This window comes from Synechococcus sp. 1G10, assembly GCF_002252625.1.
Classification (GTDB): Bacteria; Cyanobacteriota; Cyanobacteriia; order PCC-6307; family Cyanobiaceae; genus Regnicoccus_A.
On the sequence record NZ_NQKW01000022.1, the window covers coordinates 1 to 43,547 of the forward strand.

General features: G+C 66.5%; 44 protein-coding genes and 1 pseudogene. 23 read left to right on the forward strand and 22 right to left on the reverse strand.

Going from position 1 to position 43,547, the window contains the following annotated elements:
* Nucleotides 1-116 (forward strand): annotated as a pseudogene (locus CJZ82_RS14390) (photosystem II D2 protein (photosystem q(a) protein)); the annotation flags it as partial.
* Nucleotides 117-345: 229 nt separating this feature from the next.
* Nucleotides 346-486 carry a hypothetical protein gene (locus CJZ82_RS18450; protein WP_158218592.1) on the forward strand — a complete coding sequence of 47 codons (141 nt, stop codon included), beginning with the start codon at nt 346-348 and terminating at the stop codon, nt 484-486.
* A gap of 116 nt (nt 487-602) precedes the next feature.
* Here the strand turns inward: CJZ82_RS18450 and CJZ82_RS14395 are convergent, their stop codons facing one another.
* From CJZ82_RS14395 to CJZ82_RS14405, 3 genes are read right to left on the reverse strand one after another with little or no spacing between them, the layout of a single operon-like run.
* Nucleotides 603-2,288, reverse strand: a complete 1,686-nt coding sequence (locus tag CJZ82_RS14395; RefSeq protein ID WP_369820080.1) for a DUF2079 domain-containing protein — start codon at nt 2,286-2,288, stop codon at nt 603-605.
* Nucleotides 2,221-3,873, reverse strand: a complete 1,653-nt coding sequence (locus tag CJZ82_RS14400) for a glycosyltransferase family 39 protein (protein ID WP_094556456.1) — start codon at nt 3,871-3,873, stop codon at nt 2,221-2,223. The genes CJZ82_RS14395 and CJZ82_RS14400 overlap by 68 nt, the downstream gene beginning before the upstream one ends.
* Nucleotides 3,873-5,834: a glycosyltransferase family 39 protein gene (locus tag CJZ82_RS14405; protein WP_233130271.1), complete on the reverse strand. Its 1,962-nt coding sequence runs from the start codon at nt 5,832-5,834 to the stop codon at nt 3,873-3,875. Before CJZ82_RS14405 ends, CJZ82_RS14400 begins: the two co-directional genes overlap by 1 nt.
* 231 nt (nt 5,835-6,065) lie before the next feature.
* On the opposite strand from CJZ82_RS14405, the gene CJZ82_RS14410 reads away from it, so the two are divergent.
* From CJZ82_RS14410 to CJZ82_RS14420, 3 genes are all read left to right on the forward strand, one after another.
* Entirely contained in the window at nt 6,066-7,739 is a 1,674-nt protein-coding gene (locus CJZ82_RS14410) for an iron uptake porin (protein WP_094556457.1), read from the forward strand.
* A gap of 349 nt (nt 7,740-8,088) precedes the next feature.
* Complete coding sequence (locus CJZ82_RS14415) at nt 8,089-9,774, forward strand: iron uptake porin (RefSeq protein ID WP_094556458.1); 1,686 nt, start codon at nt 8,089-8,091, stop codon at nt 9,772-9,774.
* 103 nt (nt 9,775-9,877) lie between these two features.
* Entirely contained in the window at nt 9,878-10,555 is a 678-nt protein-coding gene (locus tag CJZ82_RS14420; protein WP_094556459.1) for a J domain-containing protein, read from the forward strand.
* Here CJZ82_RS14420 and CJZ82_RS14425 read toward each other — a convergent pair.
* Nucleotides 10,552-10,800 carry an NAD(P)H-quinone oxidoreductase subunit O gene (locus CJZ82_RS14425; protein WP_094556460.1) on the reverse strand — a complete coding sequence of 83 codons (249 nt, stop codon included), beginning with the start codon at nt 10,798-10,800 and terminating at the stop codon, nt 10,552-10,554. The two genes, CJZ82_RS14420 and CJZ82_RS14425, sit on opposite strands and share 4 nt — an antisense overlap.
* A gap of 94 nt (nt 10,801-10,894) precedes the next feature.
* On the opposite strand from CJZ82_RS14425, the gene CJZ82_RS14430 reads away from it, so the two are divergent.
* The gene (locus CJZ82_RS14430; RefSeq protein ID WP_094556493.1) at nt 10,895-11,830 is read left to right on the forward strand and encodes a TIGR01777 family oxidoreductase; all 936 of its coding nucleotides are present in this window, start codon (nt 10,895-10,897) and stop codon (nt 11,828-11,830) included.
* Here CJZ82_RS14430 and CJZ82_RS14435 read toward each other — a convergent pair.
* Genes CJZ82_RS14435 through CJZ82_RS14450 form a run of 4 tightly spaced genes read right to left on the reverse strand, consistent with a single transcriptional unit; the run spans nt 11,766 to nt 14,204 of the window.
* The gene (locus CJZ82_RS14435; RefSeq protein WP_094556461.1) at nt 11,766-12,071 is read right to left on the reverse strand and encodes a hypothetical protein; all 306 of its coding nucleotides are present in this window, start codon (nt 12,069-12,071) and stop codon (nt 11,766-11,768) included. The genes CJZ82_RS14430 and CJZ82_RS14435 overlap by 65 nt on opposite strands.
* Entirely contained in the window at nt 12,046-13,272 is a 1,227-nt protein-coding gene (locus tag CJZ82_RS14440; RefSeq protein ID WP_094556462.1) for a lipid-A-disaccharide synthase-related protein, read from the reverse strand. Before CJZ82_RS14440 ends, CJZ82_RS14435 begins: the two co-directional genes overlap by 26 nt.
* Before the next feature lie 17 nt (nt 13,273-13,289).
* Nucleotides 13,290-13,718: a hypothetical protein gene (locus CJZ82_RS14445; protein ID WP_094556463.1), complete on the reverse strand. Its 429-nt coding sequence runs from the start codon at nt 13,716-13,718 to the stop codon at nt 13,290-13,292.
* Nucleotides 13,719-13,775: 57 nt separating this feature from the next.
* Nucleotides 13,776-14,204 carry an iron-sulfur cluster assembly accessory protein gene (locus CJZ82_RS14450; protein WP_198949795.1) on the reverse strand — a complete coding sequence of 143 codons (429 nt, stop codon included), beginning with the start codon at nt 14,202-14,204 and terminating at the stop codon, nt 13,776-13,778.
* 122 nt (nt 14,205-14,326) lie between these two features.
* On the opposite strand from CJZ82_RS14450, the gene zds reads away from it, so the two are divergent.
* The 3 genes from zds to CJZ82_RS14465 are packed head-to-tail and all read left to right on the forward strand — an operon-like array spanning nt 14,327 to nt 16,855.
* Nucleotides 14,327-15,811 (forward strand): 9,9'-di-cis-zeta-carotene desaturase, encoded by a 1,485-nt coding sequence (gene zds, locus CJZ82_RS14455; RefSeq protein ID WP_094556464.1) that lies wholly within the window; start codon nt 14,327-14,329, stop codon nt 15,809-15,811.
* 5 nt (nt 15,812-15,816) lie between these two features.
* Entirely contained in the window at nt 15,817-16,260 is a 444-nt protein-coding gene (locus CJZ82_RS14460; protein ID WP_094556465.1) for an SRPBCC family protein, read from the forward strand.
* Nucleotides 16,261-16,279: 19 nt separating this feature from the next.
* Nucleotides 16,280-16,855 carry a pilus assembly protein PilP gene (locus CJZ82_RS14465; RefSeq protein WP_143593689.1) on the forward strand — a complete coding sequence of 192 codons (576 nt, stop codon included), beginning with the start codon at nt 16,280-16,282 and terminating at the stop codon, nt 16,853-16,855.
* Here CJZ82_RS14465 and CJZ82_RS14470 read toward each other — a convergent pair.
* The 5 genes from CJZ82_RS14470 to CJZ82_RS14490 are packed head-to-tail and all read right to left on the reverse strand — an operon-like array spanning nt 16,852 to nt 21,218.
* Nucleotides 16,852-17,652, reverse strand: a complete 801-nt coding sequence (locus CJZ82_RS14470) for a uroporphyrinogen-III synthase (protein ID WP_094556467.1) — start codon at nt 17,650-17,652, stop codon at nt 16,852-16,854. The genes CJZ82_RS14465 and CJZ82_RS14470 overlap by 4 nt on opposite strands.
* A complete protein-coding gene (locus CJZ82_RS14475; protein ID WP_094556468.1) occupies nt 17,652-18,860 on the reverse strand; it encodes a glycosyltransferase family 2 protein in 1,209 nt (402 codons plus the stop codon). The genes CJZ82_RS14470 and CJZ82_RS14475 overlap by 1 nt, the downstream gene beginning before the upstream one ends.
* 50 nt (nt 18,861-18,910) lie before the next feature.
* Complete coding sequence (locus tag CJZ82_RS14480; protein WP_094556469.1) at nt 18,911-20,563, reverse strand: glycoside hydrolase family 3 N-terminal domain-containing protein; 1,653 nt, start codon at nt 20,561-20,563, stop codon at nt 18,911-18,913.
* The gene (gene rbfA / locus CJZ82_RS14485; RefSeq protein WP_094556470.1) at nt 20,560-21,009 is read right to left on the reverse strand and encodes a 30S ribosome-binding factor RbfA; all 450 of its coding nucleotides are present in this window, start codon (nt 21,007-21,009) and stop codon (nt 20,560-20,562) included. Before rbfA ends, CJZ82_RS14480 begins: the two co-directional genes overlap by 4 nt.
* 2 nt (nt 21,010-21,011) lie before the next feature.
* Nucleotides 21,012-21,218, reverse strand: a complete 207-nt coding sequence (locus CJZ82_RS14490) for a DUF751 family protein (RefSeq protein WP_094556471.1) — start codon at nt 21,216-21,218, stop codon at nt 21,012-21,014.
* 113 nt (nt 21,219-21,331) lie between these two features.
* On the opposite strand from CJZ82_RS14490, the gene CJZ82_RS14495 reads away from it, so the two are divergent.
* Nucleotides 21,332-22,075, forward strand: a complete 744-nt coding sequence (locus CJZ82_RS14495; RefSeq protein ID WP_094556472.1) for a glutathione S-transferase family protein — start codon at nt 21,332-21,334, stop codon at nt 22,073-22,075.
* Between the two features lie 9 nt (nt 22,076-22,084).
* Here CJZ82_RS14495 and CJZ82_RS14500 read toward each other — a convergent pair whose 3' ends face one another.
* Nucleotides 22,085-22,780: a DUF6816 family protein gene (locus tag CJZ82_RS14500; RefSeq protein ID WP_094556473.1), complete on the reverse strand. Its 696-nt coding sequence runs from the start codon at nt 22,778-22,780 to the stop codon at nt 22,085-22,087.
* Here CJZ82_RS14500 and CJZ82_RS14505 point away from each other — a divergent pair.
* Nucleotides 22,779-23,042 carry a chlororespiratory reduction protein 7 gene (locus CJZ82_RS14505; protein WP_094556474.1) on the forward strand — a complete coding sequence of 88 codons (264 nt, stop codon included), beginning with the start codon at nt 22,779-22,781 and terminating at the stop codon, nt 23,040-23,042. The two genes, CJZ82_RS14500 and CJZ82_RS14505, sit on opposite strands and share 2 nt — an antisense overlap.
* Nucleotides 23,043-23,064: 22 nt before the next feature.
* Here the strand turns inward: CJZ82_RS14505 and CJZ82_RS14510 are convergent, their stop codons facing one another.
* Entirely contained in the window at nt 23,065-23,763 is a 699-nt protein-coding gene (locus CJZ82_RS14510; protein ID WP_094556475.1) for a shikimate kinase, read from the reverse strand.
* A gap of 103 nt (nt 23,764-23,866) precedes the next feature.
* On the opposite strand from CJZ82_RS14510, the gene CJZ82_RS14515 reads away from it, so the two are divergent.
* Complete coding sequence (locus tag CJZ82_RS14515; protein ID WP_094556495.1) at nt 23,867-24,805, forward strand: 6-carboxytetrahydropterin synthase; 939 nt, start codon at nt 23,867-23,869, stop codon at nt 24,803-24,805.
* Nucleotides 24,802-25,449, forward strand: a complete 648-nt coding sequence (locus CJZ82_RS14520; RefSeq protein WP_094556476.1) for a dihydrofolate reductase family protein — start codon at nt 24,802-24,804, stop codon at nt 25,447-25,449. Before CJZ82_RS14515 ends, CJZ82_RS14520 begins: the two co-directional genes overlap by 4 nt.
* Here the strand turns inward: CJZ82_RS14520 and CJZ82_RS14525 are convergent.
* Nucleotides 25,436-25,936, reverse strand: a complete 501-nt coding sequence (locus tag CJZ82_RS14525) for a hypothetical protein (RefSeq protein ID WP_233130272.1) — start codon at nt 25,934-25,936, stop codon at nt 25,436-25,438. The genes CJZ82_RS14520 and CJZ82_RS14525 overlap by 14 nt on opposite strands.
* On the opposite strand from CJZ82_RS14525, the gene CJZ82_RS14530 reads away from it, so the two are divergent.
* Nucleotides 25,935-27,113 (forward strand): GNAT family N-acetyltransferase, encoded by a 1,179-nt coding sequence (locus CJZ82_RS14530; RefSeq protein ID WP_094556478.1) that lies wholly within the window; start codon nt 25,935-25,937, stop codon nt 27,111-27,113. The two genes, CJZ82_RS14525 and CJZ82_RS14530, sit on opposite strands and share 2 nt — an antisense overlap.
* A 22-nt stretch (nt 27,114-27,135) precedes the next feature.
* A complete protein-coding gene (locus CJZ82_RS14535; protein WP_094556479.1) occupies nt 27,136-27,558 on the forward strand; it encodes a DUF4346 domain-containing protein in 423 nt (140 codons plus the stop codon).
* A gap of 25 nt (nt 27,559-27,583) precedes the next feature.
* On the opposite strand, the gene CJZ82_RS14540 is transcribed toward CJZ82_RS14535, so the two are convergent.
* Nucleotides 27,584-29,188, reverse strand: coding sequence for a B12-binding domain-containing radical SAM protein (locus CJZ82_RS14540; RefSeq protein ID WP_094556480.1), 1,605 nt, complete (start codon nt 29,186-29,188; stop codon nt 27,584-27,586).
* A 92-nt stretch (nt 29,189-29,280) separates the two neighbouring features.
* Between CJZ82_RS14540 and CJZ82_RS14545 the strand changes: the two genes are divergently transcribed.
* Nucleotides 29,281-29,373 (forward strand): cytochrome B6, encoded by a 93-nt coding sequence (locus CJZ82_RS14545; protein ID WP_143593690.1) that lies wholly within the window; start codon nt 29,281-29,283, stop codon nt 29,371-29,373.
* Here the strand turns inward: CJZ82_RS14545 and CJZ82_RS14550 are convergent.
* Nucleotides 29,350-30,588, reverse strand: a complete 1,239-nt coding sequence (locus CJZ82_RS14550) for an MFS transporter (protein ID WP_094556482.1) — start codon at nt 30,586-30,588, stop codon at nt 29,350-29,352. The genes CJZ82_RS14545 and CJZ82_RS14550 overlap by 24 nt on opposite strands.
* On the reverse strand, nt 30,585-32,018 hold the full coding sequence (rimO, locus tag CJZ82_RS14555; RefSeq protein ID WP_094556483.1) for a 30S ribosomal protein S12 methylthiotransferase RimO: 1,434 nt from the start codon (nt 32,016-32,018) through the stop codon (nt 30,585-30,587). The genes CJZ82_RS14550 and rimO overlap by 4 nt, the downstream gene beginning before the upstream one ends.
* Nucleotides 32,019-32,130: 112 nt before the next feature.
* Between rimO and CJZ82_RS14560 the strand changes: the two genes are divergently transcribed.
* On the forward strand, nt 32,131-32,967 hold the full coding sequence (locus CJZ82_RS14560; RefSeq protein WP_094556484.1) for a BtpA/SgcQ family protein: 837 nt from the start codon (nt 32,131-32,133) through the stop codon (nt 32,965-32,967).
* Complete coding sequence (locus CJZ82_RS14565) at nt 32,964-33,884, forward strand: vitamin K epoxide reductase family protein (protein WP_198949796.1); 921 nt, start codon at nt 32,964-32,966, stop codon at nt 33,882-33,884. The genes CJZ82_RS14560 and CJZ82_RS14565 overlap by 4 nt, the downstream gene beginning before the upstream one ends.
* On the opposite strand, the gene nadB is transcribed toward CJZ82_RS14565, so the two are convergent.
* From nadB to CJZ82_RS14580, 3 genes are all read right to left on the reverse strand, one after another.
* Nucleotides 33,868-35,595 carry an L-aspartate oxidase gene (nadB, locus tag CJZ82_RS14570; protein WP_094556485.1) on the reverse strand — a complete coding sequence of 576 codons (1,728 nt, stop codon included), beginning with the start codon at nt 35,593-35,595 and terminating at the stop codon, nt 33,868-33,870. The two genes, CJZ82_RS14565 and nadB, sit on opposite strands and share 17 nt — an antisense overlap.
* 60 nt (nt 35,596-35,655) lie before the next feature.
* Nucleotides 35,656-36,033, reverse strand: a complete 378-nt coding sequence (gene psbU / locus CJZ82_RS14575; protein ID WP_094556486.1) for a photosystem II complex extrinsic protein PsbU — start codon at nt 36,031-36,033, stop codon at nt 35,656-35,658.
* A gap of 171 nt (nt 36,034-36,204) precedes the next feature.
* On the reverse strand, nt 36,205-36,837 hold the full coding sequence (locus CJZ82_RS14580; RefSeq protein ID WP_198949797.1) for a DUF3120 domain-containing protein: 633 nt from the start codon (nt 36,835-36,837) through the stop codon (nt 36,205-36,207).
* A 227-nt stretch (nt 36,838-37,064) separates the two neighbouring features.
* On the opposite strand from CJZ82_RS14580, the gene CJZ82_RS14585 reads away from it, so the two are divergent.
* The 5 genes from CJZ82_RS14585 (at nt 37,065) to CJZ82_RS14605 (ending at nt 43,414) form a co-directional block, all read left to right on the forward strand.
* Nucleotides 37,065-37,937 carry an undecaprenyl-diphosphate phosphatase gene (locus CJZ82_RS14585; protein ID WP_094556487.1) on the forward strand — a complete coding sequence of 291 codons (873 nt, stop codon included), beginning with the start codon at nt 37,065-37,067 and terminating at the stop codon, nt 37,935-37,937.
* Nucleotides 37,938-37,983: 46 nt separating this feature from the next.
* Complete coding sequence (locus CJZ82_RS14590; protein ID WP_094556488.1) at nt 37,984-39,372, forward strand: TIGR03279 family radical SAM protein; 1,389 nt, start codon at nt 37,984-37,986, stop codon at nt 39,370-39,372.
* Between the two features lie 64 nt (nt 39,373-39,436).
* Nucleotides 39,437-41,134: a TolC family protein gene (locus CJZ82_RS14595; RefSeq protein ID WP_094556489.1), complete on the forward strand. Its 1,698-nt coding sequence runs from the start codon at nt 39,437-39,439 to the stop codon at nt 41,132-41,134.
* A 67-nt stretch (nt 41,135-41,201) separates the two neighbouring features.
* Nucleotides 41,202-42,611 (forward strand): BCD family MFS transporter, encoded by a 1,410-nt coding sequence (locus CJZ82_RS14600; RefSeq protein WP_094556498.1) that lies wholly within the window; start codon nt 41,202-41,204, stop codon nt 42,609-42,611.
* A complete protein-coding gene (locus CJZ82_RS14605) occupies nt 42,608-43,414 on the forward strand; it encodes an inositol monophosphatase family protein (protein WP_094556490.1) in 807 nt (268 codons plus the stop codon). The genes CJZ82_RS14600 and CJZ82_RS14605 overlap by 4 nt, the downstream gene beginning before the upstream one ends.
* The last annotated feature ends 133 nt before the right edge of the window (nt 43,415-43,547 follow it).

Here is a 43,547-nt window from a genome sequence, read left to right on the forward strand (position 1 = left end):
ACACGAAGAACATTCTTCTGAACGAAGGTCTGCGTGCCTGGATGGCACCGGCCGACCAGCCGCACGAAAACTTCGTCTTCCCTGAAGAGGTTCTGCCCCGCGGCAACGCTCTCTGATTGTTGCCAGACGACCCTGCTGTTCGCCTCTCCTTCGGGCGGGTTCAGGGATCTTTCTCACGATCATCAAGGCGCCCAAAGGGGCGCCTTTTTTGTTGGCCGCCCCCTTGGGTCATGGCTGTCTTCCGCGATGACGAGCTCAGGATGGTGATGCTTGTGCTGGCCAGCTCACCAGCTCTCGCCAGGCCTGGAGATTCCCCTAGATTCACTGTGTTCCGTCAGCAGTGTCGTGGAGCAGGTCTTCAGGCCCAGTGCCCGATCAGCCCGCTTCGAAAACGTCACCGGCTGGCTTTATCCCCCCAAGGAGGAGGTGCCCGTGAGCCACAGTTCCATGACCCAGGGTCTGCTGATCGCGGAGAACGCCGGCTGATTTCGGCGCCAGTTTCCTGATCAATCGGTTCCGCGCCAGAGCGGACCCGGCGAACGCCCCCGCTGCCGCGCTCCTGAGCCTGGCAGCGGGGGTATCGTTTTTGGGCCGCTTTTGATTCAGTCGGGCCGGCGATCGAGCTGCCGCTGGATCGAGCCGATCAGCTCCTCAAGCTGGCGCCGCGCTGGCCGTAAGTCGGGCGCGTTCCGCTGCAGGAGCACCACCCCATCGGAGAAGGCACGCACTCCGTAGGGCTCAGGCAAGGTGCTCAGCGCTTCAAGGCTGTTCTCCAGTGCTTCACGATCATTGGGGAAAGCCACCGCGTAGCGGCGCAACCAGTCGAGATCGACCGCGATCCAGTCGACGGCATTTTGGCGACCCTGGCGATCTCGGTAGATCACCCCGTTAGGGAAGCGGATCAGCACCGGTCTCAGCGCCAGATAGGGAACCAGGGGGGTGGTGGCGGCCACGCTGGCGCCCTCAGGGATCAGCCTCAGCAGATCCCGGGCGTTTGCCCCGTGGCTCCACTGGCGCGGCGGGGAGCTGTAGACCCAGGGATCGATGCTGTCAGGAATCAGGAACGAGAGGCTGCGATTGGGGTTGGCCAGCAGGGTGAACAGCAGGGAGAGCGCAATGCAACCGCTCCACACCCGCCGCAGGCGCCGCCGCGCAAAGGTCTGGGGATGGCGGCTCCACCACTCGATCGCCCCGGCGAACAGCCCCGGCACCACCAGCAGCGCATAGCGAAGGTTGATCGAGAGGGGATTGTTCGATCCCTGCGCCAGCAGCAGGCCCAGCAGGGGCAGGCCCATCAGCAGCCAGCTGTCGAGGCTGATCAGCGGCACCAGCATCAGGGGCAGACCCTGGGCCAGCAGGTAGCGCAGGGTCTCCCCCGGTGGCCAGATCAGCTCCCGCAGCACCACCCACGGCTGACCGAGGGCCTTGAGCAGCACCTCCAGGCTGCTGGCCTGCTGTGCCTCATCGATGTACTGGCCGAAGTTCTCCACCATGAAGCGGCGGGAGTTGTCGTCGCTGAAGAGCGGCATCAGCACGTTGGTGACCAGCAGCACCCAGCCCATGCCCAGCGCGGCCAGCCCCAGAGCCAGGGGCCAGCGCTGGCGTTGACGCACAAGAATCCAGAGGCTCACCCCCACCAGCAGCACGCCGGTGTCCTCCCGGATCATCGGCACCGCTAGCGCCGCCACCGTTACCAGCCACCAGTTGCGGCGCTGCAGTCCGTACCACAGCAGCAGGACCGCCAGAGGCAGCTGGGCCAGGTCGGTGAAGTTCCCCCAGGTGGGGCCGATCACCGCATTGGCGCCGAAGAAGCTGCAGGCCAGGAAGGCGGCCAGCCAGGGATCCTCCAGCCGTTCCTGGGCAATGCGGTGCAGCACCAGCCCGGCGGCCGTCATCAGGCCGACCTGCACCAGCGGAAGGGCCCAGATCCCCAGCAGCCCCACCAGGGGCACCCAGAGCAGCAGGGCTGGGGTGAAGTGCTGGCCCAGGCGGTGATAGCCAAGGGATGGAGGTTCCCCGGCGTGGATCACGTTGGTGGAGAGCTGGGAGGAGAGGGTGCTCTCGAAGGGATGGCCGTGCAGCCCGCTCCAGATCGTCTGCAGAAAAATGCCCTGGTCGTAGGAGGCGGTGAGCACCTGCAGGCGCCACCACTGCAGCAGAAGCCCCGTCAGCGCGAACAGCGCCGCCGCCACCAGCACGGTTCGCCCAGCCCGGACCTGCTCAGGGGGCTTCAGCGGCAGGGGACTTGGCTCCTCCTGCGCAGATCCAGCGTTGCCAGCTGTCGCCACCGAGGGCCTCCAGGTCACAGGTGGCATCCTGAAGCCGCAGGCGGCCAGGGTTGCCGGGTTCCAGCTTGCCGATGCCGTCTACGGGGCGCAGCAGAACCCTGAAGCGTTTCGGCCAGTGGTCGCGGGGTCTGTCGGGCAGGTTGAACAGCTCCTGCTCTGCGTACCAGCGCAGGCTCGGGCGCTGCCCCTCATTGCCTGGCATATGGATCGGCAGCTCGGCCGTGGTGCTGTCGCTCCCGACGTCTCGGGCCAGCTCAGCGGCGGGCAGCACCGACCAGGTTTCGTTCAGTTCCCAGTTCCAGAACGGGCTCAGGAAGAACAGCAGCAGCGAGGCGCTCCAGCCCAGCAGCAGCAGCGACAGCCCCAGTCGTCGCTTGCCCTTGGCCGGCCTGCTCAGGGCGATCCCCCCCAGCAGCAGACCCAGCCCCGCCGGCAGGGGCAGTAAGCGGAACGACTGCGGGACCAGCAGTGAGGCCAGCAGCAGCAGCCCCCCCAGTGCGGCCCAGAACCAGGGCAGCCGTCTCAGAACTCCCCTCGGACGGGGAGCTTCCACCAGCCTGGCCAGAATCGGCCCACAGATCAGGCAGAAGGGTGGCCAGAGCAGCAGGCTGTACCAGGGCAGCTGGGTCTTCATCGGCAGCACCGTCAGGCTGGCCGCCAGGCTGAGTCCCAGGCTCCAGCGCCCCGCCGGCTGCCGCCGCTCTCTCCAGGCCAGGACCAGGCCGATCGGCCAGAGGGGCAGCCAGGGCCACCCCCCCTCCAGCACCTCCAGCAGCGGCTCAAGTGGACTGCCGTGGTGCTCTTCCACCGTCGAGGTGAAGCGCAGAAGTCCCTGGCCACCCCACATCAGCAGGGCCTCGGAGCCCCTTTGCAGGCCATGCCAGCCGTGCCAGGCCATACCCACCGACAGCCCCAGGCCCAGCCCCAGCCCCAGGCGCAGCCAGGCCCGCCGATCCAGGTCGCGATCGAGCCAGCGCAACAACAGGCCCGTGGCCAGCACCGGCACCACCACCGGAGCCTTCAGCAGCAGCAGCGCACTGCCCCCGGCGCCGGCGATCAGACCACCCACCAGCGCCGTTCGGGGCCGCGGCCTGGCCAGCAGCAGGCCCAGCCAGAGGAGGGCCATGGCCGTGAGCTGGGCCCCATCGAGCATCGCCAGCCGGCCGTGGCGAGCTAGTGGCATCAGAGTCAGGGCAATGGCTGCCGCCCCCACGGCGGCCATGGGCTGGCGGGGTCGCAGGCGCAGCTGGATCGCGCCGATCAGCGGCACCAGCAGGCTTGAGACGATCGCCGGCGCCAGACGGATCACCCACTCCGGTGGCCGGGCGGTGGCCTCGCCGCTGAGGGCCCGCCAGAGCTGGATCACGCCCGCGATCAGCCAGTGCAGGCCCGGAGGCTTGTTCAGATAGCTGGATCCCCAGAAGGTCGGCAGCAGGGTTTCGGGCCAGGAGGCCTGGCTGGTCTCCAGGGCCACGCGGGCCACGATGCCCTCATCCCAGTCGCGCAGAGGCAGGTTGCCCAGGCCGGCCAGGGCCAGCACCAGGGCCACGGCCCAGAGCCCGAGCAGAGCGCGGCTCACTCTCATCACTTGTCCTTGTTCAGCTGGTCGGTCACCCTGCGGGTGGCCTGGGGAACCGAACGCAAGGCCCGCTGCAGGCTGAAGGGATCTGCCAGCAGGGCGCCGCTCACATCGGCGAGGGCGTTCAGCACAGGCTCCTGATGCCCACGGGCCGCCGCGGTGGCCACGGCATGGGCGCGCCAGGGATTCCAGCCGGCCAGCAGCACCACACTGCGGTATGCCGGCGGCCAGGGGTTCGCTGGGTCCAGGGTCTGCAACCTGCTGAACCACTGATCCGCCTGGAAGGGGCGATTGCGCAGCACGGCCAGCAATGCCAGCGCCCAGAGGGCGTCCCGATCGCTGGGATCGGAGCGCAGGCGCTGCTCGGCCCAGTCGATCACCCGCCCCTGGTAGTGCCGGTGGCCATCGAGCTGGTGCTGGGGGCCGATGGCTTCGAACACCGGCGCCAGCCCGGCCGGGCCCCGCTCCAGACCAGAGGCCAGCTCAATGAACCGGCGATCGAAGCGGGTCGTGACGGGCACGGGCTGGCGGCGGGTCCAGAGCTCCACGGGTTCACCGTCGCTCCAGGGCCAGCTGCCCACCAGCCGGAAGCGGGAGTCCTGGCGAATCGCTCTGGCCAGCTTCCGTGAGGCTTCCCGCCGCATGCCAGCCTCGCCTGTGGTGAGCAGGATCCACTCCGCCTGATCCAGCACCAGCTCTCGCTCCCTGGGCTGTCGGCCGAGCTGCCGGGCAACGATCTGCCCTCCCCGTGCCCGCCCGAACACCGTGGCGGTGTGCTCGTTGAGCTCGGCGGCATTGGGGAGCACCACCAGGGTGCGGGGCTGATCACCCACCTGCTGGCGCATGGTGGCCATCACGTCTGGCAGTGGTGAGCGGGGCTGCCAGCGGATTTCGCCGGCCTGGGCGGCCACCGCGCTGCCCGCACTGGCCGCCAGCCCCGCCGCCAGGGCACCCCAGCTGGCGCGCCCCCAGCCCTGCCTGATCAAGGCCTGTCCCAGCTGCCACCAGCCCCAGCTCAGCAGCAGCACCAGCAGGGGCAGCACCGGGGTAATGTAGCGGGGGTCCTTATTGGGACTGAGGGTGGTGAGGAGCCAGCCACTGAGAGCGCAGCCGATCAACCAGCGCCAGCCCCAACCGCCCTGAGCCCGGTCCGTCCCATCGGCTTTAACGGCCAGCAGCGTGCCCGCCAGTGCTGGCAGGCTGTTCGCCAACCCCAGCTGCTGGGGCCAGAGCCTGGGGTACCAGAGCAGGCTGGCCAGGCTGAACGGTGGCGGGTCACCCTCCTGGGCGGCCGACTCCAGCACCGCTCGGTTGGTGCCGCCGATCGTGGTGATCCAGTTGTGCTGCAGCCAGGGGAGCACCAGGGCGAGCACCAGTACAAGGGCGGCCAGCGCCTGCCAGCGCCGCTGGGCTCTGCCCAGCCCCTGCAGCGCCACCCACAGGGCCGGGGAGAGCAGCACCAGCAAAGCGCTCTGCTTCACCAGCACAGCCGCCGCCAGCGCCACTGCCGCGACGGCGGCCTGGTGCCAGCGTCCCCCTCTGGGGTCGGGCGACGCCCAGCGGCCCAGCAGCCAAAGCGCCAGCACGCTGGTGGCGGCGAGGGGAAGATCGAGGGTGAAATCAAGCCGCAGGCTGAGCAGGGCTGGTGTGGTGGTGGCGAGGGCGGCCGCCAGAAGGCCGAAACCCGGCGACACCAGTTGGCGTCCCCAGCAGGCCAGGCTCACCAGCAGCAATCCCTGCCAGATCGCCAGGGCCCAGCTGGCCTGATCGGGGCTGTCGCCAGTGACGGCGATCACAGAGCCATTCACCAGGCTCGCCAGCGGTGGCACCTTGGGGGAGAGATCGAGCAGACCCTGCCAGCCCGGCCAGCCCCCACCTGGAAGCAGGCCGAGGGCGCGGCCATGGTCCACGGCGCTGTTGAGGTAGTCAGCCTGATCCCAGGCCGGCAACCGCTGGTCCAGCTGCAACCAGAGCTGGTCGGCCAGGCTGCCCGCCAGCCAGATGGCGGCAAGGACCAGCCACCACAGCCAGGGGCGTTGGGACCGGGTGTTCAGGGCCTTGGCGGCGGTTCAGGCCATTTTGGACCAGCTGCCGTCCTCGCAGCCGTTGTGCTTTCTGTCACACCTCCCCTGGCCGTCTGCTGGGCTGGGGGTGATTCTTCATGACAGGCGCATTGCGCCAACTTGTGTGAGGACCCCATGAAATTTTTCCGGCAATTGCTGCTGGCACCTGTCGCCCTCGGACTGATGGCCCCCGTGGCCGCCACCGCCGGCGAAATGAACCTGGACGGCATCAACCAGTACGCCGCCTCCGAGGATCAGGTCACCAGCATCACCCAGTTCTCCGACGTGCAGCCCACCGAGTGGGCCTACCAGGCGCTCTCGAACCTGATCGAGCGCTACGGCTGCGTCGCTGGCTATCCCGATGGCACCTTCCGCGGCAAGAAGCCGCTGAGCCGCTGGGAAGCCGCCGCTCTGCTCAACGCCTGCCTCGATCGGATCACCGAGGTGACCGATGAGCTGCGCCGTCTGCTCAAGGAGTTCGAGAAGGAACTCGCCATCCTGCGCGGCCGCGTCGACAACCTCGAGGCCAAGGTGGGTGAGCTGGAGGCCAACCAGTTCTCCACCACCACCAAGCTGCGTGGTGTGGCCACCTTCACCATCGGCGGCAACAGCTACGGCGGCGACGGCCGGGCCACCCTGGCTGAGTCCGCTCTCCTCGGCAAAAAAGTTGCCCCTGGCCAGAACTTCTCTGACGCGGCTGCTGCTCAGCAGGGCGCTGTTGCCTTCAACTACAACCTTGATCTCTTCCTCGACACCAGCTTCACTGGTAAGGATCTGCTGCGCACCCGTCTGCGGGCCGGCAACTACGGCTCCAGCCCCTGGGGTGCCGCTAACCCTGACAACCTGGTGGGCCTGAACGCCTTCGAGATCGCCTTTGAGGGTTCTCCAGGTGCCGACACCGTGATGGTCAACCGCCTCTTCTACCAGTTCCCCCTGGGCAGCAGCTTCACCGCCACGGTGGGTGCCAAGGTCCGTCAGGACGACATGCTGGCCTTCTGGCCCAGCGTGTACCCCGCTGACACCGTCCTCGACATCTTCACCTACGGCGGCGCTCCCGGCGCCTACCCCCTGACCCTCGGCTCTGGTGGTGGTCTGTGGTGGAAGAGCGGCGGCTTCAGCATCAGTGCCAACTACGTGGCCGCCAACGGCAACGTGGGTAACCCCAACGACCGTTTTAACGGCGGTGGTGGTGGCATCGGCACCGAAGGCTCCGCCCAGACAGGCAGTGCCCAGATTGCCTGGAACAACGAGAACTTCGGTCTCGCAGCCATCTACACGTACACCTCTCCCGAGGGTGGTCTGGCTGGGCTCTACGGCGGTAACGGCACCCCCCTGGCCAACCTCGGGTATGCCCTCTCCGACAGCGTCAACTCCGTTGGCATCAGCGGCTACTGGCAGCCCTCCAACTCCGGTTGGCTCCCCTCGATCAGCACCGGCTGGGGACTTAACTCCCACTCCGCCAGCAATGGCTCTGCGGGTATCCTTTCAGATGCTATCGACGGTGCCCAGACCCAGTCCTGGTACGTGGGTCTGCAGTGGTCCGACGTCTTCATCAAGGGTAATTCCCTCGGTATGGCGGTCGGCCAGGCAACCTTCGTGACCAAAACGGGTGACGATGACTTGCTTGAAGCCAACGACGGCAACTACGCCTGGGAGTGGTGGTACAAGTTCCAGGTGACCGACAACATCTCGATCACCCCTGCGGTCTTCTACCTCAGCAGGCCCTTGGGTCAGCTCCAGAAGGGTGGTGAAACCGACGCTGGTTTCGACAACTTCGGTGGTCTGGTCAAGACCACCTTCAGGTTCTGATCAATCCTGATCAGTTGATCAGCTTCGGCTGATTCTTTCCCCAGCCAGATCAACTCCTCACACACCTTGATCTGGCTGGTTGCCTACTCCTGAACCGATTTGACTCTCAGCAGTTCTTTCTTTTTCGCCGTGGTTTCCGCCACGGCTTTTTAATGAGCATTTTTGGTAGTGCTGCGCTTTTGCGCTCGATTCTGGATGGCTCAAATCCCCTGCGGGACAGGGGATTTGAGCCATAGTATGTGACCGTCGACACATGGTCATGTGTCCGTGGGCTGCGGCCCTAATCTGTAGTTTTGGTAGTATATAAATGTGTCCTTTTGGACCGTCCCTCAATTGGTGTGAGGTTTCAATGAAATTATTTCAGCGTCTGCTGCTGGCGCCGGTCGCCCTTGGGCTTGTAGCTCCCATGGCCGCTTCGGCCGGGGATCTTAATCTGGACGGCATGAAAAAGTATGCCGGCAAGAAAGATCAGGTGACCAGCATCACCCAGTTCTCTGATGTTCAGCCCACCGAGTGGGCCTATCAGGCGCTCTCAAATCTGATCGAGCGCTACGGCTGCGTGGCCGGCTACCCCGACGGTACGTTCCGCGGCAAACAGCCCCTGAGCCGCTGGGAAGCCGCCGCACTGCTGAATGCCTGCCTCGATCGGATCACGGAAGTGACCGATGAGCTCCGCCGGCTGCTCAAGGAGTTTGAGAAGGAGCTCGCCATCCTGCGCGGCCGCGTCGACAACCTCGAGGCCAAGGTTGGTGAATTAGAGGCCACCCAGTTCTCCACCACCACAAAACTTCAGGGTCAAGCCACCTTCGTCATTGGTGCAATCACTGCCAGTGGTGATCGTCCCGGTGCCGGTGTGTTCGGGGCGTCCCCCACCTTTGGCAGCCGTGATGCGGCCGAAAAATACAACGCTCAGTTCGGAGCAACCACCTTCAGCTATGACCTGCGGCTGAACCTGCTCACCAGCTTCACCGGTAAGGATCTGCTGTACACCCGCCTGCGTTCGGGGAACTTCGATAACGCCTTCAACGGAAACGGGGTTAACCTCACTGCTCTGGATGTTGCCAGCAATGGCATCGGTGGCACCGACGCGATCGGCATTGATCGTCTCTACTACCGCTTCCCGGTAGGCCGTGATTTCACCTTCATTGTTGGTCCTAAGGCCCGGAACACTGAATCGCTCGCCGTCACCCCCTCGGTCTACGGAAGTGGCAAGGGTGACCGCATCCTTGACCTGTTCAGCCTGTATGGTGCCCCCGGCGTTTACAACAAGGCGACCGGCTCCATGTTGGCCGGTATCTGGAAGCAGAACGTCAAGAAGGGCCAGGGTGGTTTCAGCTTCGGTGCCAACTATGTGGCCCAGCAGGGATTTGCCGGTCAATCTTTTGATGGCAACGACAACGTCTGCGCAAGCAGCGAAGGCGGCATCGGCACCGATTGTGCCCGTGGCAACTTCCTGGCCCAGCTGAACTACACGGCTCCCCAGTGGAACGTTTCGCTAGCCTATCGCTATGGCCAACAGGCCACCAATTTCAGGCGGGGCACGAACTTCGTGGCCAGCAACAGCTGGTTCCTGACCACTGGAGATACGAACAGCGTGGCGGCCAACGCCTACTGGCAGCCCAAGGAAAGTGGCTGGTTGCCCTCGATCAGTCTGGGCTGGGGTCTGAACAGCCTCTCCGGCAACGAGAACAATGCCCTGGGGATTGAATTTATTGATCCCTATGTGACCGAGAGCCAGAGCTGGTTCGTCGGCCTGCAGTGGAACGATTTGTTCGGCAAGGGTAATGCCGCTGGCATGGCGGTCGGTCAGCCCACCTTTGCCACGGCCCTTACCCGTGGCAGCAGCGACTCCGGCAATACCACTCCAGCCGATGGCAACTACGCCTGGGAGTGGTGGTACAAGTTCCAGGTCACCGACAACATCGCCGTGACCCCGGCGATCTTCTACCTGAGCCGTCCTCTCGGACAGCTCACCGGCGAGGACAACAGCTTCAGCAACTTCGGCGGCCTCGTTCAGACCACCTTCAAGTTCTGAGCCTGCTACCCGCGTCCACAACCTCACACACCATGGCCCCCGTCAGGGGGCTTTTTCATGGCTGGAGCTCTTGTCATGATGGGCTTAGCTCCCAGTACCCCCCTTGAAGGCAGCCCTGGCCAGCAGCGATTTCTATGCCGTCCTGGGCGTTCCAGCCACGGCTGAGGCGGCTGAGATCAAGGCGGCGTACCGCGCCCTGGTCAAACGGCACCATCCCGATGCCGGTGGGGATGACACCGTGATCCTGGCCATCAATGCCGCCTGGGCGGTTCTGGGAGATGGCGAGCGGCGTCGCACCTACGACCTCAGCCGGCAACCCTCGGCTCGGGGCAGGCGGCCTGGCTCCAGAGTCGTCACCCCAGCCCATCGCGGTCTCGATCGCGATGGGGCCCTGCTGAGTTGGTTGCAGCAGGTCTACGGGCCGATCGATCGTCTGCTCGCCCAGGTGATCAACCCTTTCCCCGGCCAGTTGCGTGCCCTTGCCGCCGATCCTTACGACGACAGCCTGATGGCCGCTTTCTGCGCCTATCTGGAGCAGAGCAAGAGCCGCATGGACAAGGTGGAGGTGCTCTACCGTTCCATTCCTTGTCCGAGCGAGGCTCGGGGTTTTGGCCTCAGTCTCTATCACTGCCTCAGCCAGGTGCAGGACGCCCTGCTGGAGCTGGAGCGCTACACCCTGGGCTACGTCGACAGCTACTTGCACGATGGTCGCGAGATGCTGCGGGAAGCCAAGCAACGACGCAGCCGCCTGAAGGAAGAGCGTCGAAGCCTCGATCTCTAGCAGGCCTCGAGCTGATCGAGCCGCAGCCATACGTCCGGAACCGGCAGGCGCCAACGCAACTGCGCGAAGTCGCCATTGATGGCCAGCACTTCGCCTGGACCTTCGAACAGGTAGTCGGGGGCAGTGGGATCGCTGGCGGCCGCTTCAAGACTGCCCAGATAGGCAATCCTGCTGACCTTCACCAGGGAGCCTTTCTTGATGGCAGCGGCCTTGGGGGCGATGGCATCTGTTGGGGTCTCGGCCATTGACAGTGAGCACTCCGCTGAAGATCACGCTAGGCCCTGCTCGGCGGCCTGGGAAGCCTCTTAGCCTCGGAATCGGTTTGTGCTGCCTGGGCCCGTGAGACTGCTGCTGCTGGGATGTACGGGGTTCGTGGGGCGCGAGCTGGTGCCCCAGCTGCTCGCTCGGGGGCACCAGCTGGTGGTGGTGAGCCGTCAGCCGGTGCCTCTGGTGGGGCTGGAGCACCCTGAACTGCGGAGAATCCAGGCGGATCCGGCCCTGGCAGCCTCCTGGCAGGAGCCGGCTCTGATCGCTGCCGTGGCCGAGGCGGACGGGGTGGTGAATCTGGCCGGGGAGCCGATTGCGGAGAAGCGCTGGAGTGACGAGCAGCGGCGCAGGCTGATCGACAGTCGCCTGGGCAGCACCAGCCACCTGGTGGAGGCGCTCAGGGCCCATCCCCGGCCGAACAGGGTGCTCTTGAGCGGCTCCGCCGTGGGCTACTACGGCAGCAGCGAGGACGCCCGCTTCAGCGAATCGAGCCCTGCGGCGCCTGATCTGCTTGGTCAGCTCTGCCGCGACTGGGAGGCTGCTGCCGATCAGGCTCCCGCCGACTGCCGGGTGGTGAAACTGCGGATCGGCATCGTGCTCGGCCCCGATGGAGGTGCCCTCGGCAAGATGTTGCCGGTGTTCCGCTCCGGTCTGGGCGGCCCAATCGGCTCCGGACGGCAGTGGATGAGCTGGATTCATCGCACCGACCTCTGCGCCCTGATCGCCAGCGCCCTGGAGATCCTGGACTACCAGGGCGTGTACAACGCCGTGGCTCCCCAGCCAGTGCGGATGGGGCAATTCGCGGCGGCCCTTGGCCGGGTGCTGAAGCGTCCCAGCCTGTTGCCGGTGCCCGCGCCGGTGCTGCAGTTGATGCTCGGGGACGGAGCCTCGGTGGTTCTGGAAGGCCAGCAGGTGGTCACCGAGCGGCTGGAGCTCCAGGGCTTCATTTTTCGCTACCCCGATCTCGACTCAGCCCTTGCCGCTGCCACCAGCCCAGCAGCCCACTGACCAGGGCGGCCCCCATCAGCAGGCCGATCGCCGGGGTGAACAGGGGATCCCAGAGCCTCTGAAGCAGCTGGAGCGGTGCCTCCACATGCTGGCTGTGCAGAGTCACCGCCAGGGCAAACCAGACCGCCCCCGCGATCACCAGGAACACATCGATCACCAGCACGGTGTCGATCCAGCTCTTCAGCCGCGGCGCAAGGGCTTCAGCGCTGGCGGCATCACTGGAGCGGGGCTGAGGGTTCATCGAGGACCTGCAGGATCTGCCAGGCCATCCTGGCGGCACCGCCGGGACCACCGATGCGCTCCAGGCCGTTGCGTCGGCAGCGCTCTCCAAGATCGGTGTGCTGCAGCTGGTGCAGCACGTCGCCCACCAGCGTGGCGGTGCCGCCAAGGCTGCGCTCCGAGCCCGGCTCTCCCTCGGCACTGAACAGCGAGGGCCCCAGCAGGCGTCGTTGGGCCTCGGCGAAATTGGGGCTGAACTGGGGGCCGCCTCCAGCCAGCTGAACCACGGGTTTGCCCAGGCCCACGGCCTGTTCCGTGGCCGTGCCGGTCATCGCCAGCAGCAGATCGGCCTGCTGAACCACCGCCTGGAATTCCCCCCAGTGCAGCCTCAGCTCCAGCTCCCCGCGGCACAGGCGCCCAGACGGCTCCAGCTGCCAGCCCAGGGGTCGGCTGAGCCTGGCCACTGTCGCTGCGTCGATGGCCCCCACCAGGGCGGCGTTCAGCTGGAGGCCGCCGCGAACCTGCAGGGCGGCAGGCAAGCGGGTGAGCACCTGCAGCATCAACTCGAAGTTGCGCAGGGCCTCTGGCAGGCGGCTGCCAGGCAGCAGCCCCAGCCGGGGGCTGGACGCCCCGACCCCTGGTCCGTCGAGGGAGGGTGCGCTCTCAAGGACCCTGTCGAGGAAGGGGTTGCCGAGAAAGTCCACAGGCCGCCCGAGCTGGTGGCTCAGGTCTGTGGCGGTGAACGCATCCCGGCTGAATACCCTGCGGAAGCGGCGGCTGCGCAGGCAGCTTCCACAGGGCCAGGGCAGGCGCAGGCGGCCTTCGTAGTGGCTGGAGTAGGCCACCAGGTAGGTGACCACCGGCCGGCGGCTGCACCAGGCGGCCAGTACGGGGATCACATCTCCGACCACCACCACCGCGGCGCAGTGCCGGGCTTCTCGGAAAAACAGCACCAGCTGGCTGAGCAGGTAGGTGAGCTGGCCCTGCACCAGTTCAGTCAGGCGTCCGCCGAGGCTGGTATAGCCCAGGCCGCCGGTGCTGAATTCGCGGGTGTGCCCGAGCACGGGCAATCCAGCCTGGCGGTAGGCGCCGCCATGACCCACCAGCGGCAGGGCCACCACCTCCAGCCCCAGTTTCTGGAGCTCCTGTCCGATCAGGCTGCCGCTGAGGTCTTCCCCATGGCCGTTGCTGAGCAGCAGCAGGCGCCGGGGGGGATCGCCCATCGTGGGGGCTCCAGGGATCAACCCTGCAGCCAGGCTTTGACCTTCTCCAGGGCACCCCAGCCTGGGCGCCGCCTGAGCCCATCGGCTATCGCCTCGTTCAGTTCGCTGGCCAGCTCCGGTGATACGGCGGTGATGCGCAGCACCAGATCAATGTGCTCCCGCACTCCTTTGGCGCCCGACTCGAGCATGGCCAGACAGAGGTTCACCCGCGACTGGGGGTCTTGGGGGTTCAGCTTGACCGCCATCCGGGCTGAGCGCAGCGCTGCTTCGGATTGGTCCTCGAGCAGCTGCAGCCAGGCAAGGCAGGTCCAGGCTGCCGCTAGGCGGGGAGCCTGGGACGTGATCGTCAGGAAGTCGTCGATGACGTCAGCGGCTGCAGCTCCCTGCTGGTAGCGGCCAATGGCCTGATCGAACAGGGCTTCGGCGGACTTGGTGGTGGCCGTCATCGGCTGCGGCTGCGGGTGACCCAGAATCCCACGCTGAAGGTCCGCATCTGCGGCGGTTCAGACGGCGAAGGAGCTGCCGCAGCCGCAGGTCTGGCTGGCATTGGGATTGGTGAAATTGAAGCCACCACCGATCAGGGCCGAGCTGAAATCCAGCTGCATGCCGTAGATGTACAGCAAGCTCTTGGGATCGCTCACCACCCGGAAACTGGGGGCGCCATCAGGTTCGTAGATGTAATGCTCGTCATCGTCGCGAATCGCGGCGCTGTCGATGAAATCCATGGTGTAGCTCATGCCGCTGCAGCCGCCGGAGCGCACCCCCACCCTCAGCAGCTTGTCGTTGCCCTGCTGCTGCATCAGGGCGGCCAGCTGCTTCATGGCTGGCTCAGTGATGCGGATGCCCTTGCCGTCTTTGCCAGTGTGAGTGGCCACAGGTGCCGCGGCGTCCTGGGTCGGGGCGGGAGCATCGGCGGTGGTGGGGCTGCTCATGGGCGAGGCCTGCGGCAGGTGGGACGGATTGTCAGGTCACTCTATGGAGCAATCTCGAGCTCTGGTGTGCCGCCGTCGCCGTGGACGGCTCCATAGAGTCGGCTCAAATCAAGGAGTCAAGGGTGCGCGTCGCCATCGTGGGAGCTGGTCTGGCCGGTCTGTCAGCCGCAGTCGATCTCTGTGATGCCGGCCACCAGGTTGACCTCTATGAATCCCGCCCGTTCGTGGGCGGCAAAGTGGGCAGCTGGGTCGATGCGGACGGCAACCACATCGAGATGGGTCTGCACGTCTTCTTCTTCAATTACGCCAACCTCTTCGCGCTGATGCGCAAGGTGGGGGCCTTCGGCAACCTTCTGCCCAAGCAGCACACCCACCTGTTCGTGAACAAAGGCGGCGACGTGCGTGAACTTGATTTCCGCTTCCCGATCGGAGCCCCTTTCAACGGGCTCAAGGCTTTCTTCACCACCCCGCAGCTCGACTGGATCGACAAGCTGCGCAATGCCCTGGCCCTGGGTACCAGCCCGATCGTGCGTGGTCTGGTGGACTACGAGGGGGCGATGGGAGTGATCCGGGCCCTTGATCGGATCAGCTTCCGCGAGTGGTTCCTCGGCCATGGTGGCAGCGCCCGCAGTGTGGAGCGGATGTGGGATCCAATTGCCTATGCCCTGGGCTTCATCGACTGCGAGGCCATATCAGCCCGCTGCATGCTCACCATCTTCATGATGTTCGCCTCCAAGACCGAGGCGTCCAAGCTGAACCTGCTCAAGGGTTCGCCGCATCGCTGGCTGCACCAGCCCATCCTTGATTACATCGAAGCCCGCGGGGCCAGGCTGCACCTCCGCCACCGGGTCAGTGAGGTCTGCTTCGACGAGGGACCGGGGCCAGAGGCGGCGCCCCAGGTCACGGCCCTGCGTCTGAGTACCCCTGATGGAGAGATAAGCGTCGAGGCCGACGCTTATCTGGCGGCCTGCGACGTGCCCGGCATCCAGCGGCTGCTGCCGCCCTCCTGGCGCCGCTTTGCCCAGTTTGAGAACATCTACCGGCTGGAGGCGGTGCCGGTGGCCACGGTGCAGTTGCGCTACGACGGCTGGGTCACCGAGCTCGGGGAGGGCGAGGCCCATGCCGCTGCCCGCCGTGATCTCAGCCGTGCGAGCGGACTGGACAACCTGCTGTACACCGCTGACGCCGATTTCAGCTGCTTCGCCGACCTGGCTCTAGCCAGCCCTGCCGATTACCGGCGCGAGGGGGAGGGGTCCCTGTTGCAGTGTGTGCTCACCCCCGGTGACCCCTGGATTCCTCGCCGAAACGACGAGATCGCGGCATTGGTGGACGCCCAGGTGCGTGAGCTGTTCCCCTCGGCCCGCGGCCTCAACCTGATCTGGAGCAACGTGGTCAAACTGGCTCAGTCGTTGTACCGCGAGGCCCCCGGCATGGAACCCTTCCGCCCGCAGCAGCGCACGCCGGTGGACAATTTCTTTCTGGCTGGCAGTTACACCCGTCAGGACTACATCGATTCGATGGAGGGGGCCACTATGAGTGGACGTCTGGCGGCTGCCGCCATTCTGGATCAGCCGGTGCGGCTCGCCTCCGTGGCGGCCGTCGCCTGATCACCATGGGACGTTGGCTTGAGCACAGTGTGACAACGGAGATCAAGGCTCCGGTGGACCGGGTCTGGGAAGTCTGGAGCGATCTGGAGGCGATGCCGCGATGGATGCGCTGGATCGAGTCAGTGGTCACCCTTGATGATCCCGATCTCACCGACTGGACCCTGGCGGCCCAGGGATTCCGCTTCCACTGGAAGGCCCGTATCTCCCACAGGATCGAAGCTCAGCAATTGCACTGGGAGTCGGTGGGGGGTCTGCCTACCAAGGGGGCCGTGCGGTTCTATCCCCAGTCCGAGAGGCTGACGGCTGTCCGGCTGACAGTCAGCTACGAGCTGCCGGGAATCCTTGCGCCGCTGATGGAACCGACCATCCTTGGAGGAATCGTCACCCGGGAACTCCAGGCCAACCTGGATCGATTCCGGGACCTTGTGGAGCAAGAGCATGGCCAGTGATCACCGGCATCAACCCGGCATGAATCAGGCGCGAACCGTGACGGGCCTCGCCCTGCTGCCTCTCCTGCTCGCGGCTGGCCTGTCGGGCTGTGGAGGCACACCCACCGCCGATCTTGGCTCGGTGCCCCCTCCAGCCCCCGTTGCACCTGGGGCAGCCCCGACGACACCCAGCAATTCCGCCCCGGCGTCAGCCGCCATTGCCAAAGCAGGCTTCACTCCACTGCCCACGGTCCAGCAGGTTGAGGCTGCGATGCCCCAGGGCCGGCTGGACCCCTTTGCGCCACTGGCGGTCACCAGGGCTACCAGGGTCACCAGGGATGGTGGTAGACCCCGGGCCGTTGTGGTCCAGCCTCCGCTCACCCTCCCCGATGGTTTCCGTTTCCAGGGCGTGATCAGCAGCGGCGGTCGCCCCATGGCTCTCGTCCAGTTCGGCGGTCAGAGCGGTTCCCTGGCCGTTGGTGATGCAGGCGGCCGCACCACAGACCTCCTGCCCGAGGCCTGGGGTGTGGCCTCGATCGATGTACTGCTCGGTCGCCTCACCCTTGTGAGCCGTCAGGGTCAGGCCAAGAGCCAGGTTGTGATCGCCGAGCTCTAGAGCCCGCCAAGGGCTCGGCCGCAGGCCGCCATCAGCCCGTCCAGGTCATGGGGGTCTGCTTCGGCGTCCACCCGTCCAAGCAGCTCCAGGCAGGCGGTGCTGGTCTGGGGACCGATCGACACCAGGGCCACGGAGTCCAGCCGTTCACGCCAGCCCTCCTTCAGGTCCTGCTGCAGCAGCTGCACGGTGTGGCGCACGGTCTTGCCGCTGGTGAAGGTGATGGCGTCCACCTGACCCTGGCGCAGGGCAGCGGCGGTGGCCAGGGGGAGATGGGGCGGACAGCGGGACTCGTAGGCGGCGGCCTCCACCACCCGCGTGCCGGCTTCGGCGAAGGCTTCCGCCAGCAGGGTGCGGCCACCGCTCTGGACCCTGGGCAGCAGCAGGCGCTGCCCCCAGCCCGAGACCGGGAAATGCTCAATCAGGCTGTCGGCCACAAAGCTGGGAGGCACGAAATCGGCTGGGGCGCCCAGCTGCTCCAGTCGGGCTGCGGTCTTGCGGCCAACTGCTGCGATCTTGAGGCCACGGGGGCGATCACTGAGATTGCGCCCGATCCGCTGCAGCCGCTGTTCCACAGCCTCCACCCCGTTGACGCTGGAGAACACCAGCCAGTGAAAGCTCTCCAGCTCTTCGAGCGCATCGTCAAGGGGCCCCCATTCATCGGGCGGGCCGATCACCAGAGCGGGAAGGTCCAGCACCCGGGCGCCGGCCCGCTCGAACATCGCGCGAGCTTCGCCCAGCTGCTGCTCGGCCCGCGTCACCGCCACCACCCGACCTGAGAGCACGTCCACCTCCTCCATCAGTCGTCCAGTCTCACCATCGCCCCTGCCTGCCGCTGTAACTGCTCGGCGGCGCTGGTCTGGCCCTGCTGACGCAGCAGGGCAATGGCCTGGCGAAAACTGGCGCGGGCCGCGCTGATGTCGCCCGCCAGCAGCTGGGCCACCGCCAGGTTCTGGTGGGTTTCGGCGTGCTCGGGGGCCAGGCTCACGGCGATGTCGTAAGCCTTGAGGGAGCCGCGAATATCGCCGAGGCGGCGGCGGATCAGGCCGAGGTTGTACCAGCCCAGAGCCAGCTCGGGTGCCCCGCGCGTGACGGCTTCCGCCAGCTGGGCCGCCTCTTGTGTGGCGCCGTCCTGCAGCTGCAGGGCCGCCAGGTTCAGTCGTGCCGCCACCTGCAGCCGTGGATCGAGCGGCAGCTCCAGGGCCTCCCGGTACAGGGCCTCGGCCCTGGCGGGGTGGCGGCTGGCCTCGGCCATCGCCAGGTGCAGCAGCAGTTCAAAGCGTTCGGGGTGGGCTCCGGGGGGGCAGCCAGCCAGCCCGGCCCTGAGCAGGGCAATCCCACGCTTCACACGCCCCTGGCTGATCTCCAGGCCACCGAGTTTGGCGCTGGCGTAGGCATTGCCGGGGTGCTCTCGCAGCTCCTGCTCCATGGCCCTTCGCAGTTGCCGCGCCTTGCGCCCATCGGCAAGCCTTTCCGGCCGGTAGCCCTCATGGAGGATCGCCGGCTGGGGGCAGTCCACCACTTTCCAGTGGGGCTCCTTTGCCAGAAGCTCGGCCACGCTGTCATCCACCATCGCGTGATACGGGCGGCTCCAGCGGATCTGGGGGTGACGCCGGAACAGACGACTGACGCTGGAGTAAGGCGATTGCAGCGCGCCCACTTCCTGGCGCAGCAGGTTGATCAGCAGCGTGTCGGGATCGGCCATCAACGCGAGCAACGGTTCACGGGCCTGCTCCAGCAGCTGCTCATCGGCATCAAGCACCAGCACCCAGGTGCCCCGCACCCACTCCAGGGCCAGGTTGCGGGCTGGTGCGAAATCCCCGGGCCAGGTGATGCGCTCCACCCGGGCGCCATGGTGTTCAGCCACCGCCACCGTGTCGTCGCTGGAGCCGGTGTCCACCACCACCAGCTCATCGGCGAACCCCGCCACCGACTCCAGGCAGCGGCCGAGGCGCTCGGCCTCGTTGCGCACGATCATCGAGAGGCTGAGCACGGCGGCGGCCCGCATCCAGGCGTGAGGTTAGGGGCGAGAGGTCAGGACTTCAGGCGTGATTGGACTCAGTCGGTGAAGCCGCCCTCGGCGGGGCTGCCGGCGGCCAGGCCGAGCCTTGTGAGCAGCGCGGCCTGGGCCAGGGGCATCTGGGCGGGGCTGTAGCCCGCGGGAATTCCACTGGGAAGCAGGGGCTCCAGGGCCTCCCACAGGTAGGGACTGCCCAGCACGGTCAGGCCCGCCAACCGACCAATCCGCAGCAGCTGCCGGATCACCGCGGGCCAGGGTTCATCGGCTCCGGCGCTGCCGCGGAAGGGATTACCGCGCACGAACAACTGCAGGAACAACGGCCCATCCGGCAGGCGCTCCAGGGCGAGGGGTGTCTCGGCGTTCCCGCTCCAGGGACTGGGGCCACGGGCGTCCAGCAGGCAGCTCCTGTAGCCGGCCGCGGCTGGCCGCAACAGAGCCGGCGCCATCGCAGGCAGGAAGGGACAGGCCAGGCTGTTGTCCAGGCGGATCAGGTTGACCCCTGGCCCCGGAGGCAGGCCCTGGTGCCCCCGCGTGTTCAGACTCATTTCCACCAGCTCCCGCGCCAGGGCCTGATCCTGCGGAGTCTCCAGCTCGCCCAGTCCCTCCAGTGGTGCCACGGAGGCGGCCGGGGCCCGGGAGCCTGCGTCGGCCAGGGCCTGCTCGCGCCGCCGCAGGCTCTGGTTGAGCTGCTCCAGCGGCAGGCGCCGGCTGCGGAAGGCCTCCACCAGGCCGTCGATGGCGGCATCGGCATCGGCGGGCATCAGAATCAGATCCGAGCCGGCCTCGAAGGCCAGCACGGCGGCCTCCGCTGCGCCCCAGCGGGAGGTGATCGCCTCCATCACCAGGGCGTCGGTGATCACCAGCCCCGTGAATCCCAGCTCGTGCCGCAGCAGCCCCGTGAGCACGGGCCACGAAAGGGTGGCCGGCCGCAGCGGATCCAGGGAGTCCAACTGCAGGTGGGCGGTCATCACCGCCGCGCAGCCGGCGGCCATGGCCGCCCGGAAGGGAGGAAGCTCGATCTCCTCCAGCCGCTCCCTCCCATGGGGCAGCCGGGGCAACTCCAGGTGGGAGTCGTCGCTGGTGTCTCCGTGACCAGGGAAGTGCTTGGCGCAGCAGAGCACACCTTCGGCCTGGGCACCCTCCACGAAGGCCGCCGCAAGGGCCGACGCCGTGTCGGCGTTCTCCCCCCAGGCGCGCACGTTGATCACCGGGTTGTCGGGGTTGTTGTTGACATCGCAAACCGGAGCGAGCACGCCGTTGAGCCCCAGCAGGCGCGCCTGGCGGCCCGTGCAGTGGCCGTAGCGGCGGGCCAGGGAGAGGGCGCCTTCAGGATCGCTGCGGTGCAGGCGCCCCACAGCCAGGGGTGGCACCAGCCAGCTGGCCCCCTCGAATCGCTGCCCCACCCCCTCCTCCACATCGGCGCAGATCAGCAGCGGTTGCTCCGACCAATTCCGCAGTTGTTCGCTGCGCAGCCGCAGTTCGGCGGCACTGCCCCCCAGCAGGATCACCCCACCCACGCCTTCGGCCAGCAGCCGCTTCAGGGTGGCGTTCTCCAGTTCCCAGAGTGGGTAGCGCCGCTGACCGTCACTCAGGTGGCCGCTGCCGCGGATCACCAGCAGCCGGGCCACCTGCCTGCGCAGTTCAGCAGCCGGTGGCAGGGGCTCCAGGGCCTGGGGCAGAGCCGTCGTCATCGCCCGCTGCCGTCGCCTCCGTCGCCGGCTTCAGCTGTGAGGGCTTCATCAGAGGGGGCAGGCTCATCAACGGCCAGGGCGTCCCGTTGCTGCCTCTCCTCTCCCAGTTGGCTGAGCAGCCCGAGCACCGCCCCGCCCCGCTCCAGGCCCCGATCGAGCAGGAACTGCACCTCGGGGGTGCGGCGCAGATTCAGCCGCCGTGCCAGCTCCCCTTTCACGAAGGGTGCCGCCGACTTCAGACCGGCCAGGGTCGTCTGGCGGTCCTCGTCGCTCCCGAAGACGCTCACGAAAATCTTGCAGTGCTGCAGATCACCCGCCACCTCCACCTGGGTGACGCTGACCATGCCCAGGGAGACCCGCTCGTCCTTGATGCCGTTCACCAGCAGCTCACTGATCTCACGGCGAATCAGGGAAGCCATCCGCTCGACCCGTCGGCCCTGTGCCATTCCTATGCCAGTGGTGCTGGATTCACCATGGCACGCAGCACCAGGCTCAGGCTGATCATTCCGCTCACCAGAGCACCCACCAGGGCTATGGCGGTGACCGGGTTGCTGCTCCGTTTTGCCAGGGGTTCGAGCACGGAGTTGAACACACCGAGGCTGAAGGCCACCAGGTAGCGCGGGTAGCGCGTCACGTTGAGGAAGAAGTCCTTCATGGCGCAGGAGGGGCAGTGGGTGGCAAGTCGTTGAAAGGCGAGGCAGTGGCTGGGTGCCGCCCACGCCGGGAGAACATGAGGGCTACTCTGCCGCCCAGAGGACCGCGCCGCTGATGCTCGAGCTCCACCAGTTCCGCCACTCCTCCTTCTGCGAGAAGGTGAGATTGATCCTGGCCGCCAAAGGTCTGGAGTTTCGCGTCATCGAGGTCACCCCCGGGTTGGGGCAGCTTGAGCTGTTCCGTCTCTCAGGTCAGCGTCAGGTGCCGGTGCTCGTGGATGGAGCCGAGGTGATCGCCGACTCCAGCGCCATTGCCCAGTACCTGGAGCGCCAGGTGCCGACCCCTCCTCTGATTCCCGAGGATCCGGCCGAACGGGCGCGGGTGCTTCTGCTCGAAGACTGGGCCGACACCGCTCTGGCCAGCGGGGTCCGGCAGGCCCTGCTGCAGGCGGCAAGCTCGGATTCGGTGCTGCGCGGCGCCCTCCTGCCTGAAGCCACCCCTGCGGTGCTGCGCTCGCTGGTGGGGGCCCTGCCCACGGACCTGCTCGCGTCGCTTGGCGACACCATCGGCCAGACAGAGCGGCGCCAACTGCAGGCGAACCTCGAGCAGCTGGCGGTGCTTCTGGCTCCCGGCCGTTTTCTTGTGGGTGATCGCCTCTCTCTAGCCGATCTGGCGGTGGCGGCCCAGCTGTCGCTGCTGCTCTTCCCGGCCAGCTCCGGTGCCCCCCTGGCTGGCCGTGGCGTGCCAGGCCTGGCCGACCATCCTCTGCTCAGCAGCCTGTTCGCCTGGAGGGATGGCCTGTACCTCTCCCTCGGCCGCATTGCTGTCAGCGAGCCGGTTTCCCCGATCACACCCTGATCCGCGTACTCAGGGGTTGCGGCTGAGCAGCAACCAGAGGTCATGGCTGTCGCCGGCATGGGCCACCAGCCCCTGCTCCGGTGACGGATAGCTGGCCTGCCACTGCTCCGCCCGGATCAGTTCGTGGCCAGGAGTGCTGTCCACCAGCCGGTAACGGCTGAGGGTCTCCACGCGGCTGATCCGGGCTCCGCTGGGGCCGTGCAGCACCTGCAGGGCCAGCTCGTCGCTCAGAAAGCTGTCGCCCAGAGCCACAGTTTCTGAACCAACCTGGCTGCGGCGTCCGATCACGGTGGATTCCAGCTCCAGATCACCGCGCAACAGAGCCAGCTGGCGGTTGGGGTTGGCCGGGTCGTTGGCGACCGAGAGCAGCTGACCTCCCAGCAGCGCATCGCCCACCTGGGTGGCGTTGAACGCACGATCCCCCACAACTGCCCCGTGCTGATCCATCAGAAAGCGCACGGCGTAGGGCGGAATCGGCGCTGCACTGCCCTCCTCCAGGCTGTGGACCCACCAGGCCCCGGCGAACCAGTCGGGGTAGCGGAGGTCGCTGCGACCGGGTCGGCTGAGCGGAGCCGGCAGACTCCATTCCGGCCAGGCCACCAGCCGCCGCTCCAGCGGACCTGGGCCGCCGCTGGCCGCCATGACATGCCCCGGCCAGAGGGCGATCAGGGCGGCGAGGATGAAGGCGATCTGTGAGCTGAGCATGTCCGACCCCCTGCTGCGGGAACTCGATCATTACGTGGTGCTGGAGCCCTCCCGGGGTGAACGCATTCTCACGGCTGCCGAAACACTCAGCTGGCTCACCACCCAGCTCGCTGAACTGGAAGAGCCCCCTGCCGACCTGCGCTCCCTGCCCAGCGACCGTGAACGGGCCGAGCGACTGCTGGAAACGGCCTGTGAACTGGAGTTGGAGCCCGGCATGGCTGTTCAGTGGTTTGCCGTGCGCCTGGAGCCCCCAGCCCGTTGAAGCATGAACACTTTGATGGAGTTCAGTTCCGATCCGAGGATTCCTGCAGACCTGGAACTGCTTGCAGCTCTGCTGTGCTGTTCAGGCTCGCCGCGCTGGCGCCGTTGATGTCGATCAGTTCGGTGGGAGCCTGGGGTGGTGCCTCCCGCTGGCGCAGCACCGTCGGGATCGCCTCCAGGACCTGCAGAGCCACGTCCGCGGCCGCCCGTCCGTCCTGGGGCACCCTCAGGTCAGCCTGGCTGTAGAGAGGACGGCGCTCGTCCAGCAGCTGGCGCAGCCGCGACTCGGGATCAGCCGTGGTCAACAGGGGCCGCTGGCCTGGATCGGCTCGCAGGCGCTCCAGCAACAGCTCCTCGGGGGCGTCCAGCCACACCACCAGCCCCTGCCGCATCTGGCCCCAGTTGACGGGGCGGCTGACCACGCCACCGCCTGTTGCCACCACCAGGGAATGCCAGCAGGCGATGCGATTGAGCACGGCCGACTCCAGTTTGCGAAAGGCCGCTTCTCCCTGGTGCTCGAACAGTTCCGGGATGGAGCAGCCGGCGTGCTGCTCGAGCACGCTGTCGGCGTCGATGAAGCGATAGCCGAGGGCTTCGGCCAGCGGGCGTCCCACACTGCTCTTGCCCGCCCCCATCATCCCCACCAGGTAGATGTTGAGGCCCTCCAGGCTCCCCGGCAAATCCGGGCTGACGCTGGCGGGGGAGGGCTGTTCAGAGGCCATCGGGGCTGGTCGGCGAAGACTTGGGTCCGGCGTTGCCAGGGGCGGAATCCCTAGGATGACCCAGCAGGACGCCGCCGAGTCGATGGCCACCGGGATCCTGGCGATGCCCGCCACACCCAGCACTGGCGTTTCAGCCGGCATCAACCACCACGGCCGCGGCCGTGGCTGCGTGATCACCCGACGGGCCCTGTTCAGCGCCAGCCACCTATACCGGTTGCCGGAGCTGAGCCATGAGGAGAACGTCAGCCGCTTTGGCCGTTGCAGCCTCGCTCCGGGTCATGGTCATAACTACGAGCTGATCGTGGCGATGGCTGGCCCGCTTGATGGCGATGGCATGGTGCTCAACCTGTCTGATGTCAAACACGCAATCCGTCGGGAGGTCACCGATCCCCTCGATTTCCGTTTCCTCAACGACTGCTGGCCGGAGTTCGATCTGAGCCGGCCCGAGGGTTGCCTGCCTACCACCGAGGCTCTGCTCCAGGCGATCTGGACACGACTGGCCCCTCACCTGCCGCTCGTCGGTCTGCGTCTCTACGAGCAACCCATCCTCTGGGCCGATGTCATCGGCAATCCCATGGAAGCCTTCCTCTCGATCCGTACCCACTTCGCCGCCGCCCACCGCCTGGCCCGCGAAGAGCTGTCCCAGAGCGAGAACGAATCGATCTACGGCAAGTGCGCCCGTCCCCATGGCCATGGCCACAATTACCTGCTGGATGTCACCGTGCGCGGTGCGATCGATCCCCGTACCGGCATGGTCTGCGACCTGGGTGAGCTGCAGGGTCTGGTGAACGAGCTGGTGGTGGAGCCCTTCGATCACACCTTCCTCAACAAGGATGTGGCCCATTTCGCCAGCTGTGTCCCCACGGCTGAGAACATCGCCCTGCACATAGCCGATCTGCTCAGCGCTCCGATTGCCGCCACTGGTGCCTCGCTTCACAAGGTGCGTCTCCAGGAGAGCCCGAACAACGCCGCTGAGGTGTTTGCCGAAACGCCCCTGCTCGATACTCGCCCCGCTGTGCTTGAGGCTCTGGCCGGCGCTTGAGCCTGCCCCAGCTGCGCCTGGTGCTGGCCATCAGCCTCGATGGCCGCCTCGCGCCAGCCCAGGGAGGTGCCGCCCAGCTTGGAGCTGCCGGAGACCGCGCCGTGCTCGAAGAGGCGCTTGCCTGGGCTGATGGTTGCCTTGTCGGGGCTGCCACGCTGCGGCTGCACCGCAGCACCTGCTTGATCCATCGCCCTGAGCTGCTGGCGCGTCGCCGCCTGGAAGGGCGCCAACCTCAACCCACCGCCGTGGTGGTGAGTCGCGGCCGAGGACTCGAGCCGTGCCTTCCATTCTTCTCCCAACCACTGGAGCGCTGGCTGCTTTCGACGGGGCCCGCCCAGCTTGCTTTTGATGGCCATGTGGCTCTTGGTAACTGGCGGGCTTCCCTGGCGGAACTGGCAGGGCGAGGGTTGCGCCGGCTGGTGTTGCTCGGTGGCGCCGAACTGGCCACGGCCCTGCTGGCGGAGGGACTGGTGCAGGAGCTGCAGCTCAGCCTCTGCCCACTGCTGCTGGGTGGCAGCCATGGCTGGGTCAGTCCCCTGGCGCCCGACCTCTCGGGTCAGAGCTGGGAGTTGCTGGAGCACCGGCCCCTGGGGGGCGGTGAACTGCTGCTGCGCTATCGCTGCAGTGCTCCTACGGCAGCGTGACGGGCCGTTTGAAGCGGCGTTGAAGGTCTTCCAGCGACACTTCCTTGAGACTGTCGGCGGGCAGCCCCAGCAGTTTGGCAACGCAGCGTTTCACCACCACCTCGCTGTCGTCGCCCAGCCTGCCCCGGGCCAGTTCGCTGATCACCCCGAAGCTGCGCCCGCTGCTCTCGGCCTCGGAGATCAGGCAGGCGCTGGCTGGTACGGCCAGACGGCGGCAGGGTTCCTTCAGGCTGCGCTCCAGGTTGGCCTGGCCGCCGGCGGCAGCGCTCACGCACGCTTCGCTGAGCTTTCTCTCCAGCTGGGGTCGCATCAGGCGCAGCACCGGCCCCAGCAGACTGGCCGAGGCGGGCAGGGGGCTGCCCAGCCCGGAGGCCAACGCCCCTGACAACGTCAGGACTGCTGCCGCCAGGATCGACAACCGGTGCAGTCGTTGCGCCATGCCGTTAGTTTTGCCCCTCGCCGTCGAGCCCACGTGATCCTCTGCCATGGCTGAGCTGCAGGCCCGCTGGCACCGGGCCATGACGGAGATTTCCCGTGAAGCCTGGCAGGAGCTCACGGGGCCCGCGGGTCTTCCGTTCTACGGCTGGAGCTGGCTGCACGCTCTTGAGCGCTCCGGCAGCATCGTGCCCCGCCAGGGCTGGCAGCCCTGCCATCTGAGCCTGTGGCGCCAGGAGCGGCTGATTGCCGTGGCGCCGCTCTACCTCAAGGGCCACAGCTACGGGGAATTCGTCTTCGATCAGTCCTTCGCCCAGCTCGCCGGTCAGCTGGGCCTGCGCTACTACCCGAAGCTGGTGGGCATGAGCCCGCTCAGCCCGGTGCAGGGTTATCGCTTTCACATCGATCCCAGTGAAGACGGGCCAGAGGTCACGGCCCTGATGCTGGAGCTGATCGATCGCTTCTGCCGCGAACAGAAGATCTTCAGCTGCAACTTCCTCTACGTGGATCCCCAGTGGCAGCCCTGGGCCGAGGCCGCTGGCTGCGCCACCTGGCTGAACCAGCAGAGTCTCTGGAGCAATGCTGGATTCAGCAGCTTCGAGGATTATCTGGCTGGCTTCAATGCCAACCAGCGGCGCAACATCCGCCGGGAGAGGCGCTCGATCGCCGCGGCCGGTCTGCAGGTGACTCCCCTGGCGGGGTCTGCGATTTCCGCCGCCATGCTGGAGCGGATGCACCACTTCTACGCCCAGCATTGCAGCCGCTGGGGGGCCTGGGGCAGCAAGTACCTCAGTGAGGAGTTCTTCCGGCTGGATGCCTTTGAGTTGCGGGAGCATCTGGTGCTCTTCAGTGCCCATCGGGGCGATCCGCAGGAGCCGGTGGCGATGTCGCTGTGCGTGCGCCATGGCGAGGCTCTCTGGGGCCGCTACTGGGGCAGTGATCGGGAGATCGAGAACCTGCATTTCGAGGTCTGCTACTACGCCCCGATCGAGTGGGCGATTGAGCAGGGCATCCGCTGCTTTGATCCAGGGGCTGGCGGGAGCCACAAGCGGCGCCGGGGTTTTCTGGCCGAGCCCCGAGCCAGCCTGCACCGCTGGCAGGATCCGGGCTTCGATCGGCTGCTGCGTCGCTGGCTGCCCGAAGCCAATGCCCAGATGCTCGAGGAGATCGAGGCGGAAAATGCCGAACTGCCTTTCAGCCGTCGGGATCTGCCCTTGGGCACCTGCTGAAGCCGCTGTTTACGATCAGAGCATGGATAAGCGATCCTCGATCACGTCTTCACCCACCTATGCAGCTCCACCCTTGCAGGAGCTGCGAGAGCTCGATGAACGCCTGTCGCAGCGCCCTATCGACCTCGATCCCGCCGGCTATGTGCTGATCAGCCTGGATCGCGAGCGGGGAGAGTTGATGGCGGAGCTCTACAGCAACGGCATCAATGCCAGAGGCCTGGCCACTGATCCTGAAACCGGTGAAGTGCTCAGTTGCCGTGGAGCTGCCCCCCGCCGGCCGTTGACGGTGTTTCGAGGCCGCACAGCCAAACAGCTGGGTATTCAGCTGACTGAGGGGCCATCCCCAGCCCCGATCAGCAGGCTGGATCACGCCCTTTACCTGGGCCGTGAACTGCAGAAGGCCGAAGCGGCCCTGCGTTCCGGCGACTCCTACATCCAGGACTGAAGGGCCTGCTTGAGCTCAGGGTTTCTCAGGCTGGCTGGAGTTCCCTCACATCTGACGTGGCGGGAGGGGGTTCCGGCGGCAGCGACTGCAATTGCACCTGAATCTCTTCGGTGACGATGCTGCGGTATTCCATGAAGTGCTCGTTGTGGGCCAGCACAACGAGGAACTGCTCGAGCTGATCGGGATTCGTACGGGCCATGGCCAGCAGGTAACGCCAGAACCGACCGCGGGTGTCGCGGATCAGGCCCTGGCGCCAGATCACGATCAGGAGGGCCCGCACGTCTGTCCAGCTGGGAAGCTTGAAGCCGGAATGCTCCGGCTTCAGGAAGGGCTTCCAGCGGGGCTTGCCCACCTTGTGGTAATAGCTGAAGACCCTATCCATGTAGGCGTTCGGCTCATAGAGGTTGCAGAAGGCCTCCACGTATTCGTTGGCGATGTCGCGGATAGGGCGGGTGGGCACGAAGTTGAGCAGGTTGGTCTGGTTCACCCCCTTGGCGTCAGCCTTGTCCTGGATCAGCCGTCCTTCCTTCTCCAGCCGATGCCAGAGGCCGGTGTTGGGCAGGGCCTGCAGCATTCCCATCATCGCGGCGGGGATGCCTGTGCGGGTCACGAACTCGACGATGCGTTTGCCGGCACCGGTTTTCTCCCCATCGAAGCCGATGATGAAGCCGGCCATCACCCGGATGCCGTAGGAGGTGATCCGATCCACGGATTCCTCCAGGGAGCTGCGGGTGTTCTGCAGCTTCCGGGCCGTTTCCAGACTGGCCTCATCCGGGGTCTCGATGCCGAGGAAGACGCTGTCGAAACGGCTCTCGGCCATCATCAACATCATTTCTTCATCGGAGGCCAGGTCCACCGACGCTTCGGTGGCGAAGCTGAAGGGGTATCCGTGCTCAACCTGCCATTGCTTCAGGGCCGGCAAGAGCAACTTTGCGTTGCGCTTGTTGCCGATGAAGTTGTCATCCACCAGGAAGATCGAGCGCCGCCAGCCCAGGTCGTAGAGATATTGCAACTCGGCGATCAGTTGCTCGGGTGTCTTGGTGCGGGGCTTACGTCCATACAGGACGATGATGTCGCAGAACTCGCACTGGAACGGGCAGCCCCTGGAGAACTGCACTGACATCGAGTCGTAGGCGTCGAGCTCGAGCAGATCGAAACGGGGAATGGGGGTACCGGTCACGTCGGGCTTCTCGCCGTCCGAGCTGAAGCGTCCCTGCTGCTCGCCCCGCTCAAGGGCCTCGATGAACATCGGCAGGGTGATCTCACCCTCATCGAGCACCTTGAAATCGGCCAGAGCTATCTCTGGGGCATCAGGGGTTGAGCTGGCGAAGGGGCCTCCCACCGCAACAGGCAGACCCCGCTGCTTGGCCTTGGCGATCTGGGCGGCCATGTCGGCTTTCTGCACGATCATCCCGGAGATGATCACCAGCTCCGCCCAGGCCCACTCGGCCTCGGTCACCTCGCGCACATTGCGATCGACGAGCTTGTACTCCCATTGCTGGGGCAGCAGGGCCGCCACCGTGACCATCCCCAGTGGCGGGAGCAAGACCTTTCGGTTCACGAGCTCGAGGATTTTCTCGTAGCTCCAGAAGGTCTTGGGGAACTCCGGGTAGACGAGCAGAGCGCGCATGCTGAACCGGTTCGTAGGGCGCCAGCCTAAGGGGAACCCACCGAAGCAGGGTTGCTCTGCTCTAATGAGCGAGTTGTATTCCCGTGCAGGCCATGGCGGCAGTTTTCTACCTCGCTCTGGTGGCCGCTGGGCTGGTGACGGCCTTCCTTCTGTCCACGGTTTTACGCGGCATCAAGCTGATCTGAGCCCCCTGGATTCAGGCGCAGTCCCCAGCGGCTGGTGAGCTCCAGTAGCCCCAGCCCCAGGCCAATGCTGCCCATGAGCGCGAAGGTGGCTGGCAATCCGATCCTCAGGGTGAGCACGGCGGCGATCAGGCCACTGAAGCCGCCGCCGCCGAGGAAGGCGATCTGGCCAAGGCCTGCCATACGTCCGCGCAGCACCACCGGAGCTCCCACCTGCAGGATCAGGTTGCTGCCTGCCAGCAGACCAGCGGTCCCCGCTCCGATCAGAAAGGTCATCCCCAGCCGGAAGACCGTGGGCGCACTCAGGGCCATGCCCAGCTGGGCGAGGCTGGTGATCACGGCACAGGTGCCAAGAAGCAGGGAAGGGCGCTCGCTCAGCCACTGGCTGCGTCGTTGCAGCAGCAGCCCCCCGCTGATACTGCCCGCCGCCAGCACGCTCGTGAACCAGCCCAGGGCCTGGGGGGATGGTCCCAGCACCTGGGCGGCGATCAGTGGCGCCAGACCGGGATGGAAGAAGACCGCCAGGCACGCAAGGCCCGTGAACACGAGCACGTGGCGAAGGCTGGCGCCACAGCCCCGCCAGGCGCTGGCCAGGCTGGAATCAACGCCCATGCCGCTGCGCCGCTCGGCGCTGAGGTTGGGTTGCAGCAGCCACAGCACCGTTGCGATCGGCAGCAGGTAGGAGGCCGCGTCGATGGCCAGGGCCGTGGCTGGTCCCGTCAGGGCGAGCAGCAGCCCACCGATGGGTGGCCCCACCAGCTTGCCGACGTTGAACACCACCGAGAAGGAGGTGAGGTAGGGAGCGAGCTGGGCCGGCTCATCCACCAGCAGGGCGCAGTACTTGTTGCGAGCAGTGAGCTCGAAGGCGCTGGCCAGACCCACCACCAGGGTGCTGAGCAGGAGCAGGCTCACCTGGGCGGCTCCCGTCAGCAGAGGGATGGCCACTGCCCCCAGGGAGGCGCCGGCCACCAGGCCCCACTGGGAGCGGATCAGCACCCGCTCGCAGCCGATCCGGTCGGTGAGCACCCCGGCAGTGCCGCTGGCCAGCAGACTCGGCATGGCCAGGGCGGCGAAGTGCAGGGCCAGCAACAGCGGATTGCTGGTCTGGTCCATCAGGATCCAGCCCTTGGCGGTGAGTCCGGCGAAGGAGCCGGCGGTGCTCAGCCCCGAGGCGATCAGAAAGGTGGTGCGCTGGTTGCGGCGGATCCAGTGCCTCAACCGCGGCTTCCGCGGGTGGCCAGAGCCTCCTCCACCATGGCCCGGGCACCCACCACCTCGCCCTGAAGGTCGTAGGGGGTGGAGGCCGTGATGAGCACCGGCACCATGGTTCCGGGGGAGGCGCAGAGGCCGCCGGCGCCCGGGCTCACGCGCACTTCCCCGTCCACATCGGGAGCGAAGCGGGCACAACGCCCGATCATCTCGCCGCTGCTGGGGTTCTCCTGCTCGATCAGGACATCAACGATCCGGCCCACCCAGCTGGCATTGCGCTCGGCCGCGATCGGTTGCTGAGCCGCCATCAGGCGGTTGCGGCGCTCGATCGCCACCTCGGCCGGCACAGGATCGGGCAGATCCACCGCAGCGGTGCCGTCTTCCGGAGAGAAGGTGAACACCCCCACATGATCGAAGCGCTGCTCCTCCACGAAACGGAGCAGGTGCTCGAAATGCTCCTCGGTTTCACCGGGGAAGCCGACGATGAACGTGGTGCGCAGCACCGCATCGGGAAGCTGCTGGCGGATCCGTCCCAGCAGCTCGGTTGTGACGCCGGTCTGCCAGGGGCGGTTCATGGCCCGCAGCACCTCGGGATGGCTGTGCTGCAGCGGCAGATCCAGATACGGCAACACGTTGGGCACGTCCCGATAGGCGCTCAGCACCTCTGATGTGAGGCCGGTGGGATAGGCGTAGTGAACCCGGATCCAGGGGATCTCCACTTCTCCCAGGACCCGCAGCAGCTCCGCAAGCTGGGGCTTGCCGTAGAGGTCGAGGCCGTAGTTGGTGGTGATCTGGCTGATCAGGATCAGCTCCTGTACCCCCTGGGCGGCGAGCTGATGGGCCTCCGCCACGACCGACTCGATCGTGCGGGAGCGTTGGTCGCCTCGGAGCCTGGGGATGATGCAGAAGGCGCAGCGGTAGTCGCAGCCTTCCGCCACCTTGAGGTAGGCCACCGCCTCGGAGGTGGTGCGGTACCGGGGCAGATGCTCATCGCCCACGAAAGTGGGCACCTCGCTCACACGGTTCACCCGCTCACCGGCCTCCACCCGCTCCAGCACCTCCACGATGTGCTGGTAGTCGCCGGTGCCGACGATCGCGCGTGCCTCCGGCAGCGATTCCAGCAGCTCCTCGCGGAAATGCTGGGCGAGGCAGCCGGCGATGATGAGTTCCTTGCCCTGCTCTGCCAGCTCAACCAGGGTGCGCACCGATTCCTGACGGGCGTCCTGGATGAAGCTGCAGGTGTTCACCACCACCACCGCCGCATCGCGCTCATCGGCGCTGATCCCGTAGCCCGCCTGGGCGAGCAGTCCGAGCATGTGCTCGGTGTCGACCCGGTTCTTTTCGCAGCCCAGGTGAGCGAAGGCCACGGTCGGACGGCTGCTGCCGGACTCCCCGGGCCGAATCGATCCTGCTGGGAAAGCTGCGCTGGCGGGTGACATGGGTGCGGAGGCCGAAAACCTTGGCCGTGGGTCGAACCCCTGGGGCCAATCAGTCACCCTAGGGATTCCCGGGTGCCTCGGCCTGGCTCGTTCTCCTGCTGCGGCCATTGCCATGCCCTGCTCTGAATCCCATTGGCGTGAGCTGTTTCCCCAGCCCTGTCCGCTGATCGGGGTGATTCACCTCGGTCCCCTGCCTGGATCACCGGGCTGGGCCGGTGATATGGGGCATCTGGAGGCCGCCGCCCTCGCCGATGCCGAGGCCTATCTCATCGGTGGCGTCGATGGCCTGATCGTGGAGAACTTCGGCGATGTGCCCTTCTGGCGGGGACCCGTGCCGCCGGAAACGGTGGCGGCCATGACCAGGCTGGCCCTGGCGGTGGTGCGGGCCACAGAGCGGCCTGTAGGCATCAACGTGCTGCGCAATGACGCGCTGGCGGCTCTGGCGATCGCCCAGGCCAGTGGCGCTCTCTTTCTGCGGGTGAATGTGCTCAGCGGCGCCACGGTCACCGATCAGGGGTTGATCGAGGGGGTGGCCGCCGAGCTGCTGCGCCGGCGCCGGCTGCTGGGTGCCGAATCGGTGAGGATCCTGGCCGATGTGCTGGTCAAGCACGGAGCCCCCCTGGCACCGCTGTCGATGGCGGAGGCCGTGAGCGATGTGCTTGAGCGCGGCGGCGCCGATGGTGTGATCGTCTCGGGTACGGGCACCGGCAGACCCACCGATCCGGCTGATCTGGAGCAGGCCAGGGCCGCGGCAGCCGGGGCGCCTGTACTGATCGGCAGCGGGGCCAATGCCCAGACGCTGCAGAGGCTTTCGGCTGTCTGTGACGGCGTGATCGCCGGCACGGCCCTCAAGCGCAACGGCTTGATCTCGGCGCCGGTGGATCCCGAGCGGGTCAGTGCTCTGAAGCGGCTGCTGCCACAATCAGCCCAGATAAAGCCCTTGCCGTGACCTCCACCCGCTTGAGCAGTCGTCTGAGCAGCCGTCGACGATCTGACGCCGGACTGCGCTGGGTTCGTGTGGTGATGGCCGTTCTGGCCACGATCGGTGGCATCGACACCGGCGCGATCACTCTCAAGCGCTGGGGCCTGCTCTCCCCACTCAGCTGCCCCGGAGGCGCTGAAGGCTGCGACAAGGTGCTCAACAGTGCCTGGGGCAGCATCTTCAGCCAGCCGCTCTCGCTTTTCGGCTTCCTCGCTTACACCACGGTGCTGGTGCTGGCGGTGCTGCCGTTGATCCTCAGGGGCGAGGCCCGCATGGCCATCGCCGAACGCAGTTGGTGGGGGCTGTTCCTCCTCACCGGCGGCATGGCCGTGTTCAGCCTGCTCCTGATGGGGCTGCTGATGTTCAAGATCAAGGCCTTCTGTCTCTTCTGTGTGCTCTCGGCTGTTCTCAGCCTGAGCCTGTTCGTGCTCAGCCTCATCGGCGGCCAGTGGGACGACCGCGGCCAGCTGGTGTTTCGTGGGGTTCTTGTGTCCCTGCTGGTGGGGTTGGTGGGTCTGGGCTGGGCCGCTTCCGTTGATCGGCCCGCCGCCATGGGCACCCGCGGCACACCACCGCCCGTCATCAGCGTCAGTACCCCAGCCACCCTGGCCCTTGCGGAGCACCTCAGTCAGACAGGTGCTGTGATGTATACCGCCTACTGGTGCCCCCACTGCCATGAACAGAAGGAACTGTTCGGCAAGGAGGCCAACGCCAAGCTGAAGGTGATCGAATGCGCCGCCGATGGCGTCAACAATCAGAAAGCGCTCTGCGACAGCAAGAAACTTGAGGGATTCCCCACCTGGGAGATCAACGGCAAGCTGGATTCCGGCGTGAAGCCACTCGCCAAGCTGGCCGAATTGAGTGGTTTCAAGGGCCGGCTCTGAACTCACAGGCCAGCGTTAAGTCGGGGTACCCACTCAGCAACGGGGTGGTGTGGATCGCCTCACCGCGCCGTTGCAGTGAGTGGCGCTGCCAGAAGGGCTGGGGCGCCGGGCAGTCGGTCCGATAGTGGCCGCCGCGGCTCTCCCGGCGGAACAGGGCAGCCTCCACCAGCAGATCCGCCAGGGTGAGCAGTTGGCGCAGATCGTTGAGGGGGCGCAGAACACTTCCACCTCCCGGCCCAAGTGTCAGCTGATCGCCGGGCTCGAGCTTTTCCAGGGCCTGAATCCAGGGCTGATCGTCCAGCTCCTGTCGCTGGTGGCGGATCAGCCGCAGGGCCTCCCGCAGGCCCCGCTCCTGGCGCTCGACTCCCGCCACTTGCCAGCAGAGATGGCGCAGCAGCTCGCTCTGGGCCAGCAGGTCGCTCTCCAGGGGCTGGGCCTGGGCGAGAGAGGAGGGGCAGCTGCCCCCCCCCGCAGGCGAGGGTGATTCCCAGGAGCGTGGCCAGGGCTGCTGCTCCGGCAGGGACAGGTGCCGCAGCTGCCCGGCAAAGACCAGACATTCCATCAGTGAATTGCTGGCCAGCCGATTGGCCCCATGCACGCCTGTGCAGGCCACTTCCCCCACGGCGTAGAGGCCCGGAAGATTGGTGGCGGCGTCCAGGTCGGTGCTCACACCACCCATCCAGTAGTGGGCGGCTGGAGCTACGGGGATCGGCGCCGAAATGGGCTCCAGGCCCAGCTCACGGCAGCGGCGCAGGATCGTTGGAAATTGACGGTTCAGTCGCTCCTCTCCCACCGGCCGCAGGTCGAGCCAGAGGTGGTCAACGCTCTGGGCCTGCATGGTTCGCACCAGGGCACGGCTCACCTGATCGCGGGGCGCCAGATCGGCACTGGCGAGGTCGGCCACCGGACTGTGGCCGTGGGCATCGATCAGGCGGGCGCCTTCACCCCGCACCGCCTCGGAGATCAGGAAGTGGGGGGCCCCTGGCAGCATCAGGGCGGTGGGGTGGAACTGGACGAACTCCAGATCGCGGATGGCGGCCCCGGCCCGCCAGGCCATCGCCACACCATCGCCCGTGGACTGGGAAGGATTGGTGGTTTTCTCGAACAGGTGGCCGCCGCCGCCGCTGGCCAGCACCACGGCGCGGGCCCCAAGCCAGCGCACCTGATCGTTCTCCAGCACCTGCAGGCCGAGACAACGGCCATGCTCAACCCAGATCTGAAGGGCCATTAGCCCCTTGCGCTGCACCAGCCCCGGACGGCGCAGCACCTCCCGCTCCAGGGCATCCACCAGAACGCCTCCAGTGCGGTCCTGGGCGTGGAGCACCCGCCGATGGCTGTGGGCGGCCTCGAGGGTTGTGCTCAGGCCACTGCCGTCGCGGTCAAAGGCCATGCCCAGCCCCAGCAACCGTTCAACGCAGGCCGGAGCCTGCCGAACCAGCAGATCGACAGCGCCTGGATCGCAGAGACCTGCCCCTGCCCGCAGGGTGTCATCGCGGTGGCTCTCCAGGCTGTCCTCAGCCCGGGTGACTGCGGCGATGCCGCCCTGAGCCCAGCGGCTGGCGGTTCGGGGTCCGTGTTCCTTGCTGAGCAGGAGCACCCTCAGTTCTGCGGGCAGCTCCAGGCAGGCCATCAGCCCGGCAGCGCCACCACCCACCACCACCACATCCCAGCACGGAGCCAGGGGTGGTCGGGTGTGGGGTGTCGAGGTCATGGGGCCGCAAAAAAAGCCGCCGGAGACCGACGGCTTTCGGAGGGTCGCGACTTTAGGGGTTCAGCGGTAGACGCCCGGGTTGATGCGATCGTCGCCTTCATTCAGGGCGATTGAGGGTGGGGTCACCGTGAAATTGTCCTTGTACTTCTCGAACAATTCCTTCTGCCGATCCGTCAGATCCAGGCTGAGCACGTCGTCGATCTCCTCGTAGGGACCCCCGAGCACGATCTTGCCGGCCAGGGTCGGATACATGCCGGGGAATTGCTGAAAGCTGCGCACGGGTGAGTTGTTGAGATCCACCTTGCCTTGACGGGCCGCGATCTTCTCGTCCGCCACATTGCGGAGCTCCTCCGCCTGGACCGCCGGAGGCAGGAACAGGGAAACCAGCAGGCCGGCCAGCAGTACGCCGCTCATCATCCAGGCAACCAGCCGTTTCATTGCAGTTCTCCGTGGTGTGGATCGGTGAGGATCGCCGTTGGATGGAGGCCTTGACTCGGAAGCACTCCGAGCAGGGTCAGGGGCAACGCTACAGGCCAGTTGGCGGATCAATCCACACAGCGCCAAGCCTTTTGCAGTTCTTCAATTCCCGCCCCGCAGTTCCGCTTCCCTTCAGATCAATCCACTGAGCTGGGGGCTGAGCAGGGCGGCGATCAGGAACAACCCGTCCACCGCCAGGGTGGTCAGCAGGGTGGCTGCGGCCAATCGCCCGCCAGTACCCAAGCGGCGGAATCGGCGCGCCAGCAGCGTGAGGGCCACCGCCATGCCCAGAACAAGGGCCAGCGAGGCCGGCTCCAGCACCTGTACTGCTGCCCGATGCAACAGAGCGGGTGCTTCATGGACCGGAGCGCCCAATACCTGCGGCCAGAGCGGCATCACCCCCGTGAGGGCGATTGCCCCATCGGTGCAGGCGGTACCCAGGAGTGAGGCCAGATAGAAGTGGGAGGCGCTGCGCCAGCGACCGCTCAGGCCTGCCAGCGCCAGAGGCAGGGCGAAGGCCTCGATCGGCAGATGCCAGAGCGGATGCAGGCGACACCATCCCCAGAAGAGACAGCCAGCCAGCCAGCTGCCACTGAAGCCGACCAGCAGCGGCCCGAAACCGCGGTAGCGATCAGGGCCCCGCAACTCCAGCAGCAGCCCGGCGGCCATGATCACGGCTGTGAACAGCGTGGCGCTGCTGGGGTGCAGGCGGACCCAGGGAGCCTGAAGGAAGACAGGCACCACCACAAGGGCAGCGCCCACCATGGGCAGAAGAGCTGCATGTGATCCTCCCAGGGGCGCCTTCAGCGCTGCGCTGGATGGGCGCAGAGAAATAACGAGGGTCTCGGGGACCAGGGCGGACGTGGGAGGTGTGGCGGTGGCCCCGATCACCTGGTTCTGTGAAGAAAGGTACGCAACCTTAAAGGACGCCGGAGGTGGAGCTACGCGCCGGGCGGTCATAGGGTCACTGGCTCCGCCGCGCCATTCCGCGCATGGGCTCTGCCCTTTCAGCCCCGGTTCCAGGCTTTCTTGAAGCCTGCTGGCACGCCCTGGTCCTTGGCATCGTGCAGGGCCTCACTGAATTCCTGCCGATCAGCAGCACCGCCCATCTCAAGGTGGTGCCCGTACTGCTCGGCTGGGGCGATCCTGGGGTGGCGGTCACGGCCGTGATTCAGCTGGGCAGCATCGCGGCCGTGCTCGTCTACTTCCGCCACGACCTGGCGGAGGTGCTCTCGGGGGTCAGCCGTGCCTTCCGCCATGGGCAGTGGGGGGATCATTCGGCGCGGCTGGGGGTGGCCATGGGCATCGGCACCCTGCCGATCGTGCTGGCCGGCCTGGCCATCAAAATCCTGTGGCCTGCCTACGAGAGCTCGCCGCTGCGCGGCATCACCTCGATCGCCCTGATCTCGATCGTGATGGCACTGCTGCTGGCTCTGGCCGAGCGGAGCGGTCGACGCCAGAAGGATCTGCTCCAGGTGCGCCCGATCGATGGCCTGCTGGTGGGCCTCGCCCAGACCTTGGCCTTGATCCCCGGGGTGTCGCGCTCCGGCAGCACCCTCACCGCATCGCTCTTCGATGGCTGGCAGCGGGCAGCGGCGGCCCGGTTCTCGTTCCTGCTCGGAATCCCGGCGATCACCCTGGCCGGACTGGTGGAGCTGAAGTCAGCCTTCGCCACCGGAGCCAGCCTGGGTCCGATCCCCTTGTTGATCGGTATTGCCTCAGCTGCCGTGGTGTCCTGGCTTGCGATCGCCTGGCTGCTGCGCTTTCTGCAGCACCACAGCACCTGGATCTTCGTGATCTACCGGTTGGCCTTCGGGCTGCTGCTGCTGCTCTGGGTCTGGCGGATGGATCCAGCCGTCAGCTGAAGCCCTCAGCCGCCCACACTGAAACTCTCCGCTTCGAGTCTCCGCCGTGTGGAACGAACCCTCCGCAGGTCTACCCCTGGCCCCTGTGGATTCAGCCCGCCAGCCCCAGCCAGCCGTGGTGGCCGCCGTGGAGCCCGGGTCGATCGGCGAAGACCTCGGGTTCCAGCCCGGGGACAGGCTGATCAGTATCAACGGGGTGCGGCCCCGCGACCTGATCGACCTGCAGGTGCTGGTGGGGGAGGAGGAGCTGAGCCTGGAGGTGGAGGACCCCGATGGCACCCGCCATCAGGTCGAGCTCGAGAAGGATGCCGATGACGGTCTGGGGCTTGCTTTCACCGAGGCCCTCTTCGATGGCCTGCGCCAGTGCAACAACCACTGCGCCTTCTGTTTCATCGATCAGCAGCCCCCCGGCCGGCGCCAGAGCCTCTATGTGAAAGATGACGACTACCGTCTCAGCTTTCTCTACGGCTCCTACCTCACCCTCACCAACCTCACCGCGGCGGATTGGCAGCGGATCGAGGAGCAGAGGCTTTCGCCCCTGTTTGTCTCGGTGCATGCCACCGACTCCGAGTTGCGCAGCCGCCTGCTGGTGAACCCAAGGGCCGGCCTGTTGCTCGATCAGTTGCGCTGGTTCGGCGAGCGGCGGCTGCAGATCCATGCCCAGGTGGTGGTCTGCCCGGGGGTGAATGATGGAGCGGCCCTGGAGCGCACCCTGCTGGATCTGGCCAGCTTCGGGGACGGCGATTGGCCGGCCGTGCTTTCCGCCGCCGTGGTGCCCGTGGGTCTGACTCGCTTCCGTCCCCCGGGGGATGGTCTGGTGCCGGTCGACCGCGCCTGCGCCCGCCGGGTGATCGAGCAGGTGGAGCCCCTCCAGGACCGCTTCCGGGCGGCACTCGGCAGCCGCTTCGCCTGGCTCTCCGACGAGTGGTATCTCATGGCCGGCCTTCCCCTGCCGGAGCGCGCCAGCTACGAGGATCTGCCCCAGCAGGAGAATGGGGTCGGCAGTATCCGTGCCTTTCTTGAAGCTCTAGATCAGGCCACCAGCCGCCTGCCCCGCCGCCTGTTGCAGCCCCGGCGCCTGAGCTGGGTTGTCGGGGGCTTGGTGGCCGAGGCCCTGCAGCCAGTGGTCGATCGCCTCAATGCCGTCGAAGGGCTGTCGCTTCGACTCCATGGTCTGCCCAGTCCCTACTGGGGGCAGGAGCAGGTGGTCACCGGCCTGCTCACGGGCTCAGATCTCCTGGCCGGCCTGGAGGGTCAGGAGCTGGGGGATGAGCTGCTGCTTCCCTCGGTGATGCTGCGTCAGGGGGAGCCGGTCTTCCTGGATGACTTCAGACTTGAGGACCTGCAGCGTCGGTTGCCTGCGCCGATCCGCCTGGTGCAGGGGGCGGATGATTTCGTGGCCGCCTGCCTCGGCATTCAGGCCTCGGCTCTTTAAGCTCGGCCCAACAACGGTTATCTGTGTGCGGCCCTCCTTCCTTGCCTCTGCAGCCTTAGCAGGGATGGCTCTGGTCCCTTGCTTTCAGGGCGTGAGCCTGGCCCAGGACGCAGTTCCAGCGGCTGTTCCGGCTGAGGCTGTGCTTGGACGCCCAGCCCAGCCCGTGCCGATTCCCCTGGCTCCGGAGGTCATGGGAAACCGGCCCAAATCGGACCCCACCGTTCTTCCACCGGCGGCTACCGAGCTTGAGCCCGGTTTAAAACCCCTGGCCTCTCCACCCTCCCTGGCGCTGCCCACCAGGCCTGCCCAGGTCAAAATCCAGCAACTGCGGCCCTTGGGCCTCCGGGAGGTGGAGACCCTGGCCGAGACCAATAACCCCTTCCTCAAGGCGGCGGCCTCCCGGGTGGATCAGGCCAGATCCAACCTGCGCGCAAAGATCTCAGCCTGGTATCCCAACATCAACCTCTCCACCGGGAGCGCCTTCCCGGCCCTCACCAACAGCTACCGGTTTCGCTACGACGCCGACGCCACCGGCCCCCTTGCCACGCCTGAGTCGCGCACGAAGGGGCAGACCCTTGGGGCCAACATGAACATCGGGATTAGCTGGGACCTGATCAATCCCCGGCGGGTTCCCCAGATCTCAGCGGCCCGCGACGAGTTCGAGCGGGCCCAGAATCAATACTTGATCGAGCTTCGCCGCAAGCGCCTTGAGGCCGCCACGAATTACTTCAAACTTCAGCTTGCCGATGAGGGCGTGCGCATCGGTCAGGAATCGGTGCGGGCCTCATTGGTGAGTCTCAAGGATGCCCGAGCCAGGTTTCAGGCGGGGGTCTCCACCAAGCTTGAGGTGCTCCAGGCGGAAACCCAGCTGGCCCGTGACCAGCAGTTGCTGACCAATTCCCTGGCCGAGCAGTCAGTGGCTCGCCGGGCTCTGGCCTCCCTGCTGGATCTTCCCCAGGACGTCACGCCGACGGCCAAGGAGCCGGCCCGGGTGGTGGGCACCTGGACGCCGTCGTTGCAGGAAAGCATCGTGGCGGCCTATGCCTTCCGTGAGGAACTCGATCAGGTCATCCTGCAGATATCAATTGCCAACAGCAATGCCAATGATGAGATCGGCAAGGTTCAGCCGTCTCTGAGCATCGTCAACAACTTCGGCTGGGATCGCAGCAACGGCCGGAATGGGGTTCCGGTGGATCTGCCGATCAACATGGGCAGTTACACCTACGGCGTCGACAATTCGATTGGCCTGAATCTGAGCTGGAATCTCTTTGACGGTGGCCGGGCCGCCGCCCAGTACCGCCAGCAGAAACAGGCGGCAGAAGAGCAGCGTTTCAACTTCGCCGACCGCCGCGACCAGATCAGGCTGGAGGTGGAAACCAGTTTCTACAAGCTCCTTCAGAACAATCGCGACATCACCACCACCTCCCGGGCGGTAATCTCTTCTCGCGAAGCGCTGCGCCTGGCCAGGCTGCGCTTCCAGGCTGGTGTCACCACCCAGCGGGAGGTCGTAGACAGCCAGCGCGACCTCACCCAGGCGGAGGTGAGCTACGCCCGCGCCGTGACCGACTACAACCTCCAGCTGGCCGAACTGAGGCGCAGCACGGGCCTGGATCAGGTGGCTTTCTGTCAGCCGCCCACGCTCCCCTCCAGCAAGCCGGCCTCCGATCCCACCACCCAGATTCCGATCGAGCCCCAACCGCTGTTGCCGGCCTGTCAGTCTGAGGTGCGTGCGCCGGATGGGCGTGGTCCACTCTCCCCCTAGAGAGTGCCCGGCGGGGGATCAACCCGGGTGGCCGGAAGGTTTCGTTGCCTGAATCTTGCCCTCCACCATGGCTCTCTCCAGTTCGCCGCCCAGCCTCTCGATCGCCAGCACCGTGCGGCTGGGGCTGTTCCAGGGGAGCCTCGGTTTTCTGGCGGTGATCTTTGCCGGCATGCTCAACCGGGTGATGATCAGTGAACTGGGATTTCCTGCGTTGTTGGTCGGTGGGGCCTTGGCCTTCGAGCAATTCGTGGCCCCATCGAGGATTCTCTTCGGCCAGCTCTCCGATGCCCGGCCCCTGGCGGGCCGCCACCGTACCCCGTACATCTGGCTGGGCGCCGCCCTTTTCTGCGGGCTGGCAGTGCTGGTGGTGCCGGTGATTTTCCGGCTGGCTGCGGCCCGGGAGCTGGGGGATGGGGCCGCGACCATTCTGGGCACAGTCCTGATGTGTGCCCTTTTCGCCGCCTACGGGCTGGCTGTTTCGATGGCCACCACCCCCTATCTGGCCCTGGTGATCGACCGCACCCAGGAGCGGGAGCGACCCCGGGCGGTGGGAATCATCTGGTGCATGCTCACCGTGGGGATCGTGGTGGGAGCGGTGGTGATCTCCCGCAGCCTCAAGGGGCTCGACGGCGTCACTGACCCGCTTGTGCTGGAGGCTGTGCTCTCTCGGTTCATGGTGCGGGCCGCTCTGGCGGTGATGGGCCTCACCCTGGTTGCGACCTGGGGCGTCGAGCCCGCCGCTCCGGCTACCACCAAAACCGTCGGCGGCGGCACCAGCCCAGCGCGGGACGATGCGATCACCATGCCCCAGGCATGGCGTCTGATCACCTCCAGTCGGCAGGTGGCAGTTTTTTTCCTGTTCGTGGTGCTCTTCACCCTGGCCCTGTTCATCCAGGACCCGATCCTTGAGAGCTATGGCGCCGACGTGTTCGCCATGCCGATTGCTGCCACCGCCTCGCTTAATGCCTTCTGGGGGGTCGGCACCCTGCTCGGCCTGGTGCTGGCGGGTTGGTGGATCGTGCCCAGGCTGGGTAAGTACGCCACGGCCAGGCTTGGCTGTCAGCTGATTCTGGCCTCGATGCTCCTGCTGATCCTGAGCGGACTGGTGGGTGAGGTCCCCTTGCTTCAGGCGGTGCTGCTGCTCTTCGGGCTGGCCTCCGGCATCGGCACCAACAGCACCCTGTGCCTGATGCTTGATCTCACCTTGCCGGAAGCCGCTGGCACCTTCGTGGGTGTGTGGGGCCTGGCCCAGGCATTCTCCCGCGCCACGGCCAAACTGATCGGTGGCGGATTGCTGGATCTGGGTCGTGCCATCATCCCCGGCCAGGGTCCTTTTATTCCTTATGCCCTGGTCCTGGGCACGGCCGCGCTGATCGCCCTGGCGGCCCTGCGGGTGCTGGTCGCCCTCAATGTTCACCGCTTCCGCGACGACACCACCAGGCAGCTGACCCAGGTCCTGACCACCGAACTCGGATGACTGCCACCTTTACCGCAATTCCACCCGAGGCTCTGAGGCTCACGGAATTGCTTGATGCCGTTGCCGAGCGGCAACGCAAGGATTTCGGCCACATGGCCTCGGAAGCCAAAGCCGATGGCAGCCTGATCACCGCCTGTGACCGCTGGAGCGATGAAACCCTGGTGCGGGGGCTGGAGCTGCTTTATCCCGGCGAGGGGGTTCTCAGTGAGGAGGGCCGCAAGCTGGTGCCCTCCACCGACGCCTACTGGGTGGTCGATCCCCTTGATGGCACCACCAACTTCGCCGCCGGGATTCCCTACTGGGCGATTTCCCTGGCTCGCTTCGAGGGAGGTGTCCCCGTGCTGGCGGTGCTGGATGTGCCTCCCTTGCGCCAGAGAATCATCGCGGTGCGTGGGCTGGGCGCCTGGCGCAATGGCAAATCCTTGAACCCGCCGGGCGATGAGGCCCAGGCGGCCGGGTGTGCTTCGCTCTGCAGCCGTTCGATCGGGGTGCTGCAGAAGCTGCCGGATCGGCGCTTCCCCGGCAAGATCCGCCTGCTCGGGGTCGCCAGCCTCAACCTTGTGAGCGTGGCCATGGGCCAGACCGTGATGGCGCTGGAGGCCACCCCCAAGATCTGGGATCTGGCTGCAGCCTGGCTGGTGCTGAGTGAATTGCAGTGCCCCATGCGCTGGCTGGTGCGCAGCCCTGAGCAGCTGAGGCCTGGCGACGACCATGGCCACACTGATTTTCCGGTGCTGGCCGCCAGCAGCCCGGAGGCGCTTGAGCGCTTTATGCCCTGGGCCGAAGCGCTTCTTCGGGGTTGAGCCCCGAGCACGGCTTGTTCTGTGGTATGTTTTTGAACTGCGCGTGAGCCGGAAGGCGAGCGCTGCAGGGCTTGCAACTGAAGTGGGGGCGAGAGCCTGCCGTCGGTGTTGTAAGTTTCAAAAGCGGTCGGGA

Excerpts from the sequence above, each read along its gene's own strand:
- CJZ82_RS14400 (WP_094556456.1), bottom strand. The coding sequence starts at position 3,873 with ATGAGAGTGAGCCGCGCTCTGCTCGGGCTCTGGGCCGTGGCCCTGGTG.
- CJZ82_RS14410 (WP_094556457.1), top strand. The coding sequence starts at position 6,066 with ATGAAATTTTTCCGGCAATTGCTGCTGGCACCTGTCGCCCTCGGACTG.
- CJZ82_RS14415 (WP_094556458.1), top strand. The coding sequence starts at position 8,089 with ATGAAATTATTTCAGCGTCTGCTGCTGGCGCCGGTCGCCCTTGGGCTT.
- CJZ82_RS14425 (WP_094556460.1), bottom strand. The coding sequence starts at position 10,800 with ATGGCCGAGACCCCAACAGATGCCATCGCCCCCAAGGCCGCTGCCATC.
- CJZ82_RS14435 (WP_094556461.1), bottom strand. The coding sequence starts at position 12,071 with ATGAACCCTCAGCCCCGCTCCAGTGATGCCGCCAGCGCTGAAGCCCTT.
- CJZ82_RS14440 (WP_094556462.1), bottom strand. The coding sequence starts at position 13,272 with ATGGGCGATCCCCCCCGGCGCCTGCTGCTGCTCAGCAACGGCCATGGG.
- CJZ82_RS14445 (WP_094556463.1), bottom strand. The coding sequence starts at position 13,718 with ATGACGGCCACCACCAAGTCCGCCGAAGCCCTGTTCGATCAGGCCATT.
- CJZ82_RS14450 (WP_198949795.1), bottom strand. The coding sequence starts at position 14,204 with ATGAGCAGCCCCACCACCGCCGATGCTCCCGCCCCGACCCAGGACGCC.
- CJZ82_RS14460 (WP_094556465.1), top strand. The coding sequence starts at position 15,817 with ATGGGACGTTGGCTTGAGCACAGTGTGACAACGGAGATCAAGGCTCCG.
- CJZ82_RS14465 (WP_143593689.1), top strand. The coding sequence starts at position 16,280 with ATGAATCAGGCGCGAACCGTGACGGGCCTCGCCCTGCTGCCTCTCCTG.
- CJZ82_RS14470 (WP_094556467.1), bottom strand. The coding sequence starts at position 17,652 with ATGGAGGAGGTGGACGTGCTCTCAGGTCGGGTGGTGGCGGTGACGCGG.
- CJZ82_RS14475 (WP_094556468.1), bottom strand. The coding sequence starts at position 18,860 with ATGCGGGCCGCCGCCGTGCTCAGCCTCTCGATGATCGTGCGCAACGAG.
- CJZ82_RS14480 (WP_094556469.1), bottom strand. The coding sequence starts at position 20,563 with ATGACGACGGCTCTGCCCCAGGCCCTGGAGCCCCTGCCACCGGCTGCT.
- rbfA (WP_094556470.1), bottom strand. The coding sequence starts at position 21,009 with ATGGCACAGGGCCGACGGGTCGAGCGGATGGCTTCCCTGATTCGCCGT.
- CJZ82_RS14490 (WP_094556471.1), bottom strand. The coding sequence starts at position 21,218 with ATGAAGGACTTCTTCCTCAACGTGACGCGCTACCCGCGCTACCTGGTG.
- CJZ82_RS14495 (WP_094556472.1), top strand. The coding sequence starts at position 21,332 with ATGCTCGAGCTCCACCAGTTCCGCCACTCCTCCTTCTGCGAGAAGGTG.
- CJZ82_RS14505 (WP_094556474.1), top strand. The coding sequence starts at position 22,779 with ATGTCCGACCCCCTGCTGCGGGAACTCGATCATTACGTGGTGCTGGAG.
- CJZ82_RS14500 (WP_094556473.1), bottom strand. The coding sequence starts at position 22,780 with ATGCTCAGCTCACAGATCGCCTTCATCCTCGCCGCCCTGATCGCCCTC.
- CJZ82_RS14510 (WP_094556475.1), bottom strand. The coding sequence starts at position 23,763 with ATGGCCTCTGAACAGCCCTCCCCCGCCAGCGTCAGCCCGGATTTGCCG.
- CJZ82_RS14515 (WP_094556495.1), top strand. The coding sequence starts at position 23,867 with ATGCCCGCCACACCCAGCACTGGCGTTTCAGCCGGCATCAACCACCAC.
- CJZ82_RS14530 (WP_094556478.1), top strand. The coding sequence starts at position 25,935 with ATGGCTGAGCTGCAGGCCCGCTGGCACCGGGCCATGACGGAGATTTCC.
- CJZ82_RS14525 (WP_233130272.1), bottom strand. The coding sequence starts at position 25,936 with ATGGCAGAGGATCACGTGGGCTCGACGGCGAGGGGCAAAACTAACGGC.
- CJZ82_RS14535 (WP_094556479.1), top strand. The coding sequence starts at position 27,136 with ATGGATAAGCGATCCTCGATCACGTCTTCACCCACCTATGCAGCTCCA.
- CJZ82_RS14540 (WP_094556480.1), bottom strand. The coding sequence starts at position 29,188 with ATGCGCGCTCTGCTCGTCTACCCGGAGTTCCCCAAGACCTTCTGGAGC.
- CJZ82_RS14545 (WP_143593690.1), top strand. The coding sequence starts at position 29,281 with ATGGCGGCAGTTTTCTACCTCGCTCTGGTGGCCGCTGGGCTGGTGACG.
- rimO (WP_094556483.1), bottom strand. The coding sequence starts at position 32,018 with ATGTCACCCGCCAGCGCAGCTTTCCCAGCAGGATCGATTCGGCCCGGG.
- CJZ82_RS14560 (WP_094556484.1), top strand. The coding sequence starts at position 32,131 with ATGCCCTGCTCTGAATCCCATTGGCGTGAGCTGTTTCCCCAGCCCTGT.
- nadB (WP_094556485.1), bottom strand. The coding sequence starts at position 35,595 with ATGACCTCGACACCCCACACCCGACCACCCCTGGCTCCGTGCTGGGAT.
- psbU (WP_094556486.1), bottom strand. The coding sequence starts at position 36,033 with ATGAAACGGCTGGTTGCCTGGATGATGAGCGGCGTACTGCTGGCCGGC.
- CJZ82_RS14580 (WP_198949797.1), bottom strand. The coding sequence starts at position 36,837 with ATGGTGGGCGCTGCCCTTGTGGTGGTGCCTGTCTTCCTTCAGGCTCCC.
- CJZ82_RS14585 (WP_094556487.1), top strand. The coding sequence starts at position 37,065 with ATGGGCTCTGCCCTTTCAGCCCCGGTTCCAGGCTTTCTTGAAGCCTGC.
- CJZ82_RS14595 (WP_094556489.1), top strand. The coding sequence starts at position 39,437 with ATGGCTCTGGTCCCTTGCTTTCAGGGCGTGAGCCTGGCCCAGGACGCA.
- CJZ82_RS14600 (WP_094556498.1), top strand. The coding sequence starts at position 41,202 with ATGGCTCTCTCCAGTTCGCCGCCCAGCCTCTCGATCGCCAGCACCGTG.
- CJZ82_RS14605 (WP_094556490.1), top strand. The coding sequence starts at position 42,608 with ATGACTGCCACCTTTACCGCAATTCCACCCGAGGCTCTGAGGCTCACG.